At 57.3% G+C, this 52,717-nt stretch carries 72 protein-coding genes and 1 tRNA gene (2 of these 73 cut by a window edge); 48 read left to right on the plus strand and 25 right to left on the minus strand.

The features are described from left to right. From AB4Z23_RS12090 to AB4Z23_RS12180, 19 genes are all read right to left on the minus strand, one after another. Positions 1 to 394, minus strand: the start of a protein-coding gene (locus AB4Z23_RS12090; protein ID WP_441360170.1) for a hypothetical protein. Its footprint begins 533 nt before the window's first position; the window shows 394 of its 927 coding nt (coding positions 1-394); the start codon lies at positions 392 to 394; its stop codon lies beyond the left edge, outside the window. Continuing rightward, positions 384 to 956: a hypothetical protein gene (locus AB4Z23_RS12095; RefSeq protein WP_441360171.1), complete on the minus strand. Its 573-nt coding sequence runs from the start codon at positions 954 to 956 to the stop codon at positions 384 to 386. Before AB4Z23_RS12095 ends, AB4Z23_RS12090 begins: the two co-directional genes overlap by 11 nt. Continuing rightward, the gene (locus AB4Z23_RS12100; protein ID WP_441360172.1) at positions 953 to 1,225 is read right to left on the minus strand and encodes a hypothetical protein; all 273 of its coding nucleotides are present in this window, start codon (positions 1,223 to 1,225) and stop codon (positions 953 to 955) included. Before AB4Z23_RS12100 ends, AB4Z23_RS12095 begins: the two co-directional genes overlap by 4 nt. 8 nt (positions 1,226 to 1,233) lie before the next feature. Beyond that, entirely contained in the window at positions 1,234 to 1,629 is a 396-nt protein-coding gene (locus tag AB4Z23_RS12105) for an HNH endonuclease (RefSeq protein ID WP_035198512.1), read from the minus strand. Beyond that, complete coding sequence (locus tag AB4Z23_RS12110) at positions 1,629 to 1,832, minus strand: hypothetical protein (RefSeq protein WP_441360173.1); 204 nt, start codon at positions 1,830 to 1,832, stop codon at positions 1,629 to 1,631. Before AB4Z23_RS12110 ends, AB4Z23_RS12105 begins: the two co-directional genes overlap by 1 nt. Further along, on the minus strand, positions 1,829 to 2,413 hold the full coding sequence (locus AB4Z23_RS12115; protein ID WP_441360174.1) for a J domain-containing protein: 585 nt from the start codon (positions 2,411 to 2,413) through the stop codon (positions 1,829 to 1,831). Before AB4Z23_RS12115 ends, AB4Z23_RS12110 begins: the two co-directional genes overlap by 4 nt. Then, positions 2,406 to 3,212: a recombination protein NinB gene (locus tag AB4Z23_RS12120; RefSeq protein WP_441360175.1), complete on the minus strand. Its 807-nt coding sequence runs from the start codon at positions 3,210 to 3,212 to the stop codon at positions 2,406 to 2,408. Before AB4Z23_RS12120 ends, AB4Z23_RS12115 begins: the two co-directional genes overlap by 8 nt. A gap of 418 nt (positions 3,213 to 3,630) precedes the next feature. After that, a complete protein-coding gene (locus tag AB4Z23_RS12125) occupies positions 3,631 to 4,242 on the minus strand; it encodes a lambda exonuclease family protein (protein ID WP_441360176.1) in 612 nt (203 codons plus the stop codon). Next, the gene (locus tag AB4Z23_RS12130; protein WP_441360177.1) at positions 4,239 to 5,087 is read right to left on the minus strand and encodes an ERF family protein; all 849 of its coding nucleotides are present in this window, start codon (positions 5,085 to 5,087) and stop codon (positions 4,239 to 4,241) included. The genes AB4Z23_RS12125 and AB4Z23_RS12130 overlap by 4 nt, the downstream gene beginning before the upstream one ends. Next, positions 5,075 to 5,317, minus strand: coding sequence for a hypothetical protein (locus tag AB4Z23_RS12135; RefSeq protein ID WP_441360178.1), 243 nt, complete (start codon positions 5,315 to 5,317; stop codon positions 5,075 to 5,077). Before AB4Z23_RS12135 ends, AB4Z23_RS12130 begins: the two co-directional genes overlap by 13 nt. Then, entirely contained in the window at positions 5,317 to 5,607 is a 291-nt protein-coding gene (locus AB4Z23_RS12140; RefSeq protein ID WP_441360179.1) for a hypothetical protein, read from the minus strand. The genes AB4Z23_RS12135 and AB4Z23_RS12140 overlap by 1 nt, the downstream gene beginning before the upstream one ends. A 56-nt stretch (positions 5,608 to 5,663) precedes the next feature. Beyond that, on the minus strand, positions 5,664 to 5,939 hold the full coding sequence (locus tag AB4Z23_RS12145) for a hypothetical protein (protein WP_441360180.1): 276 nt from the start codon (positions 5,937 to 5,939) through the stop codon (positions 5,664 to 5,666). A 23-nt stretch (positions 5,940 to 5,962) separates the two neighbouring features. Next, positions 5,963 to 6,343, minus strand: coding sequence for a hypothetical protein (locus AB4Z23_RS12150; protein ID WP_441360181.1), 381 nt, complete (start codon positions 6,341 to 6,343; stop codon positions 5,963 to 5,965). Between the two features lie 36 nt (positions 6,344 to 6,379). After that, positions 6,380 to 6,631 carry a hypothetical protein gene (locus AB4Z23_RS12155; RefSeq protein WP_441360182.1) on the minus strand — a complete coding sequence of 84 codons (252 nt, stop codon included), beginning with the start codon at positions 6,629 to 6,631 and terminating at the stop codon, positions 6,380 to 6,382. Continuing rightward, complete coding sequence (locus AB4Z23_RS12160) at positions 6,628 to 6,981, minus strand: hypothetical protein (RefSeq protein ID WP_441360183.1); 354 nt, start codon at positions 6,979 to 6,981, stop codon at positions 6,628 to 6,630. Before AB4Z23_RS12160 ends, AB4Z23_RS12155 begins: the two co-directional genes overlap by 4 nt. Continuing rightward, entirely contained in the window at positions 6,981 to 7,169 is a 189-nt protein-coding gene (locus AB4Z23_RS12165) for a hypothetical protein (RefSeq protein ID WP_441360184.1), read from the minus strand. The genes AB4Z23_RS12160 and AB4Z23_RS12165 overlap by 1 nt, the downstream gene beginning before the upstream one ends. A 5-nt stretch (positions 7,170 to 7,174) precedes the next feature. Further along, a complete protein-coding gene (locus AB4Z23_RS12170; RefSeq protein ID WP_441360185.1) occupies positions 7,175 to 7,444 on the minus strand; it encodes a hypothetical protein in 270 nt (89 codons plus the stop codon). A 33-nt stretch (positions 7,445 to 7,477) separates the two neighbouring features. Further along, positions 7,478 to 7,825 carry a hypothetical protein gene (locus AB4Z23_RS12175; protein ID WP_441360186.1) on the minus strand — a complete coding sequence of 116 codons (348 nt, stop codon included), beginning with the start codon at positions 7,823 to 7,825 and terminating at the stop codon, positions 7,478 to 7,480. A 458-nt stretch (positions 7,826 to 8,283) separates the two neighbouring features. Beyond that, positions 8,284 to 9,072, minus strand: coding sequence for a helix-turn-helix domain-containing protein (locus AB4Z23_RS12180; RefSeq protein ID WP_441360187.1), 789 nt, complete (start codon positions 9,070 to 9,072; stop codon positions 8,284 to 8,286). A gap of 33 nt (positions 9,073 to 9,105) precedes the next feature. Here AB4Z23_RS12180 and AB4Z23_RS12185 point away from each other — a divergent pair, with 33 nt between their 5' ends. The 39 genes from AB4Z23_RS12185 (at position 9,106) to AB4Z23_RS12375 (ending at position 39,982) form a co-directional block, all read left to right on the plus strand. Then, positions 9,106 to 9,309, plus strand: coding sequence for a YdaS family helix-turn-helix protein (locus tag AB4Z23_RS12185; protein ID WP_441360188.1), 204 nt, complete (start codon positions 9,106 to 9,108; stop codon positions 9,307 to 9,309). Further along, positions 9,309 to 10,262, plus strand: a complete 954-nt coding sequence (locus AB4Z23_RS12190) for a DUF3102 domain-containing protein (protein ID WP_441360276.1) — start codon at positions 9,309 to 9,311, stop codon at positions 10,260 to 10,262. The genes AB4Z23_RS12185 and AB4Z23_RS12190 overlap by 1 nt, the downstream gene beginning before the upstream one ends. A 55-nt stretch (positions 10,263 to 10,317) precedes the next feature. Beyond that, positions 10,318 to 10,830, plus strand: coding sequence for a hypothetical protein (locus AB4Z23_RS12195; RefSeq protein ID WP_441360189.1), 513 nt, complete (start codon positions 10,318 to 10,320; stop codon positions 10,828 to 10,830). 223 nt (positions 10,831 to 11,053) lie between these two features. Then, positions 11,054 to 11,371, plus strand: coding sequence for a hypothetical protein (locus AB4Z23_RS12200; protein WP_441360191.1), 318 nt, complete (start codon positions 11,054 to 11,056; stop codon positions 11,369 to 11,371). A gap of 115 nt (positions 11,372 to 11,486) precedes the next feature. Continuing rightward, positions 11,487 to 11,777, plus strand: a complete 291-nt coding sequence (locus AB4Z23_RS12205) for a hypothetical protein (RefSeq protein WP_112496883.1) — start codon at positions 11,487 to 11,489, stop codon at positions 11,775 to 11,777. A gap of 65 nt (positions 11,778 to 11,842) precedes the next feature. Continuing rightward, entirely contained in the window at positions 11,843 to 12,256 is a 414-nt protein-coding gene (locus tag AB4Z23_RS12210; RefSeq protein WP_441360192.1) for a hypothetical protein, read from the plus strand. Between the two features lie 23 nt (positions 12,257 to 12,279). Beyond that, on the plus strand, positions 12,280 to 12,840 hold the full coding sequence (locus tag AB4Z23_RS12215) for a hypothetical protein (protein ID WP_441360193.1): 561 nt from the start codon (positions 12,280 to 12,282) through the stop codon (positions 12,838 to 12,840). 46 nt (positions 12,841 to 12,886) lie between these two features. Further along, the gene (locus tag AB4Z23_RS12220; protein WP_441360194.1) at positions 12,887 to 13,024 is read left to right on the plus strand and encodes a hypothetical protein; all 138 of its coding nucleotides are present in this window, start codon (positions 12,887 to 12,889) and stop codon (positions 13,022 to 13,024) included. 102 nt (positions 13,025 to 13,126) lie between these two features. Next, complete coding sequence (locus AB4Z23_RS12225) at positions 13,127 to 13,477, plus strand: hypothetical protein (RefSeq protein ID WP_174068252.1); 351 nt, start codon at positions 13,127 to 13,129, stop codon at positions 13,475 to 13,477. Beyond that, entirely contained in the window at positions 13,474 to 14,073 is a 600-nt protein-coding gene (locus AB4Z23_RS12230; protein ID WP_441360195.1) for a hypothetical protein, read from the plus strand. Before AB4Z23_RS12225 ends, AB4Z23_RS12230 begins: the two co-directional genes overlap by 4 nt. Further along, positions 14,070 to 15,335, plus strand: coding sequence for a DNA-methyltransferase (locus tag AB4Z23_RS12235; protein WP_441360196.1), 1,266 nt, complete (start codon positions 14,070 to 14,072; stop codon positions 15,333 to 15,335). Before AB4Z23_RS12230 ends, AB4Z23_RS12235 begins: the two co-directional genes overlap by 4 nt. Continuing rightward, positions 15,332 to 16,795, plus strand: coding sequence for a DnaB-like helicase C-terminal domain-containing protein (locus AB4Z23_RS12240; RefSeq protein WP_441360197.1), 1,464 nt, complete (start codon positions 15,332 to 15,334; stop codon positions 16,793 to 16,795). Before AB4Z23_RS12235 ends, AB4Z23_RS12240 begins: the two co-directional genes overlap by 4 nt. A gap of 5 nt (positions 16,796 to 16,800) precedes the next feature. Continuing rightward, positions 16,801 to 17,439: a hypothetical protein gene (locus AB4Z23_RS12245; RefSeq protein WP_112402357.1), complete on the plus strand. Its 639-nt coding sequence runs from the start codon at positions 16,801 to 16,803 to the stop codon at positions 17,437 to 17,439. Next, entirely contained in the window at positions 17,436 to 17,780 is a 345-nt protein-coding gene (locus AB4Z23_RS12250; RefSeq protein WP_441360198.1) for a hypothetical protein, read from the plus strand. Before AB4Z23_RS12245 ends, AB4Z23_RS12250 begins: the two co-directional genes overlap by 4 nt. Next, complete coding sequence (locus AB4Z23_RS12255; RefSeq protein ID WP_441360199.1) at positions 17,777 to 18,601, plus strand: hypothetical protein; 825 nt, start codon at positions 17,777 to 17,779, stop codon at positions 18,599 to 18,601. Before AB4Z23_RS12250 ends, AB4Z23_RS12255 begins: the two co-directional genes overlap by 4 nt. A gap of 287 nt (positions 18,602 to 18,888) precedes the next feature. Continuing rightward, on the plus strand, positions 18,889 to 19,170 hold the full coding sequence (locus AB4Z23_RS12260; protein WP_441360200.1) for a helix-turn-helix domain-containing protein: 282 nt from the start codon (positions 18,889 to 18,891) through the stop codon (positions 19,168 to 19,170). Further along, entirely contained in the window at positions 19,167 to 19,646 is a 480-nt protein-coding gene (locus tag AB4Z23_RS12265; protein ID WP_164056061.1) for a hypothetical protein, read from the plus strand. The genes AB4Z23_RS12260 and AB4Z23_RS12265 overlap by 4 nt, the downstream gene beginning before the upstream one ends. Then, positions 19,643 to 20,557 (plus strand): hypothetical protein, encoded by a 915-nt coding sequence (locus AB4Z23_RS12270; protein ID WP_441360201.1) that lies wholly within the window; start codon positions 19,643 to 19,645, stop codon positions 20,555 to 20,557. Before AB4Z23_RS12265 ends, AB4Z23_RS12270 begins: the two co-directional genes overlap by 4 nt. A 72-nt stretch (positions 20,558 to 20,629) precedes the next feature. Further along, entirely contained in the window at positions 20,630 to 21,265 is a 636-nt protein-coding gene (locus AB4Z23_RS12275; RefSeq protein ID WP_441360202.1) for an NERD domain-containing protein, read from the plus strand. Positions 21,266 to 21,683: 418 nt separating this feature from the next. Beyond that, complete coding sequence (locus tag AB4Z23_RS12280; RefSeq protein ID WP_441360203.1) at positions 21,684 to 22,031, plus strand: hypothetical protein; 348 nt, start codon at positions 21,684 to 21,686, stop codon at positions 22,029 to 22,031. Positions 22,032 to 22,057: 26 nt separating this feature from the next. Next, positions 22,058 to 22,309, plus strand: coding sequence for a hypothetical protein (locus AB4Z23_RS12285; RefSeq protein WP_441360204.1), 252 nt, complete (start codon positions 22,058 to 22,060; stop codon positions 22,307 to 22,309). Between the two features lie 28 nt (positions 22,310 to 22,337). Next, positions 22,338 to 23,144: a hypothetical protein gene (locus tag AB4Z23_RS12290; RefSeq protein WP_441360205.1), complete on the plus strand. Its 807-nt coding sequence runs from the start codon at positions 22,338 to 22,340 to the stop codon at positions 23,142 to 23,144. A gap of 71 nt (positions 23,145 to 23,215) precedes the next feature. Then, positions 23,216 to 23,791: a hypothetical protein gene (locus AB4Z23_RS12295; protein ID WP_441360206.1), complete on the plus strand. Its 576-nt coding sequence runs from the start codon at positions 23,216 to 23,218 to the stop codon at positions 23,789 to 23,791. Positions 23,792 to 24,129: 338 nt separating this feature from the next. Beyond that, a complete protein-coding gene (locus tag AB4Z23_RS12300; RefSeq protein ID WP_441360207.1) occupies positions 24,130 to 24,474 on the plus strand; it encodes a hypothetical protein in 345 nt (114 codons plus the stop codon). Next, positions 24,434 to 26,002, plus strand: a complete 1,569-nt coding sequence (gene terL, locus AB4Z23_RS12305) for a phage terminase large subunit (RefSeq protein ID WP_441360208.1) — start codon at positions 24,434 to 24,436, stop codon at positions 26,000 to 26,002. The genes AB4Z23_RS12300 and terL overlap by 41 nt, the downstream gene beginning before the upstream one ends. After that, positions 26,002 to 28,104: a portal protein gene (locus AB4Z23_RS12310; protein WP_441360209.1), complete on the plus strand. Its 2,103-nt coding sequence runs from the start codon at positions 26,002 to 26,004 to the stop codon at positions 28,102 to 28,104. Before terL ends, AB4Z23_RS12310 begins: the two co-directional genes overlap by 1 nt. 18 nt (positions 28,105 to 28,122) lie before the next feature. Further along, a complete protein-coding gene (locus AB4Z23_RS12315; RefSeq protein ID WP_441360210.1) occupies positions 28,123 to 28,428 on the plus strand; it encodes a hypothetical protein in 306 nt (101 codons plus the stop codon). Further along, positions 28,425 to 28,694, plus strand: coding sequence for a hypothetical protein (locus tag AB4Z23_RS12320; RefSeq protein WP_441360211.1), 270 nt, complete (start codon positions 28,425 to 28,427; stop codon positions 28,692 to 28,694). Before AB4Z23_RS12315 ends, AB4Z23_RS12320 begins: the two co-directional genes overlap by 4 nt. After that, positions 28,695 to 29,015, plus strand: coding sequence for a hypothetical protein (locus tag AB4Z23_RS12325; RefSeq protein WP_441360212.1), 321 nt, complete (start codon positions 28,695 to 28,697; stop codon positions 29,013 to 29,015). A 76-nt stretch (positions 29,016 to 29,091) separates the two neighbouring features. Next, entirely contained in the window at positions 29,092 to 29,949 is an 858-nt protein-coding gene (locus AB4Z23_RS12330) for a hypothetical protein (protein ID WP_441360213.1), read from the plus strand. Between the two features lie 261 nt (positions 29,950 to 30,210). Continuing rightward, a complete protein-coding gene (locus AB4Z23_RS12335; RefSeq protein ID WP_441360214.1) occupies positions 30,211 to 31,425 on the plus strand; it encodes a P22 phage major capsid protein family protein in 1,215 nt (404 codons plus the stop codon). 207 nt (positions 31,426 to 31,632) lie between these two features. Continuing rightward, positions 31,633 to 31,818, plus strand: coding sequence for a hypothetical protein (locus AB4Z23_RS12340; RefSeq protein ID WP_441360215.1), 186 nt, complete (start codon positions 31,633 to 31,635; stop codon positions 31,816 to 31,818). A 4-nt stretch (positions 31,819 to 31,822) separates the two neighbouring features. Beyond that, entirely contained in the window at positions 31,823 to 32,539 is a 717-nt protein-coding gene (locus AB4Z23_RS12345) for a hypothetical protein (RefSeq protein ID WP_441360216.1), read from the plus strand. A gap of 2 nt (positions 32,540 to 32,541) precedes the next feature. Next, positions 32,542 to 34,011, plus strand: coding sequence for a hypothetical protein (locus AB4Z23_RS12350; protein WP_441360217.1), 1,470 nt, complete (start codon positions 32,542 to 32,544; stop codon positions 34,009 to 34,011). Further along, positions 34,008 to 34,331, plus strand: coding sequence for a hypothetical protein (locus AB4Z23_RS12355; protein ID WP_441360218.1), 324 nt, complete (start codon positions 34,008 to 34,010; stop codon positions 34,329 to 34,331). The genes AB4Z23_RS12350 and AB4Z23_RS12355 overlap by 4 nt, the downstream gene beginning before the upstream one ends. Positions 34,332 to 34,336: 5 nt before the next feature. Then, positions 34,337 to 35,080, plus strand: a complete 744-nt coding sequence (locus AB4Z23_RS12360; RefSeq protein WP_441360219.1) for a hypothetical protein — start codon at positions 34,337 to 34,339, stop codon at positions 35,078 to 35,080. Beyond that, positions 35,062 to 35,727 carry a DNA transfer protein p32 gene (locus AB4Z23_RS12365; protein ID WP_441360220.1) on the plus strand — a complete coding sequence of 222 codons (666 nt, stop codon included), beginning with the start codon at positions 35,062 to 35,064 and terminating at the stop codon, positions 35,725 to 35,727. The genes AB4Z23_RS12360 and AB4Z23_RS12365 overlap by 19 nt, the downstream gene beginning before the upstream one ends. Next, on the plus strand, positions 35,720 to 37,117 hold the full coding sequence (locus AB4Z23_RS12370; protein ID WP_441360221.1) for a hypothetical protein: 1,398 nt from the start codon (positions 35,720 to 35,722) through the stop codon (positions 37,115 to 37,117). The genes AB4Z23_RS12365 and AB4Z23_RS12370 overlap by 8 nt, the downstream gene beginning before the upstream one ends. Before the next feature lie 3 nt (positions 37,118 to 37,120). Beyond that, complete coding sequence (locus tag AB4Z23_RS12375; protein ID WP_441360222.1) at positions 37,121 to 39,982, plus strand: hypothetical protein; 2,862 nt, start codon at positions 37,121 to 37,123, stop codon at positions 39,980 to 39,982. Here the strand turns inward: AB4Z23_RS12375 and AB4Z23_RS12380 are convergent. Next, positions 39,979 to 40,221 (minus strand): hypothetical protein, encoded by a 243-nt coding sequence (locus tag AB4Z23_RS12380; RefSeq protein ID WP_441360223.1) that lies wholly within the window; start codon positions 40,219 to 40,221, stop codon positions 39,979 to 39,981. The two genes, AB4Z23_RS12375 and AB4Z23_RS12380, sit on opposite strands and share 4 nt — an antisense overlap. A gap of 100 nt (positions 40,222 to 40,321) precedes the next feature. Between AB4Z23_RS12380 and AB4Z23_RS12385 the strand changes: the two genes are divergently transcribed. After that, complete coding sequence (locus AB4Z23_RS12385) at positions 40,322 to 41,641, plus strand: hypothetical protein (RefSeq protein WP_441360224.1); 1,320 nt, start codon at positions 40,322 to 40,324, stop codon at positions 41,639 to 41,641. Beyond that, complete coding sequence (locus AB4Z23_RS12390) at positions 41,638 to 43,509, plus strand: hypothetical protein (RefSeq protein ID WP_441360225.1); 1,872 nt, start codon at positions 41,638 to 41,640, stop codon at positions 43,507 to 43,509. Before AB4Z23_RS12385 ends, AB4Z23_RS12390 begins: the two co-directional genes overlap by 4 nt. A gap of 46 nt (positions 43,510 to 43,555) precedes the next feature. Here AB4Z23_RS12390 and AB4Z23_RS12395 read toward each other — a convergent pair whose 3' ends face one another. Continuing rightward, the gene (locus AB4Z23_RS12395; protein WP_441360226.1) at positions 43,556 to 44,437 is read right to left on the minus strand and encodes a class I SAM-dependent methyltransferase; all 882 of its coding nucleotides are present in this window, start codon (positions 44,435 to 44,437) and stop codon (positions 43,556 to 43,558) included. Beyond that, complete coding sequence (locus AB4Z23_RS12400) at positions 44,427 to 44,654, minus strand: hypothetical protein (protein WP_441360227.1); 228 nt, start codon at positions 44,652 to 44,654, stop codon at positions 44,427 to 44,429. Before AB4Z23_RS12400 ends, AB4Z23_RS12395 begins: the two co-directional genes overlap by 11 nt. Before the next feature lie 151 nt (positions 44,655 to 44,805). Between AB4Z23_RS12400 and AB4Z23_RS12405 the strand changes: the two genes are divergently transcribed. The 4 genes from AB4Z23_RS12405 to AB4Z23_RS12420 all read left to right on the plus strand — a co-directional run bounded on the left by AB4Z23_RS12405 (position 44,806) and on the right by AB4Z23_RS12420 (position 47,974). Then, complete coding sequence (locus tag AB4Z23_RS12405; RefSeq protein WP_441360228.1) at positions 44,806 to 45,489, plus strand: lysozyme; 684 nt, start codon at positions 44,806 to 44,808, stop codon at positions 45,487 to 45,489. Between the two features lie 168 nt (positions 45,490 to 45,657). Then, entirely contained in the window at positions 45,658 to 45,861 is a 204-nt protein-coding gene (locus AB4Z23_RS12410) for a hypothetical protein (RefSeq protein ID WP_441360229.1), read from the plus strand. A 10-nt stretch (positions 45,862 to 45,871) separates the two neighbouring features. Then, a complete protein-coding gene (locus tag AB4Z23_RS12415; RefSeq protein WP_441360230.1) occupies positions 45,872 to 47,344 on the plus strand; it encodes an SGNH/GDSL hydrolase family protein in 1,473 nt (490 codons plus the stop codon). Positions 47,345 to 47,419: 75 nt separating this feature from the next. Continuing rightward, complete coding sequence (locus tag AB4Z23_RS12420; protein WP_441360231.1) at positions 47,420 to 47,974, plus strand: hypothetical protein; 555 nt, start codon at positions 47,420 to 47,422, stop codon at positions 47,972 to 47,974. 164 nt (positions 47,975 to 48,138) lie between these two features. On the opposite strand, the gene AB4Z23_RS12425 is transcribed toward AB4Z23_RS12420, so the two are convergent. The 3 genes from AB4Z23_RS12425 to AB4Z23_RS12435 form a co-directional block, all read right to left on the minus strand. After that, entirely contained in the window at positions 48,139 to 48,438 is a 300-nt protein-coding gene (locus tag AB4Z23_RS12425) for a hypothetical protein (RefSeq protein ID WP_441360232.1), read from the minus strand. A 157-nt stretch (positions 48,439 to 48,595) separates the two neighbouring features. Then, positions 48,596 to 48,671 (minus strand) — tRNA-Lys (locus AB4Z23_RS12430). 155 nt (positions 48,672 to 48,826) lie between these two features. Then, positions 48,827 to 49,081, minus strand: coding sequence for a GlsB/YeaQ/YmgE family stress response membrane protein (locus AB4Z23_RS12435; protein ID WP_003515453.1), 255 nt, complete (start codon positions 49,079 to 49,081; stop codon positions 48,827 to 48,829). A gap of 123 nt (positions 49,082 to 49,204) precedes the next feature. On the opposite strand from AB4Z23_RS12435, the gene AB4Z23_RS12440 reads away from it, so the two are divergent. The 3 genes from AB4Z23_RS12440 to AB4Z23_RS12450 form a co-directional block, all read left to right on the plus strand. Next, positions 49,205 to 51,874 carry a mechanosensitive ion channel family protein gene (locus AB4Z23_RS12440; protein WP_041694439.1) on the plus strand — a complete coding sequence of 890 codons (2,670 nt, stop codon included), beginning with the start codon at positions 49,205 to 49,207 and terminating at the stop codon, positions 51,872 to 51,874. An 83-nt stretch (positions 51,875 to 51,957) separates the two neighbouring features. Next, positions 51,958 to 52,287, plus strand: a complete 330-nt coding sequence (locus AB4Z23_RS12445) for a hypothetical protein (RefSeq protein WP_421476658.1) — start codon at positions 51,958 to 51,960, stop codon at positions 52,285 to 52,287. A 251-nt stretch (positions 52,288 to 52,538) separates the two neighbouring features. Continuing rightward, positions 52,539 to 52,717, plus strand: partial view of a GcvT family protein gene (locus AB4Z23_RS12450; RefSeq protein WP_421476660.1) — the 5' end (the start) only. It continues 2,335 nt past the right edge of the window; 179 of the gene's 2,514 nt are visible here — the first part of the coding sequence; its start codon is at positions 52,539 to 52,541; the stop codon falls past the right edge of the window.

A 52,717-nucleotide genomic window follows, 5' to 3' on the forward strand; every position in this document is an offset into this window, starting at 1 on the left:
TTTCCCATACCCTGTAAGTCCCGAGTATGCTTTCAGATACCTCCATATAGGAGCCGTCCGGGCCTTCCGCCCACTCCAAAGCCTTCACGGCTACGGATGGTGCGGGAGGGGCAGGCGGCGCGGCGTAGAGAGGGCGAATGTTGCGCACCTGCTTATGAGGCGCAGGAGGCTCGTCATCGTACATATCGTCCCAGATGTCGCTTTCCGCAAAACGCCGCTCTTCCCACATCCAGCGAATAGGGTTCGCAACGGGCAGGGCGGTTTCAAGCTTACGCATATCGCGAACGGTGCAAAGCTCTACCCACTGTCCCGATCCGCCGAAAGCGCCAATGCTTTCATCTGGCGACATGTCGTCAAACGCGATTGACTTGCGCTTCAGTTCTTCACTCTGCATTGTGTTCGCCTCCTGTGCTGGCGAGGGCGGTGTTGGCGATTTCTCCGAACTCCCCGTAGACCGTCCGTGTGATGTGCTTGCCGGAGCCGTCAAAGGACTCGAGTTTCTCGTAGCTGTCCTCGTCGCGAATTTCTTCCAACGCCTCACGCAGCCGCTCATTCTCCGCAGCCTCATCCCGATACCGGCCTTCCCAATAGCGGTGATCGCCGGGAATTGAGGATTTTCGGTCGATCTCGGCTTGGAGGCGCTCGTTCTCTCTCTGCAAGCTTTCGATGGTGGAGCGAAAGTCGGGATCAAGGCACATGACGATATCCAGCTCATGCCGATTCTGGACTGCATCTTGAGCCTGCTCCAACGTATCGAACTGGTCGGATAGTTCCTTTGCGTAAAACGGCCTGTCGTTCGGAAACTTCTCCCGCACATCGTAAATGTGGTACATGCCGCGTGTTGCGTGAGCATACCATTCCCCGCAGCCGTGTTCGGTCGCGCCGTCGAAATGATGCCATTTCAGCGGACGGAACATGTTCGGGAAAGCCTTCTTGAGTTCTTCCAATGCGGTCATGGCTTTGTGCCTTTCCGAAATTCCTGCGCCGTGCGAACAACGTCCACGAGCGGGTGATTGATGTAGGGCGGGAACGTGAAGCCAATGGCGCTGATGCGATCGAGGACGCACTTGGACCAGCCGGATTCATCCGTGATCAGCAGCTTGGCTGTTTCCTCAAGGCTCATCGGCAATGCTTCGAACCGGTCTTCTTGCGCGAATGCAAAGCCGTCGCGGTTCTGATACGGGCGCCAGACTTGCTCCAGCGCAAACTTTTCCAGATCGGTCACTCGCTTGGTCATGGCTGCCTGCCTCCCACGATTTCACCGGTGCGGCGGTCAACGACCGTGCCGTCCATCAGGCGTTTCAGGTTCGGGTGCGATAGGGATGACTTAGGTTTCGCGATGCCTATGTGCTTCTTGCGCACGCGGGCGATTTTCGACTTCACCTTCATCTCGGTGGCCGTCTTGACCTTGTGAGCGGCATAGAGTGCAGGCGCCAGATTGCTCTCGCGGTGCTGTCCGCCAAGAATCAGCGCATGAACGTGCTCAAGCTCCCAGCGCTCCCCAGGCTGGATTTTGCGGCCGGTCAGGTGGCATATGCCGTTATGCCGGTCGAACACGCGCTGGCGAACCCGTGGCGGCACTTTGGCGTCATCGGTCTTGCCGATCCACTCGTCTACTGTCCGGGCCATCACCTCTGCCCTCCCAGCGCGCGTGTCATCATGTCCCGCTTGAGGCGCTCCAGATCGCGGACACGTCCTGTCTTACTGCGGGATTGCTTTGCCTGTCGGATCTCGGCGTCGATCTCGGTTTGCCAGTTGTATTCCCGGGCAAGCTTCTGTCTCGACTTCCAAGTGAGCCAGTGGTGGATGGCGCGGCGGATCAACCGGTTCATCGGCTCACCTCCTGAAGAGCTTCGGCGCGAGCTGCGTTCAGTTCAGCCATCGCCTCGGTGCTGCCTCCGGCGTCAGGATGCGCTCGCTTTGCCTTGCTGCGGAATGCGAGTTCAATTCCTTCCCGATCCGGGTTAGAGGCGCGCTCAAAGCCGAGCACCTCGCGCCAAGATCGATTCGCGCCAGGAGACGGCAGAGCGGTAAACCCGGTGAAGGCACGCTCCAGCATGTCGGAAGCGCCCCAGCGCTCAATGCCGCGAATGGCTTCGATGGTCTTTTCAAGCGCTCGAATGTTGTCCTTGATCCTGTCCCACCTGTCACAAGCGAAAACGCGGGGATGGCCCTTCCACTCGAAATAGACCGCAACGCCTTTATCGGCAGGTTCCCTCTGGTTTGCGTAAGGCAAACCGTCACGTCGGAGTTCAAGGTCGCTCGACAGGACAGGCAGTCTTCCACCTAAGAGGCGGATCTGCTCCATAAGGCCGTCGCGCGCTGATGTGAACGGCACATCGAAGCGAGACCTGCTCGGGTTCTTTGTGCGTGGCCATCCATGAGGCCAAGAAAGCGGGAAAGCTTCAATCATCGACGCCTCCCAGATCAGAGACCTTGCAGTCCAGAACCTCGGCGTAGAGCGTCAAAGCATTCTCCCGAAGCGTAGGCATTACCTTCGGATCGGCCTTGATTTGCGCATAGGCGCTCTCAAAGAACCCTGCGATGTGCGGGTGAAGTTCTTCGGGCAGCTGGCCCTTCCACATGTCTTTTGCCGCGATGAGTGTATCTCGACGCTGAGGTGGCGTTTCCAGAGACGGATCAACCACAATGAACATCAGCTTTCGGCAGCACTCGATCAGGTCGGCCCGGTCAATCGGGAATATGGTCGAGGCCGGAGCATCCGATGCGGGGGAATCATCCGCTCCGGCCTCATCTACTGGCGTATTGCCAGCATCTGCCGACGACGAGGCGGTGGAGGGGGTGTCGTCGGAAGGGGTGTTGTCTTGTTTCGGGTCTTTGAACGTCACGTCGTTCTGGGAGCCGAAAGCGTAAATCAGTTCGATCATGTTGCTCATCTCATCGATCGTCATGGATGACGTGTGGATGCCGAGAGGAACAACGGTGCCTGGATCGATACCCGGAACCACGGACGCCTTGCGCAGCGACGCGGTGAACATGTTTTTCCAGTCCTCGACCTTGAGTTTCTGGCCGTACCAGACGACCTGATCAGAGACTTCGCCAAGCATTGCGTGCATCTTGGCGTTCTGCTCGTGGCTACGGGTACTCTTGCGGAACTCGACAATGGTGCCGTCAGAGACGCCACGCGCCCAGCGCACGACCTTCTCCCGGTCGGCAGGGGTGTTGATGACTACAGCCTCGCGCGTGCTCATGCGGCTTTCCCTTCATTGATATGAATGTCAGCGTGACAAGGCGCGCAAACCCAAACCACATCTAAGGGTTTCCCATAGTCCGCATGATGCGCCTGAATCGAGAATTGAGTTCGACCACATGCACTACAGGCGGTTGGCTTGATAAGCCTTCCCGCTTTGACAGCGTTCTCAACCATGTGGTGAGCCCTTATTTGTAGGGGGCTTGATCTCTTGTTGGCTCGATAACCTTTGGAGGAGACCTCGTTCTTGTACTGCCGACGCAATACCTCCCGTCGCTTTTCTGGGTTTAATCGACGTGATTTCTTGTTTGTTTCTATCCTGCACGGCTTGCAAACCGACTGCAGCCCATCGCGCGACGAGCGGTTCTTATGGAAACCATCAAGGGGTTTACTAAGACGGCATTTTGGACACCTCTTCATCACGCCGCCTCCTTCACGCCGTAGTGGCGGATGCGCTCGACCAGCGCGGCCAGCTCGTCGTTGAACCGGTCGATCTCGTCAGCCATGGTTTTGATGTAATCCTCGTCGCGATAGACGCGCACGGTCAGGATCGGCAGCTTCGGCCAGTAGGAAACAAAATCCCACCACTCGCGCTCAGACAGCCAGAGATTGCCTTGCACCTGCGCTTTGTGCTCGGGCGGCAACCTATCCCGCTCGAGGCGGTCAATCTGGATGTGAGGAAGAGCGGTTTTGATCTCCAGACCGCCATTGTCACCCACGAGGCTATCCGGGCTTGCGCCCTTGTTGCCGTTTCGGATGAAGCCCACTCGCCTGATTTCAGCACTTTCGACAAACGCATATGTCTGCCGGGCCACATCCTCCATCTCGTTGCCGCGCTCGGTGTGGCCGTTGGAAAACGCTTCCTGTGGTTCACCTGTGAGGATTTCGCCGGCAAGCTTGCGCATGTACTCGCTGCGCGTCTTTCCTTCGCCCTTGGCCATAACCGTGGCGAATTTGCTCGCCGTGGGTATCCCCATGCGGGCGAGGAACCATTCCTCCTCACCCTGCTCAAAGTCAAAGACCTGCATCATGATGCCATCCTTTGACCGAGCTTTGACTTCTTCTGGTTCAGGAGCTGAACGGCGCTATCGAATTGGCTGGCCAGCATTTCGGGGATCGAGTTGATTTTGCCGACCTCGCAGAATTTTGCTGTGTCGGAATCCGTTTCCTCAAGCAGTTTCTGGATTGTCTTCACCTGCTCAGGAGTGATGGTGCGAAGCTGATCATCGCTTCTGCCGGCGGAGCGACCGTCGTCATCTTCCGAAGCAGACAAGCCGAGAGAAGCCATCAGTGAATAACGCGACAGGTACGTAATCGTGCTGCCGATTGCCTGGATAGCGTTCTTGTTTCCGGTCGTGTCGGAAGGCGCGGAAAGCGTCGTCTCCTCTGAGTGGCCGTCCTCGTGGGAAAGAACGCACGTCACGGTGATCTTGTCGATCTGGGTTGTCTTGAAGCGATAGGACAGGCCGAACTCCGACAGGATCGGATCAACCATGCGGGCGATTGCCGAGAAGTCGGCATAGCGCTTGTTGTTGTGACCAGTGGCGTTTTTGATGACCGGCGACATCTTGGACTTGGCCCGGGAAATCGCTGTGTCGAAAGCCTTGCGGGCCATCTTGGCATCTTCCCTGTCGCGCAGGTCCATCATCTGCTTGAGGATGTCGGCTGACACGCCCATTTCGAGAGCGCGGCCTACCATCTCCATTGGCGTCATCGCAGCGCGTGGTTGGTCGCTGGCGATATCCCGCGGCGTCTGGATTTCAACTGCATTGCCCATCTGTCGTGCCTCCATGGCCTTGCGTGCATTTTCAACGATGTTGACCGACTCGTCGCCGATCCAAATTTCCGGTCCCGGCCGGTCGATTATCTCGCCCACGCGACATTCTCCTGCTGGATAAGCGCCATGCGCTGGTATTTCGGTAAGCCGACGAAGGCCCAGGACGCGGAGACACTGCAAATGGTGAGCATCACGGCGATGACGGTGCAGAACTGGCGGTTGAAAGACTTTGAAGACGCTTCCGACCTCCGAAAAAGATTGCGGAGTTCGATGTAAATCTCGGTCGGGTCATCCGCTTCTGGTGTGTTGGTGGTGGAGAAAGCGTCCATCACGGTCTCCTCTCGGCTTTGGAAATGTCGTCTCTGGCGCGGCATGTGCGGCAGCAACCGACCTCAAGATCCTCAACACCAATGGTCTCGCATTTCATCGCGGCGAGCCGGGTCAAGTACCGGTGGTAATATTGCGCCGCAGTGTCACCGTCCCACCCAATAGCCTTGCCGATCGCCTGCCAGTCGGCTCCGTCATCAAGCATAGCCTCAACGATTGGGATGTGGCCTTGGGCTTCCAAGCCGAACGCAAAAGGGGCTTCGGACAAGTTTTCGAAAGTTGAAATGCTCATTATTCCTGCCCTTTCATGCGCGGGTACGCTGACAAACCCCGCTGGGTGGTGTGTTGTTACTCTGACAAAGCCGGTGGGTTGGTGGAGGCTGGCGTACGTGCGGGGCGTGTCCAAGCCGCATCAAAATCAGCCATGGCTTCGGCTGGTGTTGAGCCGGTACCGACAACGCCGGTTGGCAAATCGCCGTAGATGGCCAGCCATGCATTACCGTCCTGAATGAGAGCGGGGCGCATGAGTACGTGAGGCAACTGGCGTTTTATCTCAGCCTGAAAAGCTGCCTCTGCTGCATTCCACTGACCGTTGAGAACCGCTTGTTCGCTCGCGTAGCTCATCTTCTTATCCCGCTGTGCTGTGGTTACTTGGTGGGGGTCTCGACGCACCACTCACTGAGGCACCAAGCGACAACTGCCTCTTTGTGCTCGTGCTTGGGATCGAAAGACGACATAAGGGATCGCAAAGCGGTCATGACCTGATTGCGATCGAGCCCGGGTTTGATCGACAGGCCGAAGTCGGCAAGAGAGCCGCCACGAAAGAACAGCGTGCTGAACGCATTCCGGAACTCTTTCCGGACTTCTGGAACCGCTGACATCGGCGGATAATCATTGAGGCGCGCACCAAACGCGGCACTGGCACCGGTAAAAACCGGGAACGTGTGGCTTCCGACTTTAAGCGGTGTTACTGGATTCGGTGTCGTTGATTTTGCGGCAGCTTCACGCAGTTTCTTCTGCTTTCCCATTTCCCTATCCCTTGTCTGAAGCCCTATGCGGGGCGGCTATTCGGCTGACGGCTCGCTGTGGAGCGCCTCGCGCACAGCTGTGAGAAGCCGCATCTCGTCGTTGGGTATGAACCCGTCCTGATCGCAATCAGCGTCGGCGCGACCGTCGAAATAGTCTTCGCAATCGACCAAGACGGCGATCAGATCCGCGATGCGCTTTTGAAGTTTGATTTCCTTGGATGTTTCAGCCTTGGTGAACTGGCTCCATTCGAGATAGAGCTTGTCGAGCGTTTCGGTGTTCTTGGTCACAGGCGATCCTCCCACATTATCTCGCGGCGCTGGTCGGCGTGGTCTTCGAGTGCCGCCTGATGCTGGTCGTCAGCTTCGGAAAGAAGCCATTCCTGAAAGGCCTCGCCTTCGGTAAAGCGGTCGATCATCCAGACCATCATCGAAACAGGCTCGGGCCTTGGCTTGCCGTTCTGCATCAGGAAGAATTGAGCGTTATCAACCTCAGCCGAAGGAAGCTCTGCCGGGTCGATCATGGTGGCTGGCGATCCGGGATGTACCGTGAAGTCCACCACCATCTGCAATTCGATCTCAGTGCCGCTCTCGCTGGCGCTGATAGAGATGTATTGTTCTGCGCGGTATTTGTTGCTCATCAGTTGAACCCTCCGGGCATCATGCCTTCGGAAAATTCACGCTCCCCGGCTTCGAGATTGAGACGCTTGCAAGCAGCCTCGTAAGTCTCGTCGGTCTTCTGGTTGTCGATGTAGACAACCATCCTGCCGCCCCAGTAGAATTCCTCAACCTTGCGATCATCGATGATGGTTTTGCGATCTGGTGTCATAGCCATCACTCCGCAGCCTGCAGATTTGCGCCGCGAACAATCTGCTCGGCCCACTGCGAAGGAAGAACAATCTCACCGCGACGTGCATGGCGCTGGAACTCAAACACCTCGCCGCCGTAACGCTGTGCGTCTGCATCGGCTTCTTCGGCGTCGTCGTATTCGAAAGCGTCATCGCCGTTCGACGTCCACTCCATCCCGTCACCGAACTGCGTGAGGTAACGGGCAGAACCGCTGCGGGTATGCATTTCGACGTTGAAGCGCGTTACCATTGGCATTTGCTCATCCTCAGTGGTTGAGATCGTGTTGGATCAGGCGTCGAGTTCATCCAGAGCGGCTTGAAGCTCGTCCTTGGTGGCGGCTTTGGCTCTCGCCTCGGCGGCTTCCATGTCGGACACGATGGCGGCGCTGATTTCTTCGAAATGGTCGTGGACGTATTTCAGGAGGAGAGCGTTGAAAGCCTTCGGGCTGTCCCAATAATTCTGGCCGCCTTCACTATACTGTCCAGCAACAACCAGCTTGACGGTCGCGTGGGCTACGGAAAGGGAGAGAACGTCTGTGTGGCGGCCCTTCTTGCCGATATGGGCAAGCCATGTGAGGACCTCGGCGTTGTCGCGCTTCAATGTCTGGTAGGCTGTGTATTTAGGTCCGACGCTCATGTTCCCATCCTCATCCGGGTTGTTCCCGCCCTTCCGTTTCGTCGTCCCGAGGGAGCTTCATTCGGTGGGCTTGTGAGGAGAGTTGTACAGTCTAACTATACAGAGCGCAAGAGGGGCTGAGAAAAAAGTTTAGTTGGGCTAGACAAAACTAACGCGACAGGAGTATCTGTCTCTCCAGTCGACGGGCGACCGGGTGCAATCCCCGGCTGGTGAAGCCCGAAGCGCGGGGAGCGTAAGTCCTACTGTGCTGCCAGAAAATGAGGACGGGTTAGCCGAGAGGCGCCCTGCAAATCGACCGACCGACCTGACGGTTCAAGTCGAGCAAACGCTCTCCCTGCCTTTTGGGATCTATTGGTCCTGAGGGGTAGGGGGAGCTTTGCTGTCTCCCTCCCTCTCATCAAGTTCAAGATCGAAGAAAACAGATAACTTAGAGATAGATCAGTTATTGAACTGAGATGTTATCTGAATGGATCTCTATCGCGCGGGATCAAGCTTCTGCGCGGAATCGGTGACCATTTCGCGATCACGATGTCAGTGACTTTGATTTCCGTGTCGTCGTCGCCATCAAGTTCAATATCGTCTTGCCAGTTTTCGTTGTCACTCAGCGGGCGAAGAACCCAACGGCCGTCCTTCCAAATCATTTGCTTGGCGGTGTACTCGGCAAGGCCGTGCTGCATGCGCTGGACAATTACCAGATCGCCGTGCTCCGGCTGGAGACCGCCGGCGTGCAGTTCGACGCAATGGAGATATTCGCCGTTGTCAGCGATTCGGTTGATGCTGTCTCCGACGACTCGGTAGAGCCTTTGTCCATAGCCAGGATATTCAGGCGAAGCTGCCACAGGTTCATATCTGCGCTCATAGCGGAAAGAGCCTTCACGCCAAACGCCAGCCGATACTTCACCGACGACCGGCAGCCCAGCCATTGGTTTGGCCTCTTGCGGACCTAAATCGGCAAAAGCTTCATCTCCACCGCGCTCCAGCCAAAAGATACTTACTTTCGTCGCTTTGGCGATTGCCTCAAGCGTCGATCTCCTTGGAACGACATCGCCTTTTTCCCACTGAGCCACGGCTCCACGCGTCTTCCCGACGGCGTCGGCAAGCTGTTGCTGGGTCATCTTCGCTTTGTCGCGAGCGGTGAAAATTCGCTGATTCAGTTCCATGGCGGCAACATATTCGGTCCCGCTGTACAAATCTTCGATAGTCTCACTATCAGAGGCGCTTGACGGAATGTTAGTTAAACTGTACATATTGCATATTCTCGCTAAACAGGGAGTGTGGAAGTGCAGAAGCTGACTGGAATGGATGCAGTACGAGACAGGATGCCGCTGGCACGCCTGGCGCGTGAACTTGGCATCACCCGTGGCGCTGTAGCGCAGTGGGACAAGGTTCCTGCCGAGCGCCTCGGTGCTGTTAACCGAGTGACGGGCATTCCGCAGGATGTCCTTCGCCCCGATCTGTTCGCGAGTGCGGAGGCAGCTGAGTGATGCTCAAAGTCATCGAAAACGAACAGATGTCGTTCAATTACGACGCAGTGCCGGCTCCGGTAGCAATTAAGGCCCGTGAAGCAGCCGAGCGTATTAAGCTCCGGCTTCATCGCTCTGCGGAAGACATCATCGAGATCGGGAAGGATCTGGTCTCGATCAAAGAAAGCATCGGGCACGGGAAATTTATCCCGTGGATAAATTCCGAGTTCCAAATGAGCGAGGCTACGGCGAAGCGATTTATGTCCGTTGCTCGCTATTCCAAGGGGAAATCGCTCACACTGAGCGATTTGGAGCCTACTGCCCTTTACGAGCTCGCCGCTCCCAAAACGCCTATCGAAGTTCGAGAAGAAATCGAGAAGATGATTGAGGCCGGGGAGGTTGTCACCAAGGCTACGGTCGCAAAGCTTACAGCTGAAATCGAGGCGGCAAAAAAAGGCAGAGACCTCGCTGACCATGATGCGACTGTCGCGGAGGAAAAGGCGGAGGCTCTCAAGACTGGACTCGATACTCTCAACAAATCGATTGACGAGAGAGTTTCTGCTGAGGTCGCCAAGGCGTCTGAAAACATCCGTTCCGGTTACGAAGACGAGATCGAACGGCTCAAGGCCCAGATAGAAGACCTTCGGAAGCCGAAGAACATCACCACAATCGATAACGAGACCGGCAACATCATCCAGTTCCATCGTGAGATGTCCGAAGATGAAGCTGCAGAAATAGACGCCACCGGCGATGAAATGATTGGAGCTGACTTCAATGAAGTCGCTACCGATACCGAGCGGGCTGTTGCCTTCTTTGGTTCTGTTCGCGCCATGGCAAGCGCGAAAGCCGACCCCTCTGCCGTCTACGCTTACATCGTGAAGCGATCCTCCAAAACTCTCATCGCTGAATACATGGGCATGGTCGATGCCGTGATGTCTCAGCTCAAATCTGTGAAGGACATGCACAATGGCTAATCGCATAGTTAGTGAGAAAGAGTTCCGTTCTGCTTTCAGGTCTGAGGCAATCGGCATGGCCGATTTCTCGCAGAAGAAGAACAAGCATGTTTTGGGTATCGGCCCGAGACAGGTGAGTGTCAGCGTCGGCGCCCAGATCGTCAAGGCTTTGATCGACCGATTTGCTGCTGACGGCCGCACGCTCGACAAGGACATGGTCCACGTCATGAACCCGAAGGGAGCGCGAGCGTACAGCTCGTTGCAATTCAACCAGATCGGTAAAATGAAACTGGTCCATGGGGCGAATGCCATCGAGACAGTTTGGAAGTCTCTAGGGGATCTCATTCCGGTTGCTCGCAAGGGCGTCACCAATGTCTACGTCTCCAAAAACGGCGCAACGGACATGGAGCTCGCCGCAGTGCGCGATCTGCGCACCGGAAAGCTCAATGCCCGCGTTCTTGCGAATGAACAGCTTGTAGAAGCGATCGATGAAGCTCGGTCAGTACTCGACGGCCGCAACCTGGGTGAAATGTACGCTGCTTCTTGCACGGAGTATTTCCACACCCTGCCGCTAGAAGCTGCTGAGTAAGCGATATGATGGCCGTTCTCCCCATCAATCATGTTCCTCTCACCAGAGCAAAAGGTGCATTCAAGCCTTGCCTTTGGTGTGGTGGGGAGACGGCGACCTTTGAAGAAGCGCCAGAAATCAAGCCGGCCAATCATGCCGCTCGCGTTAAGTGCGAAGGCTGCGGTCGCCAGATCGCTTGGGCTTCGGCTCGACAGGTGAGAAAGGCTGAAAGGCTCGTAGCAGCATGATGGACACATCACTCCAAACCCCCAACCATCACATCCAGGACCGCAGCGCGATCAACGCAATGACTGCGGAGTGGATCAAGAAGAACGGCGAACCTCGGAAGTTCGAGCGCGGCTTCTCCAGCGATTGGGGATTTCTTCAAAACCTCATGGCTCGATACGGCTTCAAGCTGACCTATCACGGGCGCTGCCTCTACTCTATGCACAAGGAAGACTTCCGGGGCGTGCCGAAGCGCATCAGCCGGGAAGACCTGATCAAGCAGGTTGACGCCGTGCTTATCGAGAATGGCAAGCAGCCTTACGGATGGAGGAAGTGATGATTTCATCGTTCTCCGCTGAACAGCAGCAACTCCTTGTGGCGTGGGCATTCGTCTTCACTGTCTTCATCGTCGCCACTGTTCTGGCTTATTCGGCTCTCGTGGGGCGGAAGTGATGGCAGCTCTCAAGCAATATCCGCTTCCGGCACTGGTAACTCATACGACGGACACCCGCGCCGGCTCTGTCTTCAAAGCCTTATGCGCGGTTTATCCGGGTCAAATTTCTGCAGAGCATCTTATGGCAAGAGCGGGTCTGTCTTGGCGGGCCGAACCGATCTGGTCTTTCGTGTCGCTCTGCAACGACTTCATCAAAATCAACGAGGCTATCGAACCTTTCGGCTGGCGGGCTGAACGGTCGGGCGGAACGCCTCGTGACAACTACTGGCTTTCGCCAATCGGCGGGTAGCTCCTTTCCAAGCCTTCCTCGCCGCTGAGTTCAACCTACCAGAACCCAGCAGGAAGGCTTGCTCCATGCCAGACAAAATCGAACTGACAGCAATCGCTAATAAACAGGGAAATCAAGGGAAAGAGATCATGAGTACGGCAGCCGCCACAATGTATGTGCGTAAAATGGTGGAGAAGGAAACATCGGGCAACGGCGACATCGATAACGCCATGCGCCGACTGGCCGGCAGATACGGCCTTTCCTTTTGGCAAATCTCTCATCTCCGGAACGGTAAGGCCAAGGCTCTTACCATCGACGCATTCAAGAACATTCACGCCGCGTATCTGCGCTTTTGCGCCCAGCAGATCGCGTCGTTGGAGGAGGAAATGGCGCGCGCAAAGGCAGAATATGGCGACGATCATTTCACGGATATTGGCGACGAAATTGAAGCTCTTCGCTCGAAAGTGCGGGCTGCGATGGAAAGCCACAACGGACAATAAACCCAACACGGAAGGGAAGGCGAATGACAGCATCAGCAAAAATCGGTGACAATTCGAAAGCTGAAAGAGAGCGCCGCGTTCTCTTCGCCTTCTATCACAAGAAGGACCGCGACATAGCGGCCCAGATCAAGGCGCTGCAAGGCGAGAAGTCATCGAACCGGCAGAACGCCAAGGCCTCCGGCTTCCCGGCGCAGAAGCTCGACCACTATCTCAAATCCTTCAATGCCGAGGATCACCAGAAGCCCGTCGACAAGCTCAAGAGCGAGCGCGAGAACCTTGAATGGCTCGGCTACATCCCGGCAACATCCGGCGGCGACTTGCTGACCCAGATCGACCGCGTCGACGGCGAGCAGATGATCCAGGCCAAGGGCTTCCATGCTGGCCTGACAGGCCTCGACCGCGTCTCCGGCTACGACGGCGGTTCCGTAGACGACAAGCTCTGGCTCGAATCATACGACGCCGGCAAGCGCGAATACGACAGTGAAATCCCCGACATCATGGCGCGCATCAATGCAGCGCAGTCGAAGGAAGAACCGGCCGCCGATGCGGGCGACGGTGATCCCTTCACTCTGGATCAGGGTTGAGACCATGAACTGCACATCCACACGCACAGTCTCGGAGTCGACCAATATGAACACGAACATCAACACCATTGGCTGGCAAATCCTAGTTCAGACCTTGATCCGATACGGGTCCTTCATCGCCATCGCTTGGCTGATCCTGTCGTTCCTTGACGTCTGGGTGTCTGCCTACATCGCCAAGGTTTGATTTTCCCCCGGCCAGCCGACCTCCCAAGCGCTGGCCCAACTAACCCGGTGCGAGACATGCAAAGCGGACCCCGCACCGGGTTCTTTCTTCCACGAGGTGAACATGAGCCTTCAGGTGAAAATCCAAGCCAAAGCAGAGAGCGTGCTTGCCAGCGAGGCGCAGTTTTACGGCGTCACCGCGACCGCTCTTGTGAAGGCGATAATCGACAAGGTGGCCGTCGGCGGTCTGACGCGGGATGTGCTGCAGGGTGTCGACGTCGAATCCTATCAGGATCGCAAGCGCGGCACGGCAACCCCACTGGCAACCTTCACGTATCAGGGGCGGAAGCTGTCTCTGTCGGACATCTCAAAAGAGACCGGTATTCCACTCTTCACGCTGCGCACCCGCATCTACAGGGGCAAGTGGACCGAAGAGCGAGCTTTCTCCGAACCGGTGAAGGAGCGCCGCAAATGAGAGTTCTCGGTCTCGATATCTCCAAGCACGCTGGCTGGGCAATCTGGGAAACAAAGCATGCGCTGGCTTCGATCCGCTGCGACGTGATGGAGTTCCCTGCAAAGGCATCCATCGAATACTGCGCTGACCAAATGGGATTGAAGGTCACGAAGCTGATCAAGGACGAGAAGCCGGATTTCATCGTACTGGAAACAGCTCTCAAGATGAGCCCTAAGGGTTCGGCCGCGACGGTATCCTCCTGCATGCTGCATGGCGCCGTCTATGCCACGCTTGGTAACTGGGGAAAGCCTTGGGGAACGATCAGTGCGGCTACCTGGCGCAAGATGTTCTTCGGCGCTGGCTATAAGCCCCCACTCGACAATCACGGAAAGAACGACTGGAAGCGCGCCGCCATTGAGCAGTGCGAACTGGAAGGCATCATCCTGCCGTCTAAGAAAGCCACCCGAGATAATGCGGCCGAAGCTGCGGCTCTGGCAGTGTGCTGGAGAGGCGCCGAGATCCATGCGGGCCGGTATCGCCCGGCATTCCAAGACTTTCTCCAACAGCGCAACGAGCGCGCGCCGACTGGCGATCTGTTTGCGGGGGTTGGCGCATGACACACGATACTCGATCGATACTAGACGGACGCTGCACCATCCACGTTGGCGACTGCATCGAAGTGATGCGTTCCATGCCGGCAAACTCTGTTGACTGCGTGGTGACATCGCCGCCGTATTGGGGTTTGCGCGACTATGGTGTCGAAGGCCAGATCGGGCTTGAGCCGACGCTGGGGCAGCACCTCGAGGTAATGGTCAACGTATTCCGAGAAGTCTGGCGTGTGCTGAAGCCAGCCGGAACCCTCTGGCTGAATTATGGTGACTGCTACGCTGCCAAGCCGAATGGTAAATCTGCTGAGGCTTACAAAACCGATGGAAGCGATGACCGTACCTTTCGCGACAAGCCATTTTCAACGGTCGGCCCGATCTACGATCCCAACTATAATCGAACGGCACGCGGCCATTTCCATGTGAGCGACAGGCAGTCTCGGATGGAAACAGGTGGTCGAGTTGTCGCCGGCGGTTTTCTTAAACCGAAGGATCTCTGCATGATCCCGAACCGGCTTGCTATCGCGCTCCAGGATGATGGCTGGTACGTCCGTTCAGAGATCATCTGGCACAAGCCCAACCCAATGCCGGAATCGGTTTATGATCGCCCTACGACGTCACACGAAAAGGTATGGCTTCTCACCAAAGGCGAAGATTATTTCTATGACCATGAGACAATTCGGGAGCCTGTCACGGGTGGCACACACAATCGTCGCCCCGGTCCGAATAGCCGTCAGAATGTTGACCGCGTGCCTGTCTCCAGAAAGAAATCTGACACAGGTGTTGGCTGGGGCAGGTTGGATAAGATCAATCCGTCTGAGGCTGACCGTGGCCGTGACCGCATAGTCTCGAAGACTGTGGAGCCGGGGAAGGGCATCAAGAATAACAGCAGCTTTGACGCCGCTCTTGACAACCACACTTCCGAGACCCGCAACGCCCGCAACGTTTGGTCGATATCTCCTCGAGCATTTCGCGAATCTCACTTTGCCACATTCCCGCCGGCACTGGCTGAGCGCTGCATAAAGGCAGGCACGCCAAAGCGGATATGCGCCTGCTGCGGCTCTGCGGATAATTGCGGTCCGATCTGCGAGGTCTTCGGTACCGAACCGGGAATCGTCTTCGACCCCTTCGGTGGCGCCGGTACCGTGTCACTGGTTGCGGAACAGCTTGGCCTTCGATCCATCATGATCGAACTCAACCCGGAATACGCTGCCATTGCAGAGCGCCGGATAATCCCGATCGAGAACAAGAAACACCGGGGAAAGGCAGCATGAACGCCATGAACCAAGAATTCATCCCCGCGAACATCGAGGCGGAACAGGCTCTGCTTGGCGCCTTACTGATGAACAACGAAGCCGTAAGTCGCGTGCCGGTGACATTTGACGTGTCGCACTTCTACGAGCGCATCCATCGCGAAATCTACACCGCCATCTTGAAGCTGCGGGCGATCAATAAGGATGCGAACGCCGTTACCGTCCGGTCGCACATGTCGCCTGAAATGGTGTCGATCAAAATCGGTGACATGTCGGTGTCGCAGTATCTGGCTCACCTAGCCGCAGAAGCCGTCAACATCATCAACACGCCCGACTACGCGGACGCTGTGACCGAATACTATCACCGTAGGGAAGCAATCTCGGTTGGCGACAATGCAAGAAGTGCGGCGACACGAGCAGCAGACGAACTGGAGTTCATCGACCAAATCACGGATTGCCGCAATCGCTTCTCTGCCATTATCACCGACATACAGGCCCGTAACGAGCCGCAGGAGAGCTTTCTTGACGCGGTGGACCGAACACTCGGCGTGACTTCAGACGCGATTGCAGGCCGCCGTGTGGCCGGTCTTGATCTTGGAATTTCCGAACTGACCAATCTCATGGGGCCGCTTGGCACCGGTGAGCTGCTGGTGATCGGCGGCGACGTGAAGACTGGTAAGTCCGCGGCAGCCTGGCAGTGCTTCTTCAATCTGGCAGAGCGGCACCCAATTGCGGGTCTCAGCGGCGAAATGCCGACCGATCAGATCATCATGCGCGAGAAGGCCAGACGCACCGGGATATCTGCCAAGCGCCAAAAGCGAGGCCAAGTATCTCAGGATGAAGTCGAGCAGCTGGTCAGGGCAGGGGCCGACATCAAGCGCCTCAAGTTCATCGACATCATTTCCAAGCAGATCACGCTTGAAGAACTGGACGAGCGTATCAACCGGCTGCAGGGCGAACACGGGATCGAGGCTTTCGTTGTCGACCACATTCTGAAGCTGCTGTGGACCGGCAAGATGGAAGACGCCGACGACTTCAAAAAGGCGAACCGCGCCACGTCGACGCTCAAGAACATCGCCATGAAGCGGAAGATACCGATCATCGCGCTCACCCACATCAACAAGAACAGCAATGACGGCACATGGGGCAAGAGCTACCGCGATCGCCTCATGGCCGCCAAGCGCCGCCGGCCAACCTACAAGAGCATGCTCGGCAACATCGACAAGGACGTCGACAACATGATTATCGTCCATCAGGCCTACCCGTCAGTCGCCGGCATGGAGCCCGAGGAAGGAACGGATGACTACCGCCTGTGGGAAGACACCATGGCCGAGGTCAAGGGCAAAGCCGAGTTCATTCTGGCGCTTTCCCGCGAGAACGAGTTTCCACGGCGCCAAGAGATCCAATGGAACGGCTCAAGCACCAGCTTTGGGCCGGAGTTTGAGAAGGCAGTGAATAGCAGGGAGTTGTTTCCGCGATGAACCCGATGAAAGTTCTTATCGCCTGCGAGTTCTCCGGCACGGTCCGAAATGCCTTTCTCGATCGCGGCCACGATGCATGGTCCTGCGACCTTCTGCCGGCCGAGGATGGCAGCAACCGACATATCACCGGTGATGCGCGCGAACTGCTCAATGATGGCTGGGATCTGCTCATGGTAGCTCATCCGCCATGCACCCGGCTTTGCAACAGCGGAGTGCGCTGGCTGTCCAAGGCGCCTCCCGGCAAGACAGAGGCTGAAATGTGGGCGGAGCTGGACGAGGGCGCTGCGCTATTCTCCACCTTCTGGAATGCGCCGATCGAGCGTATCGCGATCGAGAACCCGGTGATGCACAAGCACGCCAAGGAGCGGATCGAGAACTATGAGGACTTCGCCCAGAGCGTCCAGCCTTGGCAGTTCGGCCACCCGGAGGTGAAGCGGACATGCCTGTGGCTCAAGAACCTGCCGCCGCTCGTCCCTACCAACATAGTCGAAGGGCGCACAGCACGGGTTCATCGCATGCCGCCCGGTCCCGACCGATGGAAAGAGCGATCGAGGTTCTTCACCGGCATAGCCGAAGCAATGGCAGACCAGTGGCCAGAATACGCGATGCGTGGCCCGAAGCAGATGGATTGGATCGCAGCATGACAAACAAATACGCTTCAGGTGCTCAACTGTCGCCCCAAGGCTGGATTGCCTGGTATCGCGACCCGATCTGGCCAGAGAACCGGGTTCTGCGAGACGGCAGGTACGACATCATCTTCCCAAACCAGCAGGAAGCCAAGGACGCTGGTCACGACGCGCTTATGAACCATCTGAACGGGAACATGACGGCGGACACAAACGTCGCTCCACGGCCAACCTCGAAGGAAGTGAAGTTCGCGGCTGCGACGAAGAAGCTTTTCCTAGGCGGCGGCAAGTCGGTGATTGTCGAGAGGAAGCCCAGCAAGGGCAAAGAGATCAGCGTTGAGCGGAGGGAAATGGCATGAAGCTCTATTACCGGCTAACTGATACGCAAGACCCGGAAGAGCGCCTCGAAGATGCCGCTTTGTGGAAGGCGATGCACGATGTATTCGCAGATGAAATCACGCTGCTGCCATTCGATGCAGCCACACCACAAGACGGATATTTCTTCGGTCGGGGCAAGCGGATTGAATATGTGCGTCAACCTCACCTCCTAATCCAAGATTCGATGCCTTATTGGCGCGATCAAGCCTTCCTGTCGAACAGCCGACGCATGTTCAAACTGATGAGCTGGGCCGACGCGATGACAGAAGTGGATAGGCTTCACAAGGCAGGTCGCGGCGTTTTCCTCAAGGCGACAGACACCAAGAAGATGGCAGTTCGCTTGCCATCCGGTTGCGACATGGCAGAGCTGACCGAAGGTTGGGCATATTCCTTCATAGACCGACCTCCCTGCATTATGGTGCAGGAACTGGTAGACATGAAATACGAGCGCCGGTTCGTGGTGATTGACCGCGAGATTGTCACACAATCGCCTGTAGCCGTTCACCTGACGCCGCTGAACACCGAAGTGCTCTCAATGCATTATCTGACGCCGACGCATACGGGTCCAGCCATTCGATCGTCTGAATTGACGCTTCAAATGACTGACTTTGTTGAGCGAATTGCTGCCGAGATGGTTCCAGAGCATGCGATCATAGATGTTGCCCTCATCAACGGCAAAATTGGTGTGATTGAGTTCAACGCCGCTCGTATTGGGCAGTTTGGCCTCTACGCTTGTGATCCCTATGCCATCGCCAGATCCGTCAAGGTTTTACTTGCAAAGACAGCCGAGGTGTCGCCATGAACCACCACGTCACCCTAACCCCATCGCAAAGAGCATGGCACGAAGCAGCAAAGGCCAGAGAGGCGGATAGAGTGCGGAAAGCAATGCGGTTGAAATCCGTTTCGCCCGCACCGAAACCGATAGAGATACCAAAGCCACGATTGGTTCAGGTCGCGCCAGAAGGCCAAATCATCCCTCTCCATTTCACCACCTTCAAATCCCTCTGCATCGCATGGGTTGGCGAATACTGCCCATATGCCGGAGGATCGGTCGAGATAGCCCGTGACCGCAGCATGACAGAGATTGCCGTGGAATTGCTGAAAAGCTTTCCCGGTGTCTCTATGGCCGAAGTTAAAGGCGTGTCCCGTGCTCGCCGGATAGTGTTCCCGAGGCAGGTGATTATCCATGCGATAAAGATGGAGAGGCCGAACCTTTCATTCCCGCAGGTCGGCAACTGGATGGGGCATCGCGACCACACGACGGCGCTTCATTCCTACAACAAAATCCAAGCGATGATCGACAACGGCACATTCGAAGCCGAGATGGAGAACTGGCAGGCGCTTCACGGCGGAAAGGCGAGGGCGGAATGACCAGCCACCCGGCAGCCGATCTGTTCCCCGAGACAATCGCTAAGCGCCCACGGTCGCCAAACGGCATCAACGTGCACCGCTTCCTTGAAGGATACGGCATCAAGGTTCTTCCTTATACCGATGCCAGAGGGTGGAAAGACCGGCCGGCGAACGTCGTCTATGGAGGCAGAACAGTGGCTCGCCTGATGCGAAGAGACATGGAATTGACAGGGCTGGTGGTCCGCTGCATTCAGACAAGTAACCCAACCTGCTTTGATGACGTGGTTATCCTGTCGGTATGGCGGTTCATATCGGCTCACATGGCCCACAGGAAGGCGCCAGACGTAATTCAGGAGTTCGGGCGCGTAGACCTTGCCCACATCAAGAAACGCGCTCACCGCCTCGTAAATGGAAGCTACGGGCGAATGGGCAAGACATGGGAAAAGATCGGCACGCTGTTGGCCGACGCTATGATTGAACAGGAGCACGCGGCATGAAGATTTCCGAGCAACAGAGTTACCTCGACATGGCTGGACGCAGGGTGTTTATTGTCAGGAGAGAAAAGCTCATCGACAGAACAACCGGGCGTCGGGATCAATTCTGGACTTACATCGGCTACCAGGTGGACCGAGACGGAAACCGCATTGGCGAGCCGCGCGGGTGGAAGTCAGACGGACGAGACTGGACTGGTGACATGGATGGCGCCATCATTCGGGAAGCCGATATCGGAATGTCGATAACGGAACCGCAGGCCGTAATCCTTGAGCGTCTAATCGAGGCCATGGAGACAGACATGGCGCTCCCCATCGCCACCGGTCCTAAACTCTTCGGCAATGCATGGCCCGAAACATCATCAACCAGTGCCGAAATCCGTGGGCACGAGACTGTCGAGCTTGTCGCAGGAGAGGACCACATCACCCGCCAGCGACACGCAGCAGTCAATGACATAACTGAGCGTAGAGCAAAGTGCAGCAGGCCTCGCGTCGGGCGGATGGAAGAGGCATTCTCCTGGGTGTCATTGATCTTTGACGACGAAGACCGCAGGATTTTGCTTGCCTATGCGGAAGTGAAGGCGCGTGGATGGGAATTCAAGCGCTTCATCGAGAACAGAAACCGCCGAAGCCCTCACAAAGATGCATGGGTTAAACGAACGATATTGCGTAAAATTACAAAAACGCTGCAAGAAGTTGAAACTAAGTTGCGCAAGCGTGCAATTATCTTGCGTGATTGCGCAGGTTTACATGTGTCACACGAAGAGGCAAAACACTCATGCAAATCGATAACGTCAACGGTTTGTGGGCGGGAAGAAGAGATAAACCGGCATGCAGCGCCGATGAATAGCCCCGCAAATATCACAACGGCAGCCGAACGTGAAGCACGACGGCGCGCCAAGCTGGAAGCAGCATAGCAATTCGCCCGATGGGCATTCCAACAGCCCCGCCCGTAACAAGGTGGGGCTGAACCAATTCAGGAGATGAGCATGCCAGCCTATCGATCCAGCGCAGAGGGAGAGATACGGGTGGCGGTGGTGGAGCGTTTGCGCGAGATGATGCCGGGGTGCCGGATCATCCACGAGATCAACGCCGCCAGCTTCGGCAATCGCATCGATGTCTTGGCCGTGGGTGAGAAGTCACTTGCCGCCGTCGAGATCAAGAGCGCCAAGGACAAGCTTGACCGTCTTCCGGACCAGATCAAGGCCATGTCGCTGGTCACGCCTCATGTCTACGCCGCTCTTCATGAGAAGTTCTTGGAGGGCGGGCCGCTTGGCTCATATCCGCCAAAGCAAGCCCGAGATGCGATAGCCTGGGTATTCCCAAGGGTTGAGCGCAAAGGTCATGTCGAGTGCTCCAATTATTGGCGCGGACGTGATGCATGGCGCAAGCCGATAGCGACACTGCCTCCCGGCGCGCTGCTTATGCTGTGGCGCGAAGAGCTTCAGGCAATCTGCTCTGGCCTCGGCGTGAAGGGCTACAGCAAATTCACGATGGAAGAAGCCGCAGACCATATCCGCTGGCGCATGACGGGTGAACAGATCGCAGTGGCGGTTTGCAACGTGCTTCGCGCCCGCCGATGCGTCGAGGCAGACCCAGAGATATTCGCTTCCGTCGCCGCCTAACCAAATTCACCCGCCCACATGGAGAGAGCGATGAAGCGCTGTGAGAACTGCGGTTCGGATAAGACTGCCCGTGGGCGCGAATTAACAGGGCGCTATTGCTCGCCCGACTGCATGGCGCAGCACAAGGGCCGGTCTCGCATGAGAGGCGCTAATATCATTGGCGTGGATTGTGGTTCTGGTGATTACAGCGTTGAGACGCACTTGCGCCGTGAACCAGATGGCTCCCTTCGGCTGATCGGTGTCGCCACCCCATGACCACCACCGAGCAAGAGCGGGTCACTACATAGTCAGATATGTTGAGTAGGCCTGAAGGCCAACTGCTATTGAACCGAAAAGCGCGCCGGAAGCATTTAGCCCGGAGCCGAGCTTCATCCGCCTCACGAGTGACGCGGGCGGTCCGTCCCAATAGCTAGCCGTCATGACCGGCGAAATAAGCGCTGACAGCAGCCAAGAGACCGCCGACAGCGCGCCAAACACAACCGAAGCCCAGACCATCCCATCCCCCAAGGTTACCCATGCCAGCATCCAGAAAAGCACGGCGGCCGGGCAGGGTGCAATAGCCATGACTGCCGACGACGCCCGCGAGCAAGCCTGCACCCGGTTCCTCGAACCAACCAACGCGGCATATATCGGCAAGATAAACGACAACGGCGATATCAGATCAGCACTGTTTGACGACGAAGGCGAACCTCTCGCGATCGGTCCAGAAATGACGCTTCGCCAGGTCGCGATGACAAACGGCTTCGTGGTCGTATCCAGACATTGACCGTATTCGCACATAGGAGGCCACCGATGCGCTGGATCATCAATCTTGGTCTAGTGGCCGCTGTCGTGATCTTCGCGCTGTGGTGCCCGTCTGACGCAAAGCAGGTCGCATATCTGCCAAGGCTCGATAGACCGTCTGAAACCGTCGCGATGATCAAGCCGAATCGCCCATGCATCGTGGATCGCACGCCAGTCGTCATTCAGTGGCAGGTGGTCGACCAGAACGGCAAGCGCAAGACCGCAGGATATCTGGTTATCCAGCGCCAGTGCGTCAGGTGATTATTCAACCCTAATTCAGGATTTCAATATGCGAGCCAATCGTTGGAGCGACAACGACCATTATTTTGGTCCTCTCACCTTTGCAAGAAACCGCAGTTACAAGCATCTTGCCATGATGCTCAGCTCCGGCGACCATGACGACGAGCACGGCCGGTGCAGGCTGCGTATCAGCCTATGGGGCTTCACCTTCATTGCGGCACTCCCGCAGATCATCAAGCCTTATAGGGAAAAGGTGACGGCACTCGGTTGGGATGCAGCCACAATCGAGCGTCTTGGCCGTGACTGGTACTGGCAGCTTGACGAGCGGGAATATGGCTTCTCGTATCATGAGGGGCATCTCAGCCTGAGGCTCGGTCGCCAGACGCACGACAGCAGCACCACGCAGAGCAAGGGATATTTCCTGCCGTGGACGCAGTGGCGGTTCATTCGTCACAGCCTTTACGGCTTGAAGGGTGAACACTTCTGGACAGAGCCTAAGCGTGTTGTTGGCGAGCCCTATGACTTCATGGCCAGGACAATTGCACGCGACACCTGCCCATCGGCAACATTCGCCTTCAAGGACTTCGACGGCGAAGAACTCACGGCCAATACCGTGATTGAGGAGCGAGAGTGGAAATTCGGTGAAGGCTATTTCAAATGGCTCTCGCTGTTCCGCCGAAAGAAGATCCGTCGCGACCTCGATATCCAGTTCTCTGGCGAGACCGGACAGCGCAAAGGATCGTGGAAGGGAGGGACTATTGGGCATAGCATCGAAATGCTCCCCGGCGAACTGCACGAGGCCGCCTTCAAACGATATTGCCAGCAGCACGACATGACATTCGTCAGCCCAAAGTAATTATTCATTCCGGCAAGACCGGATGAACGCAGCGCGGCTAAAGCGCATTTTCTCAACCGAAAGGAAAAGCAATGTCCGGTCTTTTGACAAACGGCCTTCCCGCCGTTGGCCCCCTCTATGGCTCTGAAACTCTCCCTGTCGATACCAACCGCACCGACGGCTCTCTGCCCATCTCGGCCGGTGTATCCCTGATGCATCTCGCAGCCCTGATGAACCTGTTGGCCAACAACGTCAGCGCAACACCCGTCGCCGGCACCCGCTACTATGTCAGCACATCGATCGGCGTTGCACAGACCCTCACAGGCATCCAGGCGCTGATTGGCGCGACTGGCGGCACTGACAGCTTCATCTTTGAGCTTCACGACGCCACCGGTGCTCTGGTTGCCACCACGGCCACCGCAGGCGTCACCGTCGGCACGGCCAACAGCTGGCAGCGCATTCCGTTCACGGCGCCGTACTCCGCTCAGCCCGGTCAGTATTTCATCGCTGTCCAGCTCAACGGCACCACGGCTCGCCTTGCTCAATACAATGCACCGTCTGCACCGGTCCTCACAGGCTCTACAACGGGCACCTTTGGCACGGGGGCGGCAATCACTCCGCCGACAACCTACACTGCTGCACGCGGCCCTGTGGCGCTGCTGTATTGATACCAATCTGAAGGCGCGCGGTCTGGCGACATGCCGCGCGTCCATTGGAGCGGAGAACTCCGACTTCGACATTCCGGCGCGAGGGACAAGGCAAAGCTCGCGGATGAGATCCATCGTCGCCGCTCCGGGGTGATCCCCCTTCATTACGGCGAGGAAGCGCGCAAGCCGGAAACCGTTAGAACAAAACTATCGCGCGCAAGATGGTAAATGCGCCAAACCCACGCGGCAGATAAAGCAGTTTTGAAATGGTTTTCCAATCTTTCGAAGAGCGAACCCAAAATCTCAATGATTTCAGTAGCCGTAAAAACTGATCTATCAAATGGTTAGGTGAATTTAATATGGCCGGCAGACCTCCCAAAGAGAAGTCTTTCGCCAACATGCTGAGGATCGCGATCAACGAAGCTTCGGATGCTGGCGGAGGAACCAAATTGCGCGCCGTCGCTGAGGCTTTGGTCAGCAAGGCAGTAGCCGGTGACGTGCAGGCCATCAAAGAGGTGGCCGACAGGCTTGACGGCAAAGTCACGCAAGAGATTAGCGGGCCCGATGGTGGTCCTGTTCAAATCGATCTAACAGGTTTCGAGGATGACGAGCTCAAAGCTTTCGCCGTATTCTGCGCCAAGCTTGCCGGCGCATCCAGCGACGATGCTGCGGCTGATACGTCTGGAGCAGGCGAGGAGGGCTAAGGACACCGAGCGCGAGACAATCGCGAGAGATGCTGAAATCATCCGGGGCAAGTGCCAGTCTCTTGAAGGGTTCATTGAAGAGTTCTGGACGGTACTGGAGCCGACGCGCCCGCTCAAGATGGGATGGGCTCTCAAGGCAATGTGCAAGCATCTAGAGGCGGTCACTGACGGTGACATTCAGTTCCTGCTGATGACAGTTCCTCCGGGGATGATGAAGTCTCTCCTGATGGTCTTCTGGACCGGCTGGGAGTGGGGACCGATTGGTCGACCTGACATACAGGTGCTGGCCACGTCCTACAGCCAGCCGAACGTGCTGCGCGACAACATGAAGCTTCGCCGGCTGATCGAAAGCGAGAAGTTCCAGGCGCTTTGGCCTCTCAAGCTACGTGATGACCAGAACGCCAAGGGCAAGTTCGAAAACACGGGCAACGGGTTCAGTGAAGCCAGACCGTTCAGTTCAATGACTGGTGGTCGTGGCGACCGGGTAAAGGTTGACGATCCCCATTCGACCGAGACAGCCGAAAGCGATGCTGAGCGCCAGACGGCAGTTCGCATTTTCCGGGAAGGCATCTCTGACCGTCTCAATGACGTGACCAGTTCTGCCATCGTCATCATCATGCAGCGACTGCACACGCAGGATGTCGCGGGTGTGGCGCTGGAACTCGACATAGGGTTTGTGCACCTCAGCCTGCCGATGCAATTCGAATGCGAGCGGGTGGACGCCCACGGGCGAAAGACGGGCGGTGCGTGCCGGACATATGTGAAGGGCAAACTGTTCTTCGAAGATCCGCGGACGCAAGAAGGTGAACTGCTGTTCCCCGAGCGGTTCCCGGGCGAAGAAGTTCAGCGCCTCAAGAAAAGCAAGGGCTCGTATGCGTGGGCCGGTCAGTACCAGCAGCGCCCGGCGCCACGCGATGGCGGCATGTTCAAGCGTGAATGGTTCGCTGACAGGTTCGTTGATAGCGCCGATAAAGACACCGTCTGGGTCAGGCATTGGGACTTGGCGGCCAGCAAGGGCAACACGTCGGCAAGGACGGCGGGTGTGAAGCTCGGGCGACAGCCTGACGGATCTTTCGTTGTTGGCCACGTCGCCAAGACTAGAAGCGAAGGCCACGCAGTCCGTCAGTTGATTACCATGACGGCCGAGGTCGACGGGATCGGGGTTTACATCTCCTTGCCTCAAGACCCCGGGCAGGCGGGCAAGGTTCAGGCCCAGGACTACGTGAAAATGCTGGCAGGATACTCTGTCACCGCTCAGCCGGAGTCCGGTGACAAGGTGACGCGTGCAGAACCGTTCGCCGCTCAGTGCGAGGCAGGCAACGTCTATCTGCTGCGCGGGCCATGGAACGAAGAATATCTGGATGAGCTGTGCATGTTTCCCGGCGCATCGATCAAGGACCAGGTTGACGCCTCGTCCGGTGCTTTCGGCCGTCTCCTGAATGTTCAGGCCAAAACGAAGGTCACCCTTCCTAACAAACCGAAACTCAATCTTTCCGCTCACTCGGCGGCGCAAGGCTGGATGGGATAATGGCAACGACTGATCGCGATACCGCAGCAATCGTGCAGGAGGCAAAAGACCGCCACAAGGATTGCGAGGATTGGGAAAGCGAAGCCCGCAAACGCTTTGTGGAAGACCTGAAGTTCTCCAACGCCGACCCGGATAATGGCTGGCAGTGGCCGGATGAGTTGATGAAGTCGCGCGTCGGCCAGCAGAAGCCCACGCTGACGATCAACAAGACCCGTCAGCATAACCTGCAGATCACCAATGACGCCAAGCAGAACAAGCCAGGAGTGACGATCCGCGCGGTGGGCGATGGATCGACTTACGAATCTGCCCAGATTATGGAAGGCGTGGTTCGCCACATCGAGTACCAGTCCAACGCGGAGGCCGCCTACGACACTGCGTCTGATTTTCAGGTGCAGGCTGGCATAGGCTACTGGCGCATCGTGACGGATTACATTTCCGACGACAGCTTCGACCAGGAGATATACATCCGTCGGGTGAAGAACCCGCTTTCGGTCTATCTTGACCCGCATATCAACGAGGCGGATGGATCAGATGCCCGGTTCGGTATCGTCTACGAGGATGTGCCGCACGACCAGTTCAAGAAGGAATACCCGGAGCACGCCGATCTCATCGGGACTCCCGCCCTTGGCAACACGGATGGATGGCTCGACAAAGAGACGATCCGCATTGCCGAGTATTACAGGAAGGACCAGAAGAAGGACACGCTGTGTGCCTTCATCGTGCCTCCTCCGTATGTCGAAGCTGGCCAACAGATCATCGTCCGCAAGTCAAAAATGACGGATGAACAGAAAGCCATCTACCAGTTGGTCGAGAAGGAAGACACGACGCTCACCCGTCCGATCGTCACCGACGAGATCACATGGTTCAAGATTGCCGGCTCGAAGGTGATTGATGAGCGCCCGTGGCTCGGGAAGTACATTCCGATCGTCCGCGTCGTCGGTGAAGAGACCATCATTGAGGGCAAGCTCGATCGCAAGGGGCATACCCGCGCGATGAAGGATGCCCAGCGGATGTACAATTACTGGGCCAGCGAAGGCACGGCGCAGGTCGCTCTGCAAAGCAAGTCGCCGTACATCGCTCCGGCAAAGGCCATCGAAGGGCTTGAGGAGTATTGGGCTGGCAACAATCTGGATGCCAAGGCCATACTTCCGTACAACTCGGTGGACGAACAGGGCAACGCGATAGCTGCGCCCCAGCGCCAGCAACCGCCAACGATGGCTTCCGCTTACATCCAGGGCATGAATATCTGCCAAGAGCAGATGATGATGTCATCTGGCCAGTACCAGAGCCAGTTCGGACAGAACGAAAACGCCGTGTCGGGTCGCGCGATCAATGAGCGTCAACGTCAGGGCGACCGGGCGACCTATCACTTCATCGACAATCTTGCCGCGGCCATTCGCTTCACTGGCAAGATCATGATCGACCTCATCCCGAAGATTTACGACACCGAGCGCGTGATCGAGATCATCGGCAAGGATGGGGAGAAGACGGAAGTCCAGATCCAGCCGGGTCATGAGCAAGCATACCAGGAGCAGAAGAAGGAAGGCGAGGAAGTCGCGGCCATCTTCAACCCGAATGTCGGCCGGTACGACGTGATTTCCGATGTCGGCCCGGGTTACGCAACGCGCCGTCAAGAAGCCTTCAACGCTATGACGCAGATCGCAACGCAGAACCCAGCATTCATGAATGTTGCCGGCGACCTGATGTTCAAGTCTGCCGACTTCCCGCTGGCTGATGAACTGGCTGAGCGTTGGGCACGCACCATCCCGCCGGCAGTCAAGGGCGATGCGCCGCCTCCAGAAGTTCAGCAGATGCAGCAGCAGATGCAGACGATGCAGAACGCCATCGCCGCGTTGCAAGAGAAGCTGACCAACAAGGATGCTGACCACAACATCAGGTCTTACGAGGCCGAAACGAAGCGCATTACCGCAATCGGCAATAGCGGCCCCACGATCTCGCCCGACGAGATCAGGCCGGTATTCATGCAGTTGATGGCTGAAATGCTCTCAGGAGGCGCGCCAGAAGGCGAGGAAGACCAACAGCAGCCACAGGGCATGCAAATGCCTCAGGCGCAGCCACAGATGCCCGTACAGGCGGCGTAAAGCCGAAAGGTCGCAACAATGCTTCTGCAAATCCGCTCCGGCGAAGTGCCGGAACTCATCCAGCATACCGCCAAGGAAATCGCTGGCGCCTTCTATGACATGAACCGGACAGATCAGTTCCGCGCTCAGGCCGGGACACAGCGACGGTTCGTCAGGATGCACTGGAAGGATCACATCCAGACAGCGATCGATAGCCTTGTGGGCGTGATGGCGCTGCCCGGCACCACAGAGCACGTCAAGCAAGAAATCTATGACGCCATCACCGAGTTCAACGACCGGGCAAGCGAGAAGACGCCCGAGCTTTCATTGAGGAACCTGCAATGAGCCACAAGTCATCCATGAAGCCGGTCGCCAAGGCGGCTGGCAGCGCAAAGGCTGCACCAAAGACGGTGTCGAAGCCCACCCCCAAGCCTGCCAGCGTCAGCGGCCCAGCAATGGCCGACGAGAAGCGGTGGAAGACCGAGGATGCGATGCGGACGATCATGCGCGCCGAGGAACTCAAGAAAGACAAATCGCTGATGCGCGACGTCAGCGCTATGGCGAAGGAGCAGGCTGCAAAGCTCTCCGGCCTGTGCGGGAAGGGCAAGTAAATGGCAACTGTTGGCATCGCTCTATCCGCCATCAGCAACAAGGCAAGCTCCGGCCTCAATGCCGTGATGCCTGTTGCGGACGCAAATGCAACAGCATCGGCAACCGTTACATCCAGCGCGTCGTCTCAATCTCCCAGCGTCACCGTACCTTCTGATGGCAAGCAGTACTACTGGTCCATCACGGCTTCCGGCAACAACGTCTGGGTGACGTTTGGTTCTAGCCCGACCGCTGTTGCCGGAACCACATGGCTGATCGTTGACGGCACGACGTGCGACTTCGCAGCATCTGCCGGCCAGAAGTGCGCCGTTATCGACGGCTGATAAACCAATCCCGACACGGCGGGTAACCGTGGCTCCGCACCTGCGCGGCTCGCAGGGCTAACCGAAATGGTGAGATATGTCTGATATCGAGCAGATGGGCACACAGGCCCAGCCTGAAGGCGAAGCTGTGGCAGCGAATACCGGTGCGGAGAACGCAGCGGATAATACGCATGAAGAAGTCAACGCCGAAGCTGGCCAAGAAGGCGGCGAGGGCGGTGAACACAGCGGCGGGAATGCCGCCGAAGGTCAGGAGCAGGCCGAAGAAAAGCCGAAACAAAAGAAGCCTTTATCGTGGGAAATGAAACGTATCCACGAAGAGACGAACAAGCGCCGGGATGCAGAGCGTCGAGCGCAGGAGCTCGAGGCCCAGCTTTCTCAGTACCGGACTGGCAATAATGCTGGTCAGGAAGCGCAGGAAGGCGGGGAACAACCGTCGATCGATGATATTCGCAGGCAGACCCGTGATGAAATCCGTCGAGAAGAGACGCAGCGGCAGGAAGCCGAGAGGCGCAACGCGGCTTGCAACAACGTTTTCGAAAAGGGCGTTGCGGAAATCGCTGACTTCGTGGATGCGCGTGACACTCTGGTGACGGCGTTCGGGCATGAGATCAACAGCCGCCCTGAATTCCTCGACGCGATCACGGAACTCGACAATGGCCACCAAGTCTTCGCAGAACTCGGCCGCAATCCAGACGAAGCCGAACGCATCCTGTCTCTTCCTCCGGTTCGAATGGCGCTGGAGATCGCGAAGCTCGGCACGAGGCTGTCGAAGCCCAATACACCCACGCCGAAGCCTGTTTCCAAGGTGCCGCCGCCGGTAAACCCTATTGGCGGCAAACCGACGGAATCCAATGTCCTCGAAGATCCTGACGCGGATCAGGACAAGTGGAGCCGTGAATTCCTCAAGCGGTTCTCTGAGCGGAACCGCGGATAATCAGATACGTGGTCGTTATCGCTGCGACGTCCACGCGAACCCAACCGCAGCGAAGCCGCAAAACACAAGGGGCGGCGACAAAGCGCCCCAGTGCAGACTGACCCGACCTGACGGGCAAATCAGGGCTTCCGGTGACTGGTCCGTATCCAGGCATTCCGCCCAGCTTCACTTAAGCGGTCTCGGGCTCCGCAAATCGCCACAGCGAAAGGACTGTGGCTAACCCCAAAGGCCAGTCGGCCGAAGCTCCAAGGAACCCGGAAAATGTCAAATGCAATTCTGACGATCGACATGATCACGCGCGCCGCTGTGTCGCTGTTCAAGAACTCCAATATGTTCATCCAGAACATCAACACCCAGTACGACGACCAGTTCGCCGTCGACGGTGCCAAGATTGGTGATTCCCTGCGTATCCGTCTGCCCAACGACTTTACCGTCCGTACCGGCACGGCCCTCCAGGCGCAGGACACCTCCGAAAAATACACTTCCCTGACCCTCTCCACCCAGCAGGGTGTCGACGTGTCGTTCTCGACCGCCGAACGCACTCTGAAGTTGGATGACTATGCGGATCGCGTTCTCGCCCCCATGGTCAACAACCTCGCTGGCGCCGTTGCCCTGAACGTCATGGGCAGCGTCGAAGGCAGTGTCTGCAACTTCGTATCCAACGTCGATGGCTCGGGCAACATCATCTCCCCGACCGCTGATACGATCCTTCAGGGCAAAGCCGCTCTGGAATCCAACTCGGCGCCGCAGATGCCTGGCCGCAAGGTGGTGATGGACGAATACACCGAAGCTCGCGTGGTCTCTACGCTCTCCGGTCTGTTCAACCCGTCGCAGGAAATCTCCCAGCAGTACCGCACCGGTTCCATGAAGAACGCTCTGTCGTTCGATTGGTACATGGACCAGACCGTCATCAAGCACACCACCGGTTCGTTCACAGCCGGCACTGTGAATGGGGCGAGCCAGACCGGCAACACTGTCGTGACGAATGCGATCACTGGCACGCTCAAGAAGGGTGATATCATCACCATCGACGGCGTCTTCATGGTCAACCGTGTCACGAAGCAGACCACCGGCAAGCTGCGTCAGTTCGTTGTGACGGCTGATGTAGCAAGCGGCGCAACGGCGATCCCGGTTTATCCGGCCATCGTCCCGTCCAATGGCGGTAACGCTGTGCAGTACCAGACTGTTGATGCCTCTCCGGCCAACAGCGCGGCTGTCCGCCTCGCCAACAAGCCGAACGAAGTCTATCGCAAGAACATCGCCTACGCCCCGGAAGCGGTCACGCTTGCCACGGCCGACCTTGTTCTTCCGAAGGGCGTTCATGAAGCGGCCCGCCGGTCTCAGGACGGCATCTCGCTGCGCATGATCACGGCTTACGTGGTTGGCACCGACCAGCTCGCAACCCGCCTCGACGTCATCTACGGCTACACCTGGCCGCGCGGTGAGTGGGCGTCGATCATCGCTGACAAGATTTGATTGCTCGGCCATGCCGACGATCTATCTCAAGCTCAACAAGCCGGGGCGGTCTAGCGGTCGCCCCGCGTCTCCCGATTACCCGAAGCGCCTATATCACCGGACCACTGGTGACAGCCAGGACGTGGAAGGCCCCGAGGAAGAAGAAGCGCTCGGCCCTGAGTGGGGCGGCGCGCAACCCGATGTCCGCTATTCGCGAAGGAAGGACACATGACCGAGTTTCAGGAATATCCGAAGGCAGTCTATCACCCGGAAACGAACGCGATGTTCACCGTGCATAACGCCGATGAAGAGGAAACGGTCACTTCCGAGTGGACCGACGCTCCAAAACTTCCCCTGCGCTCCACGGCAGCCACCAAAACCGTGAAGCGTGCAGCCACCAAAACCGTGAAGTGAACCAATGTCGACAGCCCGCGATATCATCATTGATGCCCTCAAGGACGCGGGCGCGATCGGCGTAGGTCAGACCGCGACTGCAGAAGACGCGAACGATGCGCTGCGCAGGTTAAACGCCATGCTGGCACAGTGGGCGCGCCGACGGTGGCTCGTCTATCATCTGGTCGATGTGGCGTTTCAAGCCGATGGCTCTCAATCATACTCGATTGGTGCCGGCGGTGATCTGGTCTATCCGCGTCCGGACAGCGTCGAGGCGGCGTTCTTCCGTCAGAACGTTGGCGTTCCCGGCAATCAGGTCGACTACCCCCTGACGGTGCTGACGTCGAGGCAGGATTACAACCAGATATCCCTGAAAGCCATGCAGTCGTTCCCCGCCGTGCTTTTCTACGATTCCGGTTATCCGCTAGGCAATATCTTCATCTGGCCGATCCCGACGAACCTTTACGAGATTCACCTGTCTCTCAAAGCGGTTCTCCCGAGTTTCGCCAACCTGACGGATGAGGTCGTTCTGCCACCGGAATATGAGGAAGCCATTCGCATGAACCTTGCAGTTCGCCTCAAGGTCATGTTCCAGCTTCCGCCTGATCAGGCACTGAATGTTCTTGCGAACAAGGCTCTTGAGACGATCAAAAACGCCAACGCCCAGATCCCCAGCCTGCAAATGCCGGTTGATCTGATCCGGGGTGGTATCTACAACGTGTTCAGCGACAGGTCTGATTGAATATGGCTCGTATTCCACTTCTGGGCGGCGCGTATCAATCGCGGAGCCTGATCGCGGCTGCGCAGCGGTGCGTCAATCTTTACCCTGAGGTGAACCCACCTGAAGGATCGCCGCCTGTCCCGGTCACACATTACCCGACCCCTGGGCTGCGGATCGTAACGCAATCGCCCACAATCGGCCGCGTGCGAGCTTCGTATCGTGCCACCAATGGTGACCTCTATGTGGTCGTGAACGCGCCCATGCAGAGCATCGTATATTTTGTTTCTGATCAATTCGTCTGGTCGGCTCTGGGGACCATTCCGCTGGCGAACTCACCGGTTATCTTTTCCGATAACGGGCTGGCAATCGTCATCGTGGACGGAACAACCGTTTCCTATGCGATCGACATGGCGCCGCGCACATTCGGGACGATCAGCGCCACAAATTTTTACGGCGGGGCGTGGGTCACGTATCTTGATACGTTCTTCATCTTCAACCGGCCCGGCACGGCGCAGTTCTACATTTCCGGCTCGAATGTCACCTATGCCATGCTCGTCGGCGGCACAGCGTTCGATTCCCTTGACATAGCGGCAAAGACCGGATCGGCTGATGATATCGTGGCTGTTTCGGCAATCCATGGTGAGTTGTGGCTCATCGGTGAACTGACAGCCGAGATTTGGGCAAACACTGGCGCGGCCGATTTCACCTTCGGGCGAATTCAGGGTGCTTTCTGCGACCACGGCTGCGTTGCCCCGTATTCATTGACGCAACAGGATATCTATCTGTTCTGGCTTGCTCAGGACCGGCAGGGGAAGGCGGTCGTTGTTCGAACGGAAGGTTACGGCGTCAAGCGGATATCGACGCATGCGATAGAAGCCGACATTCAGTCATACGCCACGATTTCGGATGCCATCGGCTACTGCCATCAGATCGACGGGCATGCGTTCTACGTCCTGTCCTTCCCAGACGCGAACAAGACATGGGCTTACGAACTGGCGACAGGCCAGTGGCATGAGCGCGCCTCGATCGACGGTAACGGGAAACTCAGCCGACACCGTGGCAACTGCTTTTCGTATGCTTACGGACAGTCTCTCGTTGGGGACTACCAGAACGGTGTTCTCTATGCCTACGACCAAAACTATTACCTCGACGGCAATGTGCCGATCCCGCGCGTCAGGACGTTTCCCCACTTGGTGAATGACGGCCGGCGCATGCAGTACAACCAGTTTATCGCAGATATCGAGGTTGGTCAGACCGGCGGCAACATGACGACCAACCCATGGATCATCTCGCTCAGGTGGAGTGATAACCGTGGCGCATCGTTCGGAAATGCCGTCACGCAGTCCATGGGCTCCGGTGGTCAACATCTGGTGACGCCGCAATGGCAGAGGCTTGGTTATGCGCGCGACCGGGTATTTGAATTGTCGTGGTCGGCTCCGGTCCGCACCAGTTTGAACGGGGCGTGGGTGACGGCTCAGAGGTGCGCAACGTGATTGATCCGGTTGTTCCAAATTCCAATCAGCCGATCTCAAGCAACGGGCTTGTGACGCCGATATGGCAGAGGTTCTTCAATGCCCTCATACCACTCGCTGGCGCGGTCGCGCCGGTTACCGCTGGGTCATCGCCAGTTACCTACCAGGCTAGCCAGCGCGGCACCATGTCGATTTCTGGGGGCACCCTGACGTCGGTGACACTGACCCGGGCTGGAGTTTCGGTTCCTTTCGGTACATCACGCGTCATTCCGATGCTCAATGCAGATACGGTCACCGTTTCGTTTTCTGTCGCCCCGACCATCAACTTCTTGCCGGGGTAACCAGCATGATTGACGAAAATCTATGCATCCGGCGGGAGTTCTCGGCGGAACGAATTAATGCTGTCATTAATCACCCTGAGGTCCGCCCCTATGTGGGGTTTGCGGACCAAGGACCGGTTGATCTGTCGGACGCCGTTGCCCACCCGCTGAACTTCCTCCTGATGGGGGAGGGCGGCGGGTTTTTTCTGCATAACAGAGGGAATGGCGTCTACGAGGTTCATTCTCAGTTCCTGCCCGAGCATAGGGGGCGCAACGTCGTCAGATGCCTGCGCGATGCGGCACACTGGATGTTTACCCGAACCGATTGCGTCGAGATCGTCACGCGGGTACCTGATGGGAATGTGGCGGCCGATGCACTGACCCGCCTTGCCGGGTTTTCGCTTCTTTACCGTCTGGACGATCAGCAGGCGCAGTCAGGATGCGCTGGCGGTGTAAAGTTCTACCGCTGGGACGTCCTGTCGTGGATATCGTCCGCTCCTCGTATCGAGGCGGTTGGAGCCGATATAGCCGAGAGGATCGGTGGACCATCGATCCCTGTGCTGCACCGACATGTAGGGGCGCTTATCGCAATGGCCTCTCACGGGCAATCTGGGAAAGGCGTGGCGCTGTTCAACAGCTTCGCGAGGCTCACGGGCTTTGCTCAATCAAACGTCATTTCTGCAAGCCCTGTGGTACTCGCCATTGGTCAATCGCTCGTGTCCATAGACGGACAATCGACGGAGGTAATTTCATGCCAGCAGCAGCAATAGCCGTCGCCGGGGTTGCCAGCGCGGGCGCTTCCGTTATCGGGGCAAAAAAACAGGCGAAAGCCGCAGAGAAAGCGTCTGATTCACAGATGGCGATGTATCAGCAGACCCGTGAGGATTTGCTGCCATACAACGAGGCTGGACAGCTCGCTCTGAACAAACTCACCGGTCGCATGGATGAGCTGACATCCGCAATCCCATTGCAGCTGATGGACCAGGCAGCGTTGGAGAAAACACCCGGCTATCAGTTCAATTTGGCGCAAGGAATGAAGGGTGTCCAGAACAGCGCTGCCGCACGTGGCCTCGGCAGTTCTGGCGCCGCTTTGAAGGGAGCCGCGACATTCGCGACAGGCTTGGCTGACAGCACGTATCAGAACCAGTTCAACAATGCTTTGTCGAAGTGGAATACAGACGTTGCCAATCAGAACAATGCCTATAACCGCCTTCTCGGCGTATCCACCCTTGGTCAAAGTGCTGCGGCGCAGACCGGCGCCTACGCCACCCAGACAGGGCAGAACGTGGGCAACAGCCTTATTCAGGGCGGCAACGCTCAGGCAGCTGGCATCAATGGCGCTGCGAACGCGCTCAGCAACGGTGTGAACTCGTACATCGGTTACAATTATCTGACGAAGGGCGGCATGTATGGCTGAGGTCGACACTTCCTTCTATCCGAAGGCAAACCCGAACGCGCTGCTTGATACGCTCAGCACGACGGCCACAATCAAAAACCTTGCCGAGCAGAACAAGCTCTTGCAGCTTCAGCAGACCCGGCAAGGGATCGATACCGAGCAGGCGAAAGTCAATCTCGCTCACCAGCAGTTTGGCATTCTGTCACAGACGCTTGGCTCCCTTGCTCAGGATCCGCGGATCGCTACTGCGGAAGGTCCGGGGATCCTGCAGTCGACGACGCAGCAGTTGATCAAGCAGGGTATCCTGTCTCCAGAGATGGCGAACGAGGAAATGGGGGCCATTCCGCCAAATCCCGCGGATATCCCCCAGTACCTCCAGAACTTGAACGTGCGCGTCCAGAGTGCTGCGGATCAGTTCGGCAAGATTTATGGCTCGCCCACGATGGTCGACAATGGTTCGTCCATCACACCGGCAACCATCAGCCCGATTACAGGTGTCAGAGCGATTGGAGCGCCCATTCAGCAGACGCTTGGACCGGCCCAGCGCGGCGAGTTGGTGCAGACCACAGACAACCAAGGCCGCACGGTTCTGGTGCCAAAGGGCCAGATACTGGAACAGGCAGGCGTCAATCCGCTTACAGCAACCCCAGAGCCCGCGCCACAAGGCAATATGTTGGCGCCTCCGCCGCAGCCCGTGGAACGCGGGAATCTCGCACCAGTGCAGCAGGAACCGCAGCGTCCATCCGTTGGTGTTGTTACGTCTCCGGCCGCAGGGCAGATCGAGGCCCAGTCCCGAACAGCGCAGGCGTCAGCCGACCGCTACTCCGATGATACTGCGCGTGAGCGCACCTATCAGCAGGAAGTTCTGCCGCTTGAGAAAGCACTGCCGGCACTTGAAGCCCTCGGCACGACCGGAACCGGTCCTGGCACTGAGCAGCTTCAGGAAATCAAATCGTTTCTCACATCGATGGGCGTCATCAACCCAAGCGAAGAACTGCAAAACTACGACGAGGCGCGTAAGTATCTCGTCCAGTATGCGAGAGGCGCAGGCGACACCGGCACGAACGACAAACTCGCAGCAGCCTTTGCCGGAAACCCGAGTCTTGGCATCTCAAATGCCGCGGCTGTGGATGTTGTCAAAACGGCGCTATCGCTGCGGCGCATGCAGAATGGTCAGGTCCGAGCATTCATGCAGACCGGGTTACCGGAATCGTCCTACGCAAAGTGGTCAACGGAATGGAATGCTCAGAACGACCCGGTCGCATACGGCTTCGACCTGATGAAACCATCGGACCGCGCAAAATATTTCTCAAAACTGTCTGAGGGCGACAAGAAGAAATTTCTGTCTTCTCTCCAGAATGCAACGTCTCTGGGCCTCGTTGCCCCTCCCTCCGTCAACAATGGTGGATAATAAATGGCTGGTGAGTTCAACGCGGTCGGTAACTTTGTGGCGCGCGGTGCCGATAAGGTTGACCCCGTTCTTGTCGACATCCTCCAGAAAGCAGCAGACGCGACCGGCCTAAAGGTCGAAGCCTTTTCTGGCTTCCGCCCCGGCGACAAAAGGCTGCATGGCAAGGGCGCGGCTACCGACGTTCGTATTCTGGATGAAAACGGGAAGCCGCTGGCCAATTATCAGGACACGGCGGCCTTCCCGATCTACCAGCGTTTTGCTCATGCGGCCCGCGAAATCCAGCAACAGGAATATCCAGAGCTTGGCAACGCCTTCAGGTGGGGAGGCTATTTCAGCGGCAGCAAGGGCAAATATGGGGCGATGGACCTCATGCACTTCGACGTCGGCGGAAGCGACAAGCTCGGCATGGGCGGTGGCTCTTGGGACAAAGGGTTGTCCAAGGAGCAGGCGGCGTTGTGGAAAACGTCTCCGGGTTTACAGTTCGACCAGAACACGGCGCTTGCCTACAACTCATCGCCGTCGAAAGTCGGCGCCGCTGATGCAGTCAACGCTCTAGCGCAGGGCGGGAAAACGCCAGAAGCCCGTGTCCAGATGGCAGACTATGTGCCGCCACCCGGAAGCACGCAGCAGCCCAATTTCACGCCGTTGGTCACGCCCCCAGCGCTTCGCCGCCAGCAGGACGAGCAGCAGCAGTCCCAGCAGCTCTATGAGATGAAGCCGATCGCGCCGCAGGTGGATAACTCGGCGGAATTGCTTAAGGCATGGGGTCTTGATGCTGGCTCACCACCGTCTGCAGTCACGACCCCAGCGCAGCCCGCAGGGAAGCCCGCTGGAGCGCCTGACGACCTAATGAAGGTGTGGGGGCTTGATACTACTCAAGCCTCGCCACAGGTACTTCCTGCCGGCTCTGGGCATGTATCCTTCGAGGAAGGGCAGAGGCTGCTCGCCGAGGAAGATCAGAAGAAACGTCTGGAAGGGGCGCAGGGTGCTGTCGGCGCCGGTATGGTCGGCGCGCTTGAAGGTGTCCCTGTCGCCGGGCCTGTCCTTCGTGGTGCGGCCGAGCGTGGCGCGGCCATTGCGTCCACAGTGATCAATCCCGATACGACCTATGGCGATAACCTTGCCAAGGCGCAGGGCATCACTCAGCAGGCGCAGAACGCTCATCCTATTGCGAGTGTCGCCGGGAACATCGTCGGCGGAGTTGGCTCCATGGCTCCCGTCGTAGCAGCGGCGCCGGCGCTCATGGGCGCGTCCAGCACGGCATCTTTGGGGCAGAATATGCTTCTGGGTGGGTTGTCTGGTGCGGCGATCGGTGGCGCCGACAGCGCTGTGCGTTCCGGCGGCGATATCGAACAGACGGGAAAGGGGGCTCTGACAGGCGGTGCTTTTGGCGCAGGTGCCCCCTTGGCTGGGAAACTGATCGGTGCAGGCGTCAACAAGCTGACTGGGATGTTCAGGAACGTCACGCCCACTGGTGCCGCAGGTAACAACCTTCGGGATGCGTTGGCGTCATCTGGAGCATCTGCGGATGATATCGCCGCTGAACTCGCCAGGAATCCTCGTCTGTCTCCGATGGACATTGATCCCAACCTGCAGCAAATGGCGATGAACCTCGCCAATCAGGGCGGAAAATCGAGATCGGTGCTCAATTCGGCGGTCGAAAACAGGTTGGGTGGAGCAAAGGGCGCGGTTCAAGACGCCTTCGATACCGCGATCACGCAAACGCCAGACGTGAAGCTTTATCTCGACAACCTGAAGCAGACGACTTCTGCAAACGCGCGGAAAGCCTTCGGGGATGCCCTGACAGGCGCAAAACCGGTCGATGTGGCGCCGGTTCTGGAAAGCATCGACAATGCCATTTCTCCCGGCATCAATGGCGTGGTGAGCAAGGCGAGCGATATTCCTCAAGGTCCGGTAGAGCAGGCTCTCGCTCGTGTCAGGGCAAAACTTGCCAACGGCAATGAAGTGCTAACCGATGCGGAACGGCTGCACCAGATCCAGTCCGGTCTACGGGCCGAGGCTGATACACTGGCGAAGTCCGCTTCGGGGCAGGACAAGCTTGTCGCCAATGCCCTGCGGGATGTTCGCCAGAAGCTCATCACTCAGATTGATGACGCTACCGGCGGTAAGTTCCGTCCCGCACAGAAGCAGTTTGCGGATGACAATGCTATCCAGGATGCTTTTGACAAAGGCTTGGAGGTGTTCAAGGGCGGCACGACGAAGAACTCACTCGAAAATCGCCCTGAATATTGGGCAGATTGGGTGAAGAACGCCACGCCTGCCGAACTGGATGCTGCAAAGACTGGCGTCCGAGTGGCTGTCGACCAAACTGTGAGCAGCGTTCGGAATGCTGCGGCAAAAGGGCAGGCGATTGCAGACGTGGACTTCAATGTCGCTCGTCTGGAATCACTGCTTGGCAAAAAAGAAACGTCGACGCTGGTGCAGGCCCTGAAGGACGAGCAGCGTATTGCCCAGACCAATGCGAAGCTGTTCGCAGGATCGCAGACAGCCCCGAGACAGGCCGTAAACAAGCTGACGGAGGTGACGCAGGTTCAGCCGGGTATCAGCATCACCACGCCTCTGGCTGGCCTTACAGGCTTTCAGGTGGGAGGGTTGCCAGGCGCTGCTGCAGGTGTTGGCCTCTCTCTTGGCCGAAAGGCCGTTCAGGCAGGGCAGCAGGCAAGGGATATCGCCCGTAACAGACTGATGGCAGAGGCGATCAGCGGAGATATCACGCGGTTCAAGGATGCTCTCGGCACTGGTCGTGATTACGGGGGCATTCTCGGGCCGGCGGCCAACCGGCTATTGTCAACAAGCGGACCCGGCGCGAACCAGCTCATCAACGGGCAGCGCCGGAACCGTTAAAAATCGCTGTTCGGCCGGCGCTGCTGTCGGTCGAACGGGATCCATTCGCCCTTGCTGGGTTCAACCACGAACAGGACCCCCCAGCGCTCGCATAGCCAGAACATGAAGACGAAGAGAAAAACGCCCGCGCCGAAGCCATAGGCAAAGTCGTTGGAAATTCCGTTGACCAGAAATTTGATCAGATACCAGAAGCCGGTCATTCCAGCGATGCACAGGGCGATTTGAACGAGCCTCATCATGATCCAGTCGTGTTGGGGATACCGCCGCCATTAGGCGCAAAAATGATCCGAAAGTCCAGTGACAGGTCGCCATTGCGCGGCCTTTTCTTTTGAGGAAGCCATGGCCACCATCCTGCCCACGGGTGAAACAACGTTTTTTGACCAGAACGGCGTGCCGTTGGCTGGAGGTGAAGTTTCATTTTACATCCCCGGAACGACGACACCGAAGGACACTTGGCAAAACAGCGGCCAAAGTATCCTTAACCCCAATCCGGTCACGCTGGACAGTTCGGGTCGTGCGATCATTTACGGCTCCGGTGCTTACCGACAGATCGTCAAGGATTCGACCGGAAATCTGATATGGGACCAAGAGACAAGCGAGCCAAACTCTGGCTCCGTCTCGTTTGGCGGCACGTCTTCGGGAGCGTCGAATGCGCAGACGCTCACGGCTGCTCAGTTCAGCTTCATTGATGGGCAGATAATTTCCTTTATCGCCGGTCTGAGCAATACCGGTGCCACTACGATATCTATTGGTGGTTCAACGCCAATTCCCGTTGTCAAAAACAGCGTTGGCGGCCCGGTTGCTCTTGTGGCGAATGACATCGTCGCTGGGAACAGCTACTTCATCCAGTATTCTGCCTCATTGGCCGCATTCAATCTCTTACTAAGCATAGCGCCATCAACCGCTTCGGGATCATATCTTGCAGGCTACATCTTCGGCTTAGCGCTTTCGAACAATGGAACAGATCCGGTAAATGATATCAACATCGCGGCGGGACATGCCGCCAGCGATGCTGTTCTTCCTGTACTCATGACGCTGTCATCATCTCTAGGGAAGCGACTGGATGCACCGTGGGCTGCCGGCGGTACCCCAACAGTACCAGTCGGGGGCCTTGATACCGGCGCGCTGATCGATGCCACTTATCACGTGTGGATCATCCAAAGATCCGATACTGGTGTCGTGGACGCTCTTTTTAGCCTCTCGGCAACGACCCCCACGATGCCGGCAAGTTATGACCGGAAAAGGCGCATCGGTTCGATTATTCGTAAAGGCGGCACTATTCTAGCGTTTACACAGAACGAAAATCATTTTGATCTCGCCACTTACCCGATTGATCGCAACAGCACCTCAAGCATCGCGTCTTCGTTGTTGGCTCTTACTGTCCCTTCTGGCGTCAGGATTCAACCCAAGATAACGATAACCCAGCAGCAAAACACTGTTGGAAACATACAGACGAGGATCGCAAGTGCTGGCTCTTTGCCGGTTTCGGTTGCTATCACAACCGCAGCCAGTGAGGCGTCTACGGCATTTGTGAACGGCGGTCTTTTCACCAACACCAATAGCCAAATCCAATTCGAGGTCCAGAGTTTCGGTGGCACCCTGCTACTCAACGTCTTGTCAACCTTGGGCTGGATTGACGATAGAGGAACCCTTGCATGAGCGATATAGCCGATGACAACTGGTCAGAGCGAGACGACCGTAACGCCGAAAACGCGCCAGATGGGTTCCCCCCCGGTCTTCCTGCGCAGATCGAAACTATCGGCCGCATGATGATGGGAGCTACCAAGCGCTTCTGGAACAAGTCGAACCCTGTCTACCAGACGTCCGGTACGGGCGATGATTATGTCGTGACGCCAGAAGGGAAAACGATATTCATCCATCTGTATGAAATAATCCGGGTTCGGGTAAATCGCACCAGCACAACTGCATCGCCAACCTTCAAGTTCGGTGACACAAACCCTCGTGTAATCAAGAAGGTCGGTCCGGCTGGCGTTGTCGCGCTGATCCCCGGCGATCTGTTGGCTGGGCAGGATCATTCGCTCTGGTATGACGGGACAAATTACATTCTCTCGAACCCGGCGACCGTGGATTCCGCGTCCGTCGTCGGCGTTCTAAAGACAGCCAACAATCTTTCTGAGCTGTCTGATACCGCCGAAATAGCCAGAGACAACCTCGGACTCGGCACGGCAGCAACGAGTGGTATTGAAGATTTTGCGACAGCTTCTCAGGGCGACGACGCTGAACAGGCGCTGCTGTTGGCGCTTCGATCGCGCGAAGTGCTTCTGGCTAACCGAACTTACTACGTGGCGCCGTCCGGCGCAGGAAGTGATTCCAATAGCGGATTGGATACTGGTAGCGCGTGGAGTACAATTCAGCACGCCTATGATTTCGTTTGTGACAGACTTGATCTGAACGGGTTCAAAGTTGAAATTCGGTTGATGGACGGCGTTCATACTGATGGTCTCATCGCATCAAGTGTGGCGCTTGGCATTCATGACACTGATAGTGTCAGCATCACAGGCAACTCGGGCAATCATAATGCTGTGATACTTCGGGTGTCTGGAGACCATGCTATTCGCACAGGAGGCGTGGACGGCAGCCATTCGATCTGCCAGTTTACGCTGAAAAATTTCAGACTTGAGACAATCGGCGCTGGAAATTTTGACTGCCTGTTGAACAATGGTGCAACCGTTCATTTCGCTGGATTGGTCTTCGGCCAGTGCACTGGCAGCCACATCACGACCACGCATCTTGGCTGGACTTACGCCGATTCTGGCTATTCCGTTGCCAAAGGCGCGACGAACTTTCACATCGGATCGCAGTCAAACGGAATAACGGTAATTCATAACCAGACAGTGACATTTGAAGAGCCGCTTGCTTTCACGGCTTTCGTCTCTGTCACCGCGGGTGCCCAAGCCTATATTAATAACGTGACGTGGGTGAACAAAGCCAACGTGACGGGCCACAGGTTCTATGCAACGCTGGGAGGCCTGGTTTACAGCCAATACCAGCCTATTGATTACGTGCCAGGTGATGGCTTCTGGCTTCTATCCGGCGGCGGCCGATATAATACATTTGACGGCCAACCCGAGAGGATCACGAAGTTTGGCGACGAGTCTCGCGCCTCAAGCACAACATTGCAAAACGACTCTGGCCTGGTTTTCCCGGTAGAACCGAACCGCTTTTATGTCGCACGCTTTGTCATAAAGTTTTTCGCGCCGGCGGCGGCAGGGTTTTCATGGCGCCTAAATGGGCCTGCGGTGAGTTGGGTTCGCCTCGACAAGACGTGGAGAGTGCCAGGAACCTCAGTCGTTTCAACAGAAGATTCCGATAATGGCAGCGCCTATCCAGCGGCGAAAAATATAGCGGGGAGCGCAAACCAAACAGGGATACTCGAAATTGAGGCGCGCATCAGTAATGGTGCGAACGCTGGTCAAGTTGCCTTTCAGTGGGCCCAGACGACCAGCTCGGCTTCGGCGACAATCGTTGCGGTGACCTCATATATAGACTGGCAACTGGTGGGGTAACAAACGCTACAAAATCTAGCACCAAGAAAATCAGCCAGCGTAGCTTTCAACCCTCAAGATGAAACGCATATATAAAGCCGCTCGCCCCTGACGCCTCGCAAGGGTGGGCGGTGCATGTGAACCCGTTCGACTTGAAGACGTCAATCAAGAAGTCTTCCCGAAAGCCGAGCTCCATCCATCCGTGCGACCGAATGGCCCACAATGCATGTCCGTCGGTTCGCAAGGACCACGCTGGGTCGTCTTTAGCCAGCATCGGCTCCCCTCCCAAGAGAATTTTCCCGCCGGGATTAAGAGCCGCCTTGAGTTTTGGGATTACTTCTATGAAGTCAAAACAGTGGTGGAAGCATTCGTAGAAAACGAATGCATCGAATCTCTTTCCATCAGGTATGTCGCCAAAGCGACCTTGAAAGGTCGCCAAAGGAATATTCTGAGTGGCTGAGATTGCCGTTAGGCGGTCTAAAAATACAGGCTCAATATCGCAAGCTGTAACAGCCAGCCCGGCTTGAGCCATCATTGTTGCGGTATATCCCCATCCTGTGCCGTACTCAAATACGGTCTTACAACCAAAAATACCGAGAACCCTAGTTAGGTGCGCAACGCCCATGAAGTAACTGCCGACGACAGCGGCATCTTTTGATTGATAGGGCCACGGGTTGATCAACGCGTCGCTCAGGGAAATGTTTGCTTTTTCGAACGACTCTGGATCGTAGCCGGGCTTTCCTGAAATAGTCTTATACAAATCCAGCATGTAGTTTTTGTATTCTGGGCTTAACGGGTCTGACGGCAACGACCCATCTGGGACAAATTTTACTGAGTTGAGAAAGTCGAACCCAGCGACATGTCCGTTCTTGGCGAATAACTCTGTAGCTCTGTCAAGTGTGTCGGAAATGTCTTGGAGTGTATGGATTAAGGTGGGTTCACCGACCAAATCTGTATTCCTTCGAGGCTTCTTTGCGGAACTGAATATGGCTGAAAACCAAAGCACCATCTCTAACTACGAACCCCATATGACTCCAATCCCTCGCTTCAGGGATATAAGACAGGTGGCCAAAGCCACGTTCATCAATATCTCGTAGCTCATTACATATACTGCCGCCCTCGCCGGCATCGTACAAATAGCGAGCAATTTCATTCACGTTGCACATGGCAACTTCCCCCTCCAAGGTTGCCGTCAACAGTGCATCATTCAGTTGAATTAGCAAGACTTAAAACCTGTGGTTCGCGATGCTCGGATGGCCTTTTTTAGTGCTGTCAGTGTGAACCCGGCACCCATAACCCACAATCAGGAGAACACCCATGGCACGACGCATCAACGCGGCGGGGCTTTCGCACATCATGCAGTGGGAAGGCAAAAGGCTCGTCGCATATCCCGACGTGGCTGGCATCTGGACTATCGGCTATGGCCACACCACGGCGGCCGGTATCCCGCGTGTCCGCGAAGGTATGCGCATCAGCGACAAGGAAGCCGAAGACATCCTGAAGGATGATCTGCGCAAGTTCGAGAACCGCGTGAATTCCTTGGTTAAGGTGCCGTTGAGCGACAATCAGTTCGCCGTTCTCGTCTCATTCGACTTCAACACCGGGGCACTCCACAAGTCCACGCTTCTGAAAAAGCTCAACGCTGGCGACTACGACGCTGTGCCGGCCGAGCTCATGAAGTGGGTAAACGCCGGCGGCAAGCGCGTGCAGGGCCTCGTCAATCGCCGCGCTGCCGAAGCTGGACTTTGGGCCAAGGGCGAGTTCGTTTCCAGCAACACCGTCGAAGCTGTTCGCGCCGTCCCCAAGAAGGACGTGGCTGTCATCGGCGGTACGGGCCTTGCTGGCGCCAGCGCTGCGATCGGTCCCGCAATCCCTGATGTGGTTGACGCTGTCTCAAGCCAGCGCGACGAACTGACGAGCGGGCAGTGGGCGCGTGTTGTCGTTGCTGTTCTGATCCTGTCGCTAACGCTCTGGGGCATCTGGCAGAAGGTCAAGTCGTGATGTGGGCACTCATCCCCAACTGGCTGAAAATCGCTGCTGGTGGGCTTCTCTGCGCGGTTCTGCTGTCTTACGGCTCCTACTGGCTTGGCAAACGAGAAGGCCGCTCACAGGCCGCCACAGAGGCTTTGGCAAAGACCGTCGAAGTCCTTCAATCAAGGAACGAAACCAATGTGGAAATCACTTCTTCCGCTGCTGCTGAGCTGTGCGCTCATTTCGGGCTGCCAGACGACCAACGTGTCGAATGTGTGCGCAGGCTGGAGCAAGCTGACGCCGACGCTCGAAACCGCCGTGAAGATCACGATGGACGACCGGCAGTTCGCTAACCAGGTCGCGTCACACAACGCCCATGGCGTGAAACAGAAATGCTGGTGAGGATTGCACAATGATCGGTCTTGGACTTGGCCTGTCTCTCGGGGTGTCTGGTAAGCCGGGCGGCCCGAAGCTCCCGGTTAGCCTTCCTGTCGCGCCGCTGTTTTTCATCAGTACGGCTCGCCTGAATGGCTGGGCAGGAAGTGCCGCGAAAGTGGCGCGTAACGCCAACCCCACGACGCCACAGACTTTCGGCTGGGACGCAAACAACCGGCTGGATCTGGCGGCGATTGAAACCTACGTCGGCGGCCAGAACGTATCGGCCCGCGTTGATACTCCGTTCGACCAATCAGGCAATGCCTTTGATCCTGTGCAGGCCACACATGGTTCCCGCGCCTTCGTCCAGCGGTCGCAGCTCGTCGGCGCCGCATTGCCCTTAACCTGCGGCCCCAACATCCAGTACACCATTCCATCCGGCCTTTCTGTAGATCGCGCCAACCATTCGGTTTTTCTGGTTCTCCGCCCGCATCTTGCCCGTGCCTCCTATTACTGGATCAGGATGGGCACGACGCTGTCTTACGGCACCACGACGCCAGACACGGCGACGGCTGGCGGTGGCGCACGCATCCTTGACGCTGCAAATGGCAACGCCTCCAAAGTCCAGAGCCGCGCGCCCAAGACATCCGGCGTAGCAATCATGGGCTATTCCAGCGGCGCCAGTGACGTGAAATTTTACAATAACCGTGTCATCGAGACTGTGGCGGGTGGATTGAGCGCCGGCACGCTCACAGGCGGCACGATTGAGAACGGTAACGGCTACAGCGAGATCATGGCCGTTGCCATCTTCCCGCGCGCGCTGACGGCGGCTGAAATGGCGTCGGTCGGCAAATCCCTTGAAGCCGTCGCGGCTCTTCAGCTTGGCCAGACCAAGGGCGTCTTCATGATCGGGGATAGCATCACGGCGGGGCAGGGCAGCGTTGCCGTCTATACTGCCGGTCTCGGCATGACTGCCACGGAACCGGATCAGCTTTTCGGTGCGCTCGGCAACCCGGCCGACACGGCAATATTTAACTGTGGCCAGCCATCTATACCGTTGACCGCGCTCAACGCCACAAATGACCGCAACCGCATCAACGAATTGATCAGCGCCTATCCAGAACTCACTAAGCGGGTTGCGCGGGTTCACGCTGGCATCAACGACTTGCGCGCCGGCTCTACCGACACGACGATCTATAACGCGATGGTGGCCTACTGCAACTATCTGCGCGGCCTCGGCCTCAAGGTCATCACGTCGACCATCAACACCCAGGTTGTCGATGCCACCTATACCGCGCAGGCTGAAACGTATCGCCTGTCGATCAATTCGCAGATCCGCGCCAATTGGGCGACGTTCGCTGATGACATGGTTGACTATGCCAACATCCCCGAAATGGCCGATCCGAACAACACGACCTATTTCGCGTCGGACAAGCTGCATCAGACGGCATCAGCCTATCAGCTCAAGTCCGCCCTCGTGGCGCCGAAGATTGCGGCATTGCTCGCCTGACACATCACCCCCGACCTATGGCCGGGGCTTTCTTACACTCGCATGCAGGCTGGGATAATGGCAGGAAACCAAGAGATGAGCAGCAACGGCTTCGATCCGATGGCCCAATATGCCCGATTATCCGAGCGGGTCGAGAACCAGGGCAAGGACATTGTCGATCTCCGGTCGAACATGAACACCGGGTTCCAGACGATCAACACCAGCATTTCCCAGCTGTCGAATGAGCTTCGCAACTCGAGCAAAACGCAGTGGCCGGTTATCTGGGCGGCGGCCGGTGTCTGCTTCACGGTTCTAGCGACCGGCGGCGCGTTCTTCTACAACAGTCTCAGCAAGGGGCAGGATCGTCTCGACCTGATCGTGGCGAAGAATGCCGAGACATCGCAACTGGCAATCACCGCTGTGGTCGACAGGATGGTGACGCAGAAGGAAATGGAATGGCGCACTGCGCGGGGCGCTGAGGATCGGGCCAGAATGGAGGCATCGATCAAGGACCTTCGCGATGCTATGCAGAAGCAAATCGATGAGCAGAAGGCTAACTCAGCGTCGGTCTACACGCCCCGTGACATCCTTCTGGATAATCGGGAGAGGATAGACCGCCTCGAGCGTCAGCGCCTGTCACCGGGAGGCTGAGGCTGATTTAAACATGCCCCGCTCCGGGTAATGCTCAATGCAGTGCCACGATGGCTTGTCTACCTTCGACCGGCTGAATCCAAAACTTCCCCAGCGCGAACAGTTCGGGTGCTCGCACCAGTGGTTCTCATGTATGCCGTCGCCGGCTTTGTTGTTCTGGTCGCTCATTGATGTGTCTCCAATTCCCGCAGTTTCCATCCGCCGGGTGGCGGTGAAGCCTGCAGCTTGGTGGCGCGCTGGGTGAGCTTTGCAGAGGCAATTACCTTGGCCTCCCGTTTTGATGTCGCTTGAACGTTGATTATCCAACGCCCGGACTGAAACCGATATGTCTTCGGCTTGGCGCTTTCGACAAACTGGCAACCGGCGACGAAAGCAAGGCGCATTCTGGCTTTGTCCTGCTCGGTTGCGCCCCTCACAGTCTCCCACCATTTTTCGAAGTTTTGGTCGATCTCACTCTTAAGCATGTTCTTAATATGTTCACGTGATGTGCGGAGTCAATATTGTGAACAGAACGGAACAAGAATTGGAAACGGTTTCCAATTTGCTGGAAACTGGCTCGCCGTAGCGAGAATCGCTCATTTCAATTTGCGCTTGATATTCAATGCTTTGAGATGAGGTTTTTGGTGGGTGATGTAGGGCTCGAACCTACGACCCGCTGATTAAGAGTCAGCTGCTCTACCAACTGAGCTAATCACCCGACCGACACCGTGTGGCGGTGTGAGGGGGGCTATAAAGGGGAAGTTTCGGCTTGTCCAGCGCGGAAATGAAATTTCTTCGATTTTTGTGACAAAAAAATTTCAGTCGCGCTGGAAAACGCTGGAAAACCGGGATTTTACGGATTTTTGTCTTTTGCTATCCTCGCCGGAAGGCTCTGCCGATGACGATGAGGATGCAGGCGCCGATGAAGCCGGCGATGAGATAACCGATCCATCCGGTCAAAACGATTCCGAATACCGAGAGAATGGCGTTGGCGACGATGGCGCCGACGATTCCAAGTAGGATGTTCATGAAAACACCCATATTGCTTTTCATGAATTGTTCGGCGAGCCACCCGGCGACACCACCGATGATGATAGCTGCGATCCAGCCAATACCAGCAGATTCCATGATTTCCTCCCATGATTGCTGCACTATTGAAGGTGATGATTCTCCGGGTGAAAAGCAAGGTAAACTCCCGAAAACCTCGCTTTTTGCGGGTGGTTTTCCGCGCAGCAGGCGATAAATAGCCTGATGCTGGGTGAAGATATGAAAGGCATGGATGTGCGGTTGATGTTTGGCGGAATGATTGACGGTAGGCGGATGTTCGGCGGGCCTTTATCCGGCCGGCGGCGAAAGGCCGCCATGGCTGCGATAATGGTCGCGGTATTCACCCTCCTTGGCAGCTTTCTGTCGTCCGCAACCTTGGCGTCGGCGCAGGATGCGCCAGCGGCCGCACCAGTCGCTATCCAGGCTTCCATCGTCGAGCAGGCGCGCACGGATCTGGAAAAATGGAAGGCCGATATTTCGGCAATCGCCAAACAGGTGGAGGCGGGCGGCAGCGATGACGTGCAGCTGGTGGACCTGAAGGGACGCGCCGATACCATTGCAGCCGATGCTGCCGCCGCCAACACCAAGTTGCGGACCCGCCTGGACCAGATCAAGACGCGTCTCGACGCGCTTGGTGCTGCCCCGGCGGAAGGACAGCCRCCCGAAGCGAGCATGGTGACGGAGGAGCGCTCCCGGCTGACTGCGGAGCGTGCCGAGGTGAATGCCATTGCCGGCGAGGTGGAGAGCACTGCCACCAACGCCGCGCAGATTTCCAACAACATAACGGCAGTTCGGCGGGCGCTTTTTGCCGCGACCCTGTTCAAGCGCACCGAAGTCTCTTCCCAGACGCTGGGCGACGCCTCTTCCGCCTTCGTGAGCGAGCTGACCAATCTCAACAACGCCTTCAGCAGCTGGGCGGGTTTCGTCTGGAACTACAAACGCCTGCCGATGTTCGGGGCAGTGATGCTGTCGATCATGGCGGCGCTATTGTTTCTGGTGGGCGGTTATCGCTTTTTCGGCAGCCGCATGGAAAGGCGGGCCTTTTCCGGCGAGCCTTCCTATCTGCGGCGGCTTTCGGTGGCCTTCTGGTCAACCATGGTGCAGTCGCTGTCGCTTTTCCTGTTTCTGGTAACCTCGGCATTTTTCCTCGATAATTTCAACGTGCTTCGTTCCGATATCGCGCCGATCCTGTTCGGGGCCATGGCAGTTACGGGCTTCGTCTATTTCGTGTCGCGGCTGAGCTACGCTATCTTTGCGCCGACGCAGCCGGAATGGCGTCTGTTGCAGGTTTCCAATCGCGGAGCGCACACKCTGTCCTCGGCCGTGCTTTTGATGGCGCTCGTCAACGGTCTCGATTATCTGTTYGGCACGATCAGCGAGACGCTCTATTCGCCGCTGATCGTCACMGTTGCCAARAGCTTCATTGCCTCCATCATCATTGGCATCATCCTGCTCACCGTGTCGTTCCTGCGCCCGGTGATCGGTGAGGGGCAGGACTACGAGACCGGCAACCAGCGCCTGCCGCGCTGGCTGGTCATTCTGCTCAGGGTCGGCGGGCTTGTTCTGATCGGTGCCTGTCTGACGGGTTATGTGGGGCTGGCGCGGTTCCTTGCCACGCAGATCGTCGCCACCGGTGCGGTGCTCGCAACGATGTATATCGGCATTCTTTCCGGCAAGGCGATTTCGCGACAGGGCGCCTTTTCCGAATCCCTGGCCGGTCGTTATCTCGGGCGGCGCTACGGTCTCGGCCCGGTTGCGCTGGATCAGGCCGGTCTTGCGGCGGGGCTCGGCATCTATGTCATCGCACTCGCCTTCGGCGTGCCGCTCATCCTGTTTTCCTGGGGGTTCCAGCCGGGCGATATCGAAAGCTGGGCCTATCGTCTGCTGACCGGCATCACCGTCGGCAATGCCTCCATCTCRCTGATCGGCCTGTTCGGCGGCGTCCTTGTSTTTGCCATMGGCTAYATCATCACACGCTGGTTCCAGAAGTGGCTGGACAACAACGTCATGGCGCGCGGGCAGGTGGATGCGGGCGTGCGCAACTCGGTCAAGACCGGCATCGGTTATCTCGGTATCGCGGTTGCGGCCATTTTCGGCGTCTCTTCCGCCGGTCTTAACCTCTCCAGCCTGGCGCTGGTGGCGTCTGCCCTTTCGGTCGGTATCGGTTTCGGCCTTCAGAACATCGTCTCGAACTTCGTCTCCGGCCTCATCCTGCTGGTCGAACGTCCCTTCAAGGTGGGTGACTGGGTGGTGACAGGCACGACGGAAGGCACCGTCAAGCGGCTTTCGGTGCGCGCGACCGAGATTGAAACCTTCCGCGGCCAGTCGATCATCGTACCGAACTCGGAATTCATCAATTCCTCGGTCGGCAACTGGACACACCGCAACCGTATYATGCGWGCGGAAATTCCGGTCTCCGTTGCCTATGAATCCGATCCGCAGCAGGTGATGGATATTCTGCTGGAACTGGTGCGCACCCAGCCGCCCGTAYTGCGCAACCCCGAACCGCACGTGGAATTCCTCCGTTTYGGCGACTTCTCGCTGGATTTCGAATTGCGTTTCCACCTCGCCGATCTTTCGAATGGGCTTGGCGTGAAAAACGCGCTGAGGATCGCRATCCTGAAACGCTTCCGCGAAGAGGGGATCGCCATCCCGTTCCCGCAGCGTAACCTCAACATCCACGTGGAAGGCGATGCAAATCCGCAAATGCTGGCGGCGCTGCTTTCGGAAGAGGGTGACAAGGCGGTGGCGGCGCATACGGGCGCGGCGGCGCCTGCCGCGGCAACTGCACCGGAAAAGGATGCGGGCAAGGCGGGTGACAAAACCGTGGTGGAGCCGAAGGCGACGTTGAAGGCGGCCGGCAAGGACAGTTAATCTGCGGCTACCGCGGCTGCGGCGACGCAGCCGATATGGGCGTTGACGGGCGCGGGGAGTTATCCTCGCGCCCGATTTGCATTGTGGCGGATGAGACGCCCGGGGGAAACAAACGCGACGTCCAGAAGACTGTGGATGGTGCGGACGTTGCCGCGACCACAGGCCCTGAGGGCCAGCAGCCGGCGGCCGAAAACATGGCCGGCAATGACAACACCATTCGCAGCACGAACAGTTCCGGCCTTTTTTCCGATAGCCAGTTTGCGAGGCCGCTCGTCATAGGCATCAACAGCGTTTCCATCGGTATGCGCAACAGCACGCCCGCATGGCTGGACGCCGCGGCAAAAGCTGCCGCTGGCAAGGACGTAAAAGACCGCGCCAAGATTTGTGCATCTTCGCAGGTGGTTGCGAAATGAGACTGGCTATTTTTCTCTTCGGTATGTTTTTTCCGTTTCTGGCAAATGCGCAGGATATGTGCGCCACCGTCGTCTTCAAAAGGCGACGGTGGTTTGAAACCCGCCTCCAGCGACGGCATTTTCTCCCCTGTCGCAGCACCCTATGGCCATGTCGCAATCAGGCGGCTGAACGGCCGCCGGGCGCTTCATATTCCATCCCATCGATTTGGCAGCACGACAGGCAATGCCGGCGCTTTTTAGGGGTTCTGTAAATGAAGACACATGCACGGGCGGTGGTGATCGGTGGCGGCGTCGTCGGCGTTTCGACGCTTTATCATCTTGCCAAGAAGGGCTGGAGCGACAGCGTCCTTATCGAGCGCAAGGAACTGACCTCCGGTTCCACCTGGCACGCAGCCGGTCTTTTGCCGCTGTTCAACATGAGCTACTCGGT

The sequence above is a fragment of the Agrobacterium sp. MCAB5 genome, from assembly GCF_052114365.1.
Classification (GTDB): domain Bacteria; phylum Pseudomonadota; class Alphaproteobacteria; order Rhizobiales; family Rhizobiaceae; genus Agrobacterium; species Agrobacterium tumefaciens.

Bases quoted from the DNA above. Each gene is read 5' to 3' on its own strand.
- AB4Z23_RS12140 (WP_441360179.1), bottom strand. From the start codon at position 5,607: ATGAGCATTTCAACTTTCGAAAACTTGTCCGAAGCCCCTTTTGCGTTC.
- AB4Z23_RS12330 (WP_441360213.1), top strand. From the start codon at position 29,092: ATGTCTGATATCGAGCAGATGGGCACACAGGCCCAGCCTGAAGGCGAA.
- AB4Z23_RS12385 (WP_441360224.1), top strand. From the start codon at position 40,322: ATGGCCACCATCCTGCCCACGGGTGAAACAACGTTTTTTGACCAGAAC.
- AB4Z23_RS12150 (WP_441360181.1), bottom strand. From the start codon at position 6,343: ATGGGAAAGCAGAAGAAACTGCGTGAAGCTGCCGCAAAATCAACGACA.
- AB4Z23_RS12270 (WP_441360201.1), top strand. From the start codon at position 19,643: ATGAAGATTTCCGAGCAACAGAGTTACCTCGACATGGCTGGACGCAGG.
- AB4Z23_RS12375 (WP_441360222.1), top strand. From the start codon at position 37,121: ATGGCTGGTGAGTTCAACGCGGTCGGTAACTTTGTGGCGCGCGGTGCC.
- AB4Z23_RS12325 (WP_441360212.1), top strand. From the start codon at position 28,695: ATGGCAACTGTTGGCATCGCTCTATCCGCCATCAGCAACAAGGCAAGC.
- AB4Z23_RS12125 (WP_441360176.1), bottom strand. From the start codon at position 4,242: ATGATGCAGGTCTTTGACTTTGAGCAGGGTGAGGAGGAATGGTTCCTC.
- AB4Z23_RS12245 (WP_112402357.1), top strand. From the start codon at position 16,801: ATGAAAGTTCTTATCGCCTGCGAGTTCTCCGGCACGGTCCGAAATGCC.
- AB4Z23_RS12405 (WP_441360228.1), top strand. From the start codon at position 44,806: ATGGCACGACGCATCAACGCGGCGGGGCTTTCGCACATCATGCAGTGG.
- AB4Z23_RS12180 (WP_441360187.1), bottom strand. From the start codon at position 9,072: ATGTACAGTTTAACTAACATTCCGTCAAGCGCCTCTGATAGTGAGACT.
- AB4Z23_RS12115 (WP_441360174.1), bottom strand. From the start codon at position 2,413: ATGATTGAAGCTTTCCCGCTTTCTTGGCCTCATGGATGGCCACGCACA.
- AB4Z23_RS12425 (WP_441360232.1), bottom strand. From the start codon at position 48,438: ATGCTTAAGAGTGAGATCGACCAAAACTTCGAAAAATGGTGGGAGACT.
- AB4Z23_RS12135 (WP_441360178.1), bottom strand. From the start codon at position 5,317: ATGGACGCTTTCTCCACCACCAACACACCAGAAGCGGATGACCCGACC.
- AB4Z23_RS12400 (WP_441360227.1), bottom strand. From the start codon at position 44,654: ATGTGCAACGTGAATGAAATTGCTCGCTATTTGTACGATGCCGGCGAG.
- AB4Z23_RS12280 (WP_441360203.1), top strand. From the start codon at position 21,684: ATGACCGGCGAAATAAGCGCTGACAGCAGCCAAGAGACCGCCGACAGC.
- AB4Z23_RS12365 (WP_441360220.1), top strand. From the start codon at position 35,062: ATGCCAGCAGCAGCAATAGCCGTCGCCGGGGTTGCCAGCGCGGGCGCT.
- AB4Z23_RS12255 (WP_441360199.1), top strand. From the start codon at position 17,777: ATGAAGCTCTATTACCGGCTAACTGATACGCAAGACCCGGAAGAGCGC.
- AB4Z23_RS12285 (WP_441360204.1), top strand. From the start codon at position 22,058: ATGCGCTGGATCATCAATCTTGGTCTAGTGGCCGCTGTCGTGATCTTC.
- AB4Z23_RS12335 (WP_441360214.1), top strand. From the start codon at position 30,211: ATGTCAAATGCAATTCTGACGATCGACATGATCACGCGCGCCGCTGTG.
- AB4Z23_RS12250 (WP_441360198.1), top strand. From the start codon at position 17,436: ATGACAAACAAATACGCTTCAGGTGCTCAACTGTCGCCCCAAGGCTGG.
- AB4Z23_RS12240 (WP_441360197.1), top strand. From the start codon at position 15,332: ATGAACGCCATGAACCAAGAATTCATCCCCGCGAACATCGAGGCGGAA.
- AB4Z23_RS12265 (WP_164056061.1), top strand. From the start codon at position 19,167: ATGACCAGCCACCCGGCAGCCGATCTGTTCCCCGAGACAATCGCTAAG.
- AB4Z23_RS12160 (WP_441360183.1), bottom strand. From the start codon at position 6,981: ATGAGCAACAAATACCGCGCAGAACAATACATCTCTATCAGCGCCAGC.
- AB4Z23_RS12105 (WP_035198512.1), bottom strand. From the start codon at position 1,629: ATGGCCCGGACAGTAGACGAGTGGATCGGCAAGACCGATGACGCCAAA.
- AB4Z23_RS12350 (WP_441360217.1), top strand. From the start codon at position 32,542: ATGGCTCGTATTCCACTTCTGGGCGGCGCGTATCAATCGCGGAGCCTG.
- AB4Z23_RS12295 (WP_441360206.1), top strand. From the start codon at position 23,216: ATGTCCGGTCTTTTGACAAACGGCCTTCCCGCCGTTGGCCCCCTCTAT.
- AB4Z23_RS12415 (WP_441360230.1), top strand. From the start codon at position 45,872: ATGATCGGTCTTGGACTTGGCCTGTCTCTCGGGGTGTCTGGTAAGCCG.
- terL (WP_441360208.1), top strand. From the start codon at position 24,434: ATGCTGCGGCTGATACGTCTGGAGCAGGCGAGGAGGGCTAAGGACACC.
- AB4Z23_RS12200 (WP_441360191.1), top strand. From the start codon at position 11,054: ATGATGGACACATCACTCCAAACCCCCAACCATCACATCCAGGACCGC.
- AB4Z23_RS12315 (WP_441360210.1), top strand. From the start codon at position 28,123: ATGCTTCTGCAAATCCGCTCCGGCGAAGTGCCGGAACTCATCCAGCAT.
- AB4Z23_RS12435 (WP_003515453.1), bottom strand. From the start codon at position 49,081: ATGGAATCTGCTGGTATTGGCTGGATCGCAGCTATCATCATCGGTGGT.
- AB4Z23_RS12120 (WP_441360175.1), bottom strand. From the start codon at position 3,212: ATGAGCACGCGCGAGGCTGTAGTCATCAACACCCCTGCCGACCGGGAG.
- AB4Z23_RS12165 (WP_441360184.1), bottom strand. From the start codon at position 7,169: ATGACACCAGATCGCAAAACCATCATCGATGATCGCAAGGTTGAGGAA.
- AB4Z23_RS12190 (WP_441360276.1), top strand. From the start codon at position 9,309: ATGCTCAAAGTCATCGAAAACGAACAGATGTCGTTCAATTACGACGCA.
- AB4Z23_RS12320 (WP_441360211.1), top strand. From the start codon at position 28,425: ATGAGCCACAAGTCATCCATGAAGCCGGTCGCCAAGGCGGCTGGCAGC.
- AB4Z23_RS12110 (WP_441360173.1), bottom strand. From the start codon at position 1,832: ATGAACCGGTTGATCCGCCGCGCCATCCACCACTGGCTCACTTGGAAG.
- AB4Z23_RS12275 (WP_441360202.1), top strand. From the start codon at position 20,630: ATGCCAGCCTATCGATCCAGCGCAGAGGGAGAGATACGGGTGGCGGTG.
- AB4Z23_RS12360 (WP_441360219.1), top strand. From the start codon at position 34,337: ATGATTGACGAAAATCTATGCATCCGGCGGGAGTTCTCGGCGGAACGA.
- AB4Z23_RS12410 (WP_441360229.1), top strand. From the start codon at position 45,658: ATGTGGAAATCACTTCTTCCGCTGCTGCTGAGCTGTGCGCTCATTTCG.
- AB4Z23_RS12230 (WP_441360195.1), top strand. From the start codon at position 13,474: ATGAGAGTTCTCGGTCTCGATATCTCCAAGCACGCTGGCTGGGCAATC.
- AB4Z23_RS12205 (WP_112496883.1), top strand. From the start codon at position 11,487: ATGGCAGCTCTCAAGCAATATCCGCTTCCGGCACTGGTAACTCATACG.
- AB4Z23_RS12175 (WP_441360186.1), bottom strand. From the start codon at position 7,825: ATGAGCGTCGGACCTAAATACACAGCCTACCAGACATTGAAGCGCGAC.
- AB4Z23_RS12310 (WP_441360209.1), top strand. From the start codon at position 26,002: ATGGCAACGACTGATCGCGATACCGCAGCAATCGTGCAGGAGGCAAAA.
- AB4Z23_RS12380 (WP_441360223.1), bottom strand. From the start codon at position 40,221: ATGATGAGGCTCGTTCAAATCGCCCTGTGCATCGCTGGAATGACCGGC.
- AB4Z23_RS12145 (WP_441360180.1), bottom strand. From the start codon at position 5,939: ATGAGCTACGCGAGCGAACAAGCGGTTCTCAACGGTCAGTGGAATGCA.
- AB4Z23_RS12390 (WP_441360225.1), top strand. From the start codon at position 41,638: ATGAGCGATATAGCCGATGACAACTGGTCAGAGCGAGACGACCGTAAC.
- AB4Z23_RS12370 (WP_441360221.1), top strand. From the start codon at position 35,720: ATGGCTGAGGTCGACACTTCCTTCTATCCGAAGGCAAACCCGAACGCG.
- AB4Z23_RS12300 (WP_441360207.1), top strand. From the start codon at position 24,130: ATGGCCGGCAGACCTCCCAAAGAGAAGTCTTTCGCCAACATGCTGAGG.
- AB4Z23_RS12345 (WP_441360216.1), top strand. From the start codon at position 31,823: ATGTCGACAGCCCGCGATATCATCATTGATGCCCTCAAGGACGCGGGC.
- AB4Z23_RS12215 (WP_441360193.1), top strand. From the start codon at position 12,280: ATGACAGCATCAGCAAAAATCGGTGACAATTCGAAAGCTGAAAGAGAG.
- AB4Z23_RS12235 (WP_441360196.1), top strand. From the start codon at position 14,070: ATGACACACGATACTCGATCGATACTAGACGGACGCTGCACCATCCAC.
- AB4Z23_RS12095 (WP_441360171.1), bottom strand. From the start codon at position 956: ATGACCGCATTGGAAGAACTCAAGAAGGCTTTCCCGAACATGTTCCGT.
- AB4Z23_RS12420 (WP_441360231.1), top strand. From the start codon at position 47,420: ATGAGCAGCAACGGCTTCGATCCGATGGCCCAATATGCCCGATTATCC.
- AB4Z23_RS12195 (WP_441360189.1), top strand. From the start codon at position 10,318: ATGGCCGATTTCTCGCAGAAGAAGAACAAGCATGTTTTGGGTATCGGC.
- AB4Z23_RS12290 (WP_441360205.1), top strand. From the start codon at position 22,338: ATGCGAGCCAATCGTTGGAGCGACAACGACCATTATTTTGGTCCTCTC.
- AB4Z23_RS12340 (WP_441360215.1), top strand. From the start codon at position 31,633: ATGACCGAGTTTCAGGAATATCCGAAGGCAGTCTATCACCCGGAAACG.
- AB4Z23_RS12170 (WP_441360185.1), bottom strand. From the start codon at position 7,444: ATGCCAATGGTAACGCGCTTCAACGTCGAAATGCATACCCGCAGCGGT.
- AB4Z23_RS12220 (WP_441360194.1), top strand. From the start codon at position 12,887: ATGAACACGAACATCAACACCATTGGCTGGCAAATCCTAGTTCAGACC.
- AB4Z23_RS12225 (WP_174068252.1), top strand. From the start codon at position 13,127: ATGAGCCTTCAGGTGAAAATCCAAGCCAAAGCAGAGAGCGTGCTTGCC.
- AB4Z23_RS12210 (WP_441360192.1), top strand. From the start codon at position 11,843: ATGCCAGACAAAATCGAACTGACAGCAATCGCTAATAAACAGGGAAAT.